Annotated in this window: 51 protein-coding genes (2 of these 51 only partly in view); 25 read left to right on the top strand and 26 right to left on the bottom strand. The window is 59.7% G+C overall.

Features of this window, described 5'->3' with window-relative positions:
• Window positions 1-5,479, bottom strand: the 5' portion of a protein-coding gene (locus ACXX9E_RS12975) for a retention module-containing protein (protein ID WP_458555519.1). The gene continues 3,128 nt to the left of window position 1, outside the view; the window shows 5,479 of its 8,607 coding nt (coding positions 1-5,479); the start codon lies at window positions 5,477-5,479; the stop codon falls past the left edge of the window.
• A gap of 531 nt (window positions 5,480-6,010) precedes the next feature.
• Here ACXX9E_RS12975 and ACXX9E_RS12970 point away from each other — a divergent pair.
• From ACXX9E_RS12970 to ACXX9E_RS12960, 3 genes are all read left to right on the top strand, one after another.
• Window positions 6,011-7,369 carry a TolC family outer membrane protein gene (locus ACXX9E_RS12970; protein ID WP_186744659.1) on the top strand — a complete coding sequence of 453 codons (1,359 nt, stop codon included), beginning with the start codon at window positions 6,011-6,013 and terminating at the stop codon, window positions 7,367-7,369.
• Between the two features lie 154 nt (window positions 7,370-7,523).
• Window positions 7,524-9,683, top strand: a complete 2,160-nt coding sequence (locus tag ACXX9E_RS12965; protein WP_458555518.1) for a type I secretion system permease/ATPase — start codon at window positions 7,524-7,526, stop codon at window positions 9,681-9,683.
• 9 nt (window positions 9,684-9,692) lie between these two features.
• Window positions 9,693-11,054: an HlyD family type I secretion periplasmic adaptor subunit gene (locus ACXX9E_RS12960; RefSeq protein ID WP_429541304.1), complete on the top strand. Its 1,362-nt coding sequence runs from the start codon at window positions 9,693-9,695 to the stop codon at window positions 11,052-11,054.
• A gap of 144 nt (window positions 11,055-11,198) precedes the next feature.
• Here the strand turns inward: ACXX9E_RS12960 and ACXX9E_RS12955 are convergent, their stop codons facing one another.
• A complete protein-coding gene (locus ACXX9E_RS12955) occupies window positions 11,199-11,795 on the bottom strand; it encodes a tRNA-uridine aminocarboxypropyltransferase (protein WP_458555517.1) in 597 nt (198 codons plus the stop codon).
• A 2-nt stretch (window positions 11,796-11,797) separates the two neighbouring features.
• The gene (locus tag ACXX9E_RS12950) at window positions 11,798-12,691 is read right to left on the bottom strand and encodes a LysR family transcriptional regulator (RefSeq protein ID WP_007956593.1); all 894 of its coding nucleotides are present in this window, start codon (window positions 12,689-12,691) and stop codon (window positions 11,798-11,800) included.
• A gap of 396 nt (window positions 12,692-13,087) precedes the next feature.
• Here ACXX9E_RS12950 and speB point away from each other — a divergent pair, with 396 nt between their 5' ends.
• The 6 genes from speB (at window position 13,088) to ACXX9E_RS12920 (ending at window position 18,685) form a co-directional block, all read left to right on the top strand.
• Complete coding sequence (gene speB / locus ACXX9E_RS12945) at window positions 13,088-14,038, top strand: agmatinase (protein WP_003222717.1); 951 nt, start codon at window positions 13,088-13,090, stop codon at window positions 14,036-14,038.
• A gap of 10 nt (window positions 14,039-14,048) precedes the next feature.
• Window positions 14,049-14,471, top strand: coding sequence for a YybH family protein (locus ACXX9E_RS12940; protein WP_267805957.1), 423 nt, complete (start codon window positions 14,049-14,051; stop codon window positions 14,469-14,471).
• 56 nt (window positions 14,472-14,527) lie between these two features.
• A complete protein-coding gene (locus ACXX9E_RS12935) occupies window positions 14,528-16,030 on the top strand; it encodes a purine-cytosine permease family protein (protein WP_123465607.1) in 1,503 nt (500 codons plus the stop codon).
• Between the two features lie 170 nt (window positions 16,031-16,200).
• Window positions 16,201-17,580, top strand: a complete 1,380-nt coding sequence (locus ACXX9E_RS12930; RefSeq protein WP_123465604.1) for a sodium:solute symporter family protein — start codon at window positions 16,201-16,203, stop codon at window positions 17,578-17,580.
• A gap of 87 nt (window positions 17,581-17,667) precedes the next feature.
• On the top strand, window positions 17,668-18,393 hold the full coding sequence (locus tag ACXX9E_RS12925) for an MBL fold metallo-hydrolase (protein ID WP_458555516.1): 726 nt from the start codon (window positions 17,668-17,670) through the stop codon (window positions 18,391-18,393).
• A gap of 43 nt (window positions 18,394-18,436) precedes the next feature.
• Window positions 18,437-18,685: an acyl carrier protein gene (locus ACXX9E_RS12920; protein WP_123465601.1), complete on the top strand. Its 249-nt coding sequence runs from the start codon at window positions 18,437-18,439 to the stop codon at window positions 18,683-18,685.
• A 188-nt stretch (window positions 18,686-18,873) separates the two neighbouring features.
• On the opposite strand, the gene ACXX9E_RS12915 is transcribed toward ACXX9E_RS12920, so the two are convergent.
• Both ACXX9E_RS12915 and ptrR read right to left on the bottom strand, forming a co-directional pair.
• Window positions 18,874-19,002 carry a PA1414 family protein gene (locus ACXX9E_RS12915; RefSeq protein WP_007914492.1) on the bottom strand — a complete coding sequence of 43 codons (129 nt, stop codon included), beginning with the start codon at window positions 19,000-19,002 and terminating at the stop codon, window positions 18,874-18,876.
• Between the two features lie 142 nt (window positions 19,003-19,144).
• Window positions 19,145-20,038, bottom strand: a complete 894-nt coding sequence (ptrR, locus tag ACXX9E_RS12910) for a putrescine utilization regulator PtrR (RefSeq protein ID WP_123465599.1) — start codon at window positions 20,036-20,038, stop codon at window positions 19,145-19,147.
• Between the two features lie 104 nt (window positions 20,039-20,142).
• Between ptrR and ACXX9E_RS12905 the strand changes: the two genes are divergently transcribed.
• A complete protein-coding gene (locus ACXX9E_RS12905) occupies window positions 20,143-21,324 on the top strand; it encodes an MFS transporter (RefSeq protein WP_458555515.1) in 1,182 nt (393 codons plus the stop codon).
• On the opposite strand, the gene ACXX9E_RS12900 is transcribed toward ACXX9E_RS12905, so the two are convergent.
• The 3 genes from ACXX9E_RS12900 to ACXX9E_RS12890 all read right to left on the bottom strand — a co-directional run bounded on the left by ACXX9E_RS12900 (window position 21,269) and on the right by ACXX9E_RS12890 (window position 23,756).
• Window positions 21,269-22,201: a DMT family transporter gene (locus tag ACXX9E_RS12900; protein ID WP_458555514.1), complete on the bottom strand. Its 933-nt coding sequence runs from the start codon at window positions 22,199-22,201 to the stop codon at window positions 21,269-21,271. The genes ACXX9E_RS12905 and ACXX9E_RS12900 overlap by 56 nt on opposite strands.
• Before the next feature lie 268 nt (window positions 22,202-22,469).
• On the bottom strand, window positions 22,470-22,874 hold the full coding sequence (locus ACXX9E_RS12895; RefSeq protein WP_123465593.1) for a DUF2177 family protein: 405 nt from the start codon (window positions 22,872-22,874) through the stop codon (window positions 22,470-22,472).
• Window positions 22,875-22,919: 45 nt separating this feature from the next.
• Complete coding sequence (locus ACXX9E_RS12890) at window positions 22,920-23,756, bottom strand: CvfB family protein (protein WP_123465591.1); 837 nt, start codon at window positions 23,754-23,756, stop codon at window positions 22,920-22,922.
• A 340-nt stretch (window positions 23,757-24,096) separates the two neighbouring features.
• Between ACXX9E_RS12890 and ACXX9E_RS12885 the strand changes: the two genes are divergently transcribed.
• From ACXX9E_RS12885 to ACXX9E_RS12875, 3 genes are all read left to right on the top strand, one after another.
• Window positions 24,097-24,285, top strand: a complete 189-nt coding sequence (locus tag ACXX9E_RS12885; RefSeq protein WP_016985943.1) for a PFL_1563 family small protein — start codon at window positions 24,097-24,099, stop codon at window positions 24,283-24,285.
• 216 nt (window positions 24,286-24,501) lie between these two features.
• Entirely contained in the window at window positions 24,502-25,218 is a 717-nt protein-coding gene (locus ACXX9E_RS12880) for a TorF family putative porin (protein WP_458555513.1), read from the top strand.
• Window positions 25,219-25,295: 77 nt separating this feature from the next.
• On the top strand, window positions 25,296-26,165 hold the full coding sequence (locus tag ACXX9E_RS12875) for a DUF6279 family lipoprotein (protein WP_123465587.1): 870 nt from the start codon (window positions 25,296-25,298) through the stop codon (window positions 26,163-26,165).
• Window positions 26,166-26,217: 52 nt separating this feature from the next.
• Here the strand turns inward: ACXX9E_RS12875 and ACXX9E_RS12870 are convergent, their stop codons facing one another.
• On the bottom strand, window positions 26,218-26,610 hold the full coding sequence (locus ACXX9E_RS12870; protein WP_128615120.1) for a transcriptional regulator: 393 nt from the start codon (window positions 26,608-26,610) through the stop codon (window positions 26,218-26,220).
• Between the two features lie 175 nt (window positions 26,611-26,785).
• Here ACXX9E_RS12870 and ACXX9E_RS12865 point away from each other — a divergent pair, with 175 nt between their 5' ends.
• From ACXX9E_RS12865 to ACXX9E_RS12850, 4 genes are all read left to right on the top strand, one after another.
• Window positions 26,786-27,520, top strand: coding sequence for a DUF899 domain-containing protein (locus ACXX9E_RS12865; protein ID WP_458555512.1), 735 nt, complete (start codon window positions 26,786-26,788; stop codon window positions 27,518-27,520).
• An 81-nt stretch (window positions 27,521-27,601) separates the two neighbouring features.
• Window positions 27,602-27,877 (top strand): hypothetical protein, encoded by a 276-nt coding sequence (locus ACXX9E_RS12860; RefSeq protein WP_123465581.1) that lies wholly within the window; start codon window positions 27,602-27,604, stop codon window positions 27,875-27,877.
• Window positions 27,878-28,131: 254 nt separating this feature from the next.
• Window positions 28,132-28,713: a C39 family peptidase gene (locus ACXX9E_RS12855; RefSeq protein ID WP_458555511.1), complete on the top strand. Its 582-nt coding sequence runs from the start codon at window positions 28,132-28,134 to the stop codon at window positions 28,711-28,713.
• A 13-nt stretch (window positions 28,714-28,726) separates the two neighbouring features.
• Window positions 28,727-29,326, top strand: a complete 600-nt coding sequence (locus ACXX9E_RS12850; RefSeq protein ID WP_186744640.1) for a hypothetical protein — start codon at window positions 28,727-28,729, stop codon at window positions 29,324-29,326.
• 63 nt (window positions 29,327-29,389) lie between these two features.
• Here ACXX9E_RS12850 and ACXX9E_RS12845 read toward each other — a convergent pair whose 3' ends face one another.
• Window positions 29,390-30,730: a DEAD/DEAH box helicase gene (locus ACXX9E_RS12845; RefSeq protein WP_123465575.1), complete on the bottom strand. Its 1,341-nt coding sequence runs from the start codon at window positions 30,728-30,730 to the stop codon at window positions 29,390-29,392.
• A gap of 191 nt (window positions 30,731-30,921) precedes the next feature.
• Here ACXX9E_RS12845 and ACXX9E_RS12840 point away from each other — a divergent pair, with 191 nt between their 5' ends.
• Entirely contained in the window at window positions 30,922-32,220 is a 1,299-nt protein-coding gene (locus tag ACXX9E_RS12840) for a mechanosensitive ion channel family protein (RefSeq protein WP_123465573.1), read from the top strand.
• Window positions 32,221-32,290: 70 nt separating this feature from the next.
• Here ACXX9E_RS12840 and ACXX9E_RS12835 read toward each other — a convergent pair whose 3' ends face one another.
• Entirely contained in the window at window positions 32,291-32,935 is a 645-nt protein-coding gene (locus tag ACXX9E_RS12835; RefSeq protein WP_123465571.1) for a hydrolase, read from the bottom strand.
• Window positions 32,936-33,094: 159 nt separating this feature from the next.
• On the opposite strand from ACXX9E_RS12835, the gene ACXX9E_RS12830 reads away from it, so the two are divergent.
• Window positions 33,095-33,982, top strand: a complete 888-nt coding sequence (locus tag ACXX9E_RS12830; protein WP_458555510.1) for a LysR family transcriptional regulator — start codon at window positions 33,095-33,097, stop codon at window positions 33,980-33,982.
• On the opposite strand, the gene ACXX9E_RS12825 is transcribed toward ACXX9E_RS12830, so the two are convergent.
• From ACXX9E_RS12825 to ACXX9E_RS12780, 10 genes are all read right to left on the bottom strand, one after another.
• Window positions 33,945-35,531, bottom strand: a complete 1,587-nt coding sequence (locus ACXX9E_RS12825) for an S-type pyocin domain-containing protein (protein ID WP_458555509.1) — start codon at window positions 35,529-35,531, stop codon at window positions 33,945-33,947. The genes ACXX9E_RS12830 and ACXX9E_RS12825 overlap by 38 nt on opposite strands.
• Before the next feature lie 100 nt (window positions 35,532-35,631).
• On the bottom strand, window positions 35,632-35,907 hold the full coding sequence (locus ACXX9E_RS12820; RefSeq protein ID WP_458556580.1) for a bacteriocin immunity protein: 276 nt from the start codon (window positions 35,905-35,907) through the stop codon (window positions 35,632-35,634).
• The gene (locus tag ACXX9E_RS12815; RefSeq protein WP_458555508.1) at window positions 35,897-36,829 is read right to left on the bottom strand and encodes a DUF6392 family protein; all 933 of its coding nucleotides are present in this window, start codon (window positions 36,827-36,829) and stop codon (window positions 35,897-35,899) included. Before ACXX9E_RS12815 ends, ACXX9E_RS12820 begins: the two co-directional genes overlap by 11 nt.
• A gap of 162 nt (window positions 36,830-36,991) precedes the next feature.
• The gene (locus ACXX9E_RS12810; protein ID WP_458555507.1) at window positions 36,992-37,390 is read right to left on the bottom strand and encodes a bacteriocin immunity protein; all 399 of its coding nucleotides are present in this window, start codon (window positions 37,388-37,390) and stop codon (window positions 36,992-36,994) included.
• A gap of 100 nt (window positions 37,391-37,490) precedes the next feature.
• Complete coding sequence (locus tag ACXX9E_RS12805) at window positions 37,491-37,766, bottom strand: bacteriocin immunity protein (RefSeq protein ID WP_458556579.1); 276 nt, start codon at window positions 37,764-37,766, stop codon at window positions 37,491-37,493.
• Window positions 37,756-38,688, bottom strand: coding sequence for a DUF6392 family protein (locus tag ACXX9E_RS12800; protein ID WP_458555506.1), 933 nt, complete (start codon window positions 38,686-38,688; stop codon window positions 37,756-37,758). The genes ACXX9E_RS12805 and ACXX9E_RS12800 overlap by 11 nt, the downstream gene beginning before the upstream one ends.
• On the bottom strand, window positions 38,685-41,246 hold the full coding sequence (locus ACXX9E_RS12795) for a pyocin-S2/colicin E7-DNase domain-containing protein (protein WP_458555505.1): 2,562 nt from the start codon (window positions 41,244-41,246) through the stop codon (window positions 38,685-38,687). Before ACXX9E_RS12795 ends, ACXX9E_RS12800 begins: the two co-directional genes overlap by 4 nt.
• A 176-nt stretch (window positions 41,247-41,422) precedes the next feature.
• Window positions 41,423-42,289, bottom strand: a complete 867-nt coding sequence (locus ACXX9E_RS12790; protein WP_458555504.1) for a carboxylate/amino acid/amine transporter — start codon at window positions 42,287-42,289, stop codon at window positions 41,423-41,425.
• A 282-nt stretch (window positions 42,290-42,571) separates the two neighbouring features.
• Window positions 42,572-43,171 (bottom strand): FMN-dependent NADH-azoreductase, encoded by a 600-nt coding sequence (locus ACXX9E_RS12785; protein WP_123465565.1) that lies wholly within the window; start codon window positions 43,169-43,171, stop codon window positions 42,572-42,574.
• A gap of 228 nt (window positions 43,172-43,399) precedes the next feature.
• The gene (locus ACXX9E_RS12780; RefSeq protein WP_016985956.1) at window positions 43,400-43,714 is read right to left on the bottom strand and encodes a hypothetical protein; all 315 of its coding nucleotides are present in this window, start codon (window positions 43,712-43,714) and stop codon (window positions 43,400-43,402) included.
• A 49-nt stretch (window positions 43,715-43,763) separates the two neighbouring features.
• On the opposite strand from ACXX9E_RS12780, the gene ACXX9E_RS12775 reads away from it, so the two are divergent.
• From ACXX9E_RS12775 to aqpZ, 5 genes are all read left to right on the top strand, one after another.
• Entirely contained in the window at window positions 43,764-44,687 is a 924-nt protein-coding gene (locus ACXX9E_RS12775) for a PA3225 family LysR-type transcriptional regulator (protein ID WP_123465563.1), read from the top strand.
• Window positions 44,688-44,701: 14 nt separating this feature from the next.
• Window positions 44,702-45,505, top strand: coding sequence for an alpha/beta fold hydrolase (locus ACXX9E_RS12770; RefSeq protein WP_123465561.1), 804 nt, complete (start codon window positions 44,702-44,704; stop codon window positions 45,503-45,505).
• Window positions 45,506-45,508: 3 nt separating this feature from the next.
• Window positions 45,509-46,072, top strand: coding sequence for a peptidylprolyl isomerase (locus ACXX9E_RS12765; RefSeq protein WP_128616361.1), 564 nt, complete (start codon window positions 45,509-45,511; stop codon window positions 46,070-46,072).
• An 87-nt stretch (window positions 46,073-46,159) separates the two neighbouring features.
• Window positions 46,160-47,992: an ABC transporter ATP-binding protein gene (locus ACXX9E_RS12760; RefSeq protein WP_123465557.1), complete on the top strand. Its 1,833-nt coding sequence runs from the start codon at window positions 46,160-46,162 to the stop codon at window positions 47,990-47,992.
• Window positions 47,993-48,230: 238 nt separating this feature from the next.
• Entirely contained in the window at window positions 48,231-48,926 is a 696-nt protein-coding gene (aqpZ, locus tag ACXX9E_RS12755; protein WP_128616360.1) for an aquaporin Z, read from the top strand.
• A gap of 113 nt (window positions 48,927-49,039) precedes the next feature.
• Here the strand turns inward: aqpZ and ACXX9E_RS12750 are convergent, their stop codons facing one another.
• Window positions 49,040-50,164, bottom strand: coding sequence for a GNAT family N-acetyltransferase (locus ACXX9E_RS12750; protein WP_458555503.1), 1,125 nt, complete (start codon window positions 50,162-50,164; stop codon window positions 49,040-49,042).
• 280 nt (window positions 50,165-50,444) lie between these two features.
• Between ACXX9E_RS12750 and ACXX9E_RS12745 the strand changes: the two genes are divergently transcribed.
• Entirely contained in the window at window positions 50,445-51,767 is a 1,323-nt protein-coding gene (locus ACXX9E_RS12745) for a putative porin (RefSeq protein WP_123465552.1), read from the top strand.
• A gap of 145 nt (window positions 51,768-51,912) precedes the next feature.
• Here ACXX9E_RS12745 and ACXX9E_RS12740 read toward each other — a convergent pair whose 3' ends face one another.
• The 4 genes from ACXX9E_RS12740 to hrpA all read right to left on the bottom strand — a co-directional run.
• A complete protein-coding gene (locus tag ACXX9E_RS12740; RefSeq protein WP_123465550.1) occupies window positions 51,913-52,149 on the bottom strand; it encodes an anti-sigma factor family protein in 237 nt (78 codons plus the stop codon).
• Window positions 52,143-52,751 carry an RNA polymerase sigma factor gene (locus ACXX9E_RS12735; protein WP_123465548.1) on the bottom strand — a complete coding sequence of 203 codons (609 nt, stop codon included), beginning with the start codon at window positions 52,749-52,751 and terminating at the stop codon, window positions 52,143-52,145. The genes ACXX9E_RS12740 and ACXX9E_RS12735 overlap by 7 nt, the downstream gene beginning before the upstream one ends.
• A gap of 136 nt (window positions 52,752-52,887) precedes the next feature.
• Window positions 52,888-54,009, bottom strand: a complete 1,122-nt coding sequence (locus tag ACXX9E_RS12730; protein ID WP_123465546.1) for a beta-ketoacyl-ACP synthase III — start codon at window positions 54,007-54,009, stop codon at window positions 52,888-52,890.
• Window positions 54,010-54,336: 327 nt separating this feature from the next.
• Window positions 54,337-57,486 carry the 3' portion of an ATP-dependent RNA helicase HrpA gene (hrpA, locus tag ACXX9E_RS12725; protein WP_458555502.1) on the bottom strand. The gene runs 762 nt beyond the window's last position, so only the last 3,150 of its 3,912 coding nucleotides appear in the window; the start codon falls outside the window, past its right edge; its stop codon occupies window positions 54,337-54,339.

Here is a 57,486-nt window from a genome sequence, read left to right as displayed (position 1 = left end):
CATTGCCGAGCACGCTGACGTTGACCGTACCGCCCTCCGCCACCGAACCGGTGTCGGGTTTGGCGGTCGGCAAGTCGTCGATGATGTTGACGTTGATCTGCCCACTGGCGGTGCTGCCATCGGTATCCGTCGCCACCACGTTGAAGTTTTCGGTGAGGCTGTTGGCACCGCTGCCGGTCGGGTGGGCTTCGTTGTCGACCAGGGTGTAGCTGTAACTGACGACACCGGTGGCCGGGTTGTAACCGGTGACGGTGAAGGTGCTACCCAGTGGCGAAACCACCGATTGCGGGAAGCCTGCGGCGACACCATTGGTCACCACGGCAATGCCACCGACGGTGAGGGTTTGCAGACCATCGAGAGCGGTGACGGTGAAGGTGCCGCTCTGGGTCAGCGCCGGGGTGTCGGGGCTGGTGCCGTCGCTGAGGTTTTTCTCGTAGACGGTGAGTTCGCCGCCATTGACGTCGAGGCCGTTGAGCAGCACCGGATCGTCGTTGTTGTGGATGTTCAGCACCAGGTTGGCGGTGCTGGTGTCGCCGTCGGCATCGGTCAGGGTATAGGTGAACGTCTCGGTGCCGTTGCCGCCGCCATGCAGTTTTTTGAAGTCGGCATCGTTGGGGTTCAACGTGTAGGTGTACGTGCCGTTGGCGTTGAGTACCAAAGTGCCGTACGTCCCGACGACAGTGGCGGGAGTGATCGGCCCGGCATTCGGGCCGGTCGCGACCACATCGGCGCCTTGCACATCGTTGGTCAGCACATTGCCGGTCAGGGTCAGTTGCGTTTCCGAGGCGCTGTTGGCGTTGCTGTCGTTCACGGCTTTCGGCACGTCATCGACGATGCTGACGACGATGGTGCTGTTGACGATGTTGCCGAGCGAATCGGTGGCCTGATAGGTGAAGGTTTCGGTCAGGGTGTTGGCGCCGTCGTCAGCATGCGGTGTAGTGGTGGCCGCTGAGGTCAGTGTGTAGGTGTACGTGCCGTTGGGGTTGAGAACGATCTGCCCGTAGTTGCCGGTGGCGCTGCCGACCAAGGTATAGCTGATCGCGCCGACCGCACCGGTGACCGAGCCGACCAAGGTGCCGGACGCGGTTTCGCCGGTGCTGGCCGGATCGCTGCCGGTGACCGTACCGGCGGCCAGGTCCGCGCCGTCCTTGGTCAGGTCCAGCGCTTTTTCGTAGACAGTGACGTCGGTGTCACTGGTTGCATACAGTTTGCTGTTGGCGACATCAATGGTGATGGTGGTGGTGCTTTCATCACCGTCGGAATCGCGCACGGTGTAGGTGAACACATCCACCGCGCCCGGGCCATTCACCGCATTCGGATTACTGTGGTAGACGGCGTTGCCGTTGGCGTCCAGGGTCAGGTAGCCGTAGGTGCCGTTGATGTTGCTGTTGAGGCCGCCGATGGCCGAAGTCGAGGTGTCGGCGCCGGCGCGCACGCCGACCACCGCACCGGTTACGGCCGGGCCGTCGGCGCCGCCGATGTCGTTGTCCAGGACATTACCGCTGACGGTGCCGCCCTCCACCACAGATGCGGCGTCAGGATGGGCGCTGGGCAAATCATCGACAATGTTGACGTTGATCTGGCCGCTGGCCGTGCTGCCATCGGTGTCCGTCGCCACCACGTTGAAGTTCTCGGTGATGCTGTTGGCACCGTTGGCGTTCGGATGGGTTTCGTTGTCGACCAGGGTGTAGCTGTAACTCACGACACCCGTGGCCGGGTTGTAACCGGTGATGGTCAAGGTACTGCCCAGCGGCGTGGTGACCGATTGCGGGAAACCAGCGGCCACGCCACCGGTGACCACGTTGATGCCGCCCACGGTCAGGGTTTGCAGACCATCGAGGGCGGTCACGGTAAAGGTGCCGCTCTGGGTCAGCGCCGGAGTGTCGGGGCTGGTGCCGTCACTGAGATTTTTCTCGTAGACGGTGAGTTCGCCGCCATTGACGTCGAGGCCGTTGAGGTAGACCTGATCGTCGTTGTTGTGGATGTTCAGCACCAGATTCGCCGTACTGGTATCGCCGTCGGAATCGGTGATGGTGTAGGCGAAGGTTTCCGTGCCGTTGCCACCACCGTGCAGGTTTTTGAAATCAACATCGGTGGTGTTCAGGGTGTAGGTGTACGTGCCGTTGGCGTTAAGCACCAAGGTGCCGTACGTCCCGGTGAACGTGCCCGGGGTTACCGGCCCGGTCGGTACGCGATCCGCACCTTGCACGTCGTTGGTCAGGACGTTGCCGGTCAGGGTCAGCAAAGATTCCGACGCGGTGCTGGCGTTGCTGTCATCCACGGCCTTCGGCAAGTCATCGACGATGTTCACGTCGAGGGTGGCATTGGCGGTGGTGCCATTGTCATCGACCACGGTGACGGCGAACTGCTCAGGCAGATTGTTCGCGCCGTTGGCGCTTGGATGGGCTTCGTTATCGACCAGGGTGTAGCTGTAGCTGACCACGCCGGTCGCCGCGTTGAAACCGGTGATGGTCAACGTGCTGCCGAGCGGCGTGGTGACCGATTGCGGGAAACCTGCGGCCACGCCGTTGGTGACGACGGCGATGCCGCCGACGGTCAGGGTTGTGACGCCATCGAGTGCGGTGATGGTGAACGTGCCGCTTTGGGTCAGCGCGGTGGAATCCGGTGCGCTGCCGTCAGTGAGGTTTTTCTCGTAGACGGTGAGTTCGCCGCCATTCACATCGAGGCCGTTGATGACCACAGGATCGTCGTTGTTGTGGATCTGCAGGACGAGGTTGGCGGTGCTGGTATCGCCGTCGGAATCGGTAATGGTGTAGGCGAAGGTTTCCGTGCCGTTGCCACCACCGTGCAGGTTTTTGAAGTCGGCATCGGTGGTGTTCAGGGTGTAGGTGTACGTGCCGTTGGCGTTAAGCACCAAGGTGCCGTAAGTACCGGTGAACGTGCCCGGGGTTACCGGCCCGGTCGGTACGCGGTCCGCACCTTGCACGTCGTTGGTCAGGACGTTGCCGGTCAGGGTCAGTAAGGTTTCCGAGGCGGTGCTGGCGTTGCTGTCATCCACGGCTTTCGGCAGGTCGTCGACGATGTTCACGTCGAGGGTGGCATTGGCGGTGGTGCCGTTGTCATCGACCACAGTGACGGCGAACTGCTCAGGCAGATTGTTCGCGCCGTTGGCGCTTGGGTGGGCTTCGGTATCGACCAGGGTGTAGCTGTAGCTGACCACGCCGGTCGCCGCGTTGAAACCGGTGATGGTCAACGTACTGCCGAGCGGCGTGGTGACCGATTGCGGGAAACCTGCGGCCACGCCGTTGGTGACGACGGCGATGCCGCCGACGGTCAGCGTGGTGACGCCATCGAGTGCGGTGATGGTGAACGTGCCGCTTTGGGTCAGCGCGGTGGAATCCGGTGCGCTGCCGTCAGTGAGGTTTTTCTCGTAGACGGTGAGTTCGCCGCCATTCACATCGAGGCCGTTGATGACCACAGGATCGTCGTTGTTGTGGATCTGCAGGACGAGGTTGGCGGTGCTGGTATCGCCGTCGGAATCGGTAATGGTGTAGGCGAAGGTTTCCGTGCCGTTGCCACCACCGTGCAGGTTTTTGAAGTCGGCATCGGTGGTGTTCAGGGTGTAGGTGTACGTGCCGTTGGCGTTAAGCACTAAGGTGCCGTAAGTACCGGTGAACGTGCCCGGGGTTACCGGCCCGGTCGGTACGCGGTCCGCGCCTTGCACGTCGTTGGTCAGGACGTTGCCCGTCAAGATCAGATTCGTTTCGGCAGCGGTGCCGGTGTTGCTGTCATCGACCGCTTTGGGCAGGTCGTCGATCACGTTCACATCCAGGGTGGCATTGGCCGTCGTGCCGTTGTCGTCCACCACGGTGACGGCGAACTGCTCAGGCAGATTGTTCGCGCCGCTGGCGGTTGGATGGGCTTCGTTATCGACCAGGGTGTAGCTGTAGCTGACGACGCCGGTCGCCGCGTTGAAACCGGTGATAGTCAGGGTACTGCCCAACGGCGTGGTGACCGATTGCGGGAAACCTGCGGCCACGCCGTTGGTGACGACAGCGATGCCACCGACGGTCAGGGTGGTGACGCCATCGAGTGCGGTGATGGTGAAGGTGCCGCTTTGGGTCAGAGCGGTGGAATCCGGTGCACTGCCGTCAGTGAGGTTTTTCTCGTAGACGGTGAGCTCGCCGCCTTCGACGCTCAAGCCATTGATGACTACCGGATCGTCATTGTTGTGGATCTGCAAAACCAGATTCGCCGTACTGGTATCACCGTCGGAATCGGTAATGGTGTAGGCGAAGGTTTCCGTGCCGTTGCCGCCACCGTGCAGGTTTTTGAAGTCAGCATCGGTCGGGTTCAGCGTGTAGGTGTACGTGCCGTTGGCGTTAAGCACCAAGGTGCCGTAAGTACCGGTGAACGTACCCGGGGTTACCGGCCCGGTCGGTACGCGGTCCGCGCCTTGCACGTCGTTGGTCAGGACGTTGCCGGTCAGCGTCAGTTGAGTCTCTGACGCCGTGCCATTGCTGTCATCGAACGCTTTCGGCACGTCGTCGGTGATGTTGACGTCGAGCGTGCCGGTCGCGGTGTCGCCGTTGCTGTCGCCGGCAATCACCGTGAACTGTTCGCTGAGGTTGTTCGCGCCGTCGCCGGCCGCGTGGCTTTCGTTGCCGTTGAGGGTGTAGCTGTAACTGACCACGCCCGTCGCCGGGTTGTAACCGGTGATGGTCAGGGTGTTGCCCAGTTGCGTGGTGACCGATTGCGGGAACCCGACCGCGACGCCGCCATTGATCAGGTTGATGCCGCCGATGCTCAGGCTGGTCAAACCGTCCGGCGCCGACACGGTGAAGCTGCCGCTTTGCGTCAGTGCACCCGGGTTGGCCGACGAACCGTCAGGCAGATTGGCTTCACTGAGGTTCAGTTCGCCGCCCGCCACATTCAGGCCGGTAAGGGTCACCGGATTGTTCACCGGTGGCGGCACCACGACTGCCGGGGTGTTGTCACCGTTGTCGATCACCGCGTTGCGGCGTTCTTCGGGGAATTCAGGAATACCGCCGAATCCGGCGGTGGGGAAACCGATGATCGGGTCGACGCGTCCGCCGACTTCGGTCAGCAAGACAAAACTGTGACCGCCGCCCGCCTCTCCCGGTGCGCCGCCCGGGGCATTCGGACCGGCCGCGGTGGCTTCAGCGGTTTTACTCGGGTCGTCACCGGCGGCGATGGCTTTCTGGATCTGCTCGACGTCGGTCAATTGCGCGTCGCTCGGTGTCACAGCCTCCGCGGCATTTACATGCGCCGCCTGACCCGCCAGCAGTTCACCGGTCATGGTCATGCTGCTGCCGCGTCCGAGGGTCAGTTCCTGGCCGTTTTGCAGATGAACGGCGACAGCGCCTTCCGCGCCGGTGATCAGTTGGTCGCCGACAAACAGGCGATCCCCCTCAACCAGTGCGCGTTTAGTACCGTCGGCCGACTGAGCGAAAACCTGGCCAATGACTTTAGTGACTGTGCCAATGAGCGTTGCCATGTGAAATCCTCCGCTGCCGACCACCGTCGGCACTGGTAAGCGAAGCAGCCCATGGCTCAATCGGGTTGTTGGAGGCGACGCTCGCACCTTCAACAGTTCGTTTCGCAGGTGGCTTTTTCGGAAACATCAGTGCTATCAAGCACTTCCGCATCCTGATCAAAGCCATACGCCCACTAACGCTACGTAACGGTGGTGAATCACCCGAGTGACAAAAAACTGTCGCTCATCTGCCGCTACGCGTCCCTCCCCTTCAGCATTACTTCGCCGTATGTCGCAAAGTGAATGGAACTTTCCTCAAGCCTTTTTGTGCTCCCTAAAGCGCATGAAACAAAGGCTTTCGTCCTGAACAATGTGCCGGTTTTCGCCAAGCGCATAAGTTTTTTTCGGCATAAGCCTTATGAAAATTTTTTCTTAGCTACGCTTCAGGATGTTCTTAGCTCTGTTGTTACAAGAGTGAAACGCTTACACCTAAAAAGTTCGTCAAATATTTGGCGACAGTAACACACCATCAGGACTCAGGGAGATGCACCCATGCGCGTTCTAACCCCCCTCTGCAGCGCGGTTTTGCTGGCCATGGCTTGCACTTCTCAAGCCCAGGCAATGAACCTCACCGAAGCGATCCAAAGCACCATTGCCACCCACCCGGAACTGGCCTCGCGCGTGGACGCAAAACTGTCGGCCGACGAACAAGTGAAAGTCGCCAGGGGTGGCTTCTATCCGTCCGTCGATCTGAACGCCGCTTATGGTCGCGGCTACAGCGACAACACCAACACCCGGGCCCTCGGTAATCACCACACCGCCATCCTCAATTACACCCAGTCCGAGCTGCGCCTGCGGCAGATGCTGTTCGACGGGTTCAACACCGCCAACGAGGTCGAGCGCACCAAGGGTGTGTCCAACTCGCGCGCTTATTACGCGCAAGGCACCGCCCAGGATCTGGCCCTGCGCACCATCGAGGTCTACCTTGAAGTGCTCAAGCGTCGCGAACTGGTGAGCCTGGCCAAAAACAACCTGCAGGCGCACTTGCGGGTCAACGATCAGATCGGCCTGCGCACCCAGCGCGGCATCGGCAGCACCGCCGACTCCGACCAGTCGGTGGCCCGTAAGGCGCTGGCACAAAACAACCTCGATACCGCCGAAGTCGATCTGGCCGACGCCGAATCGAACTTCTATGCCGTGGTCGGGCGCATGCCCGATGAGCTGGAAGCTCCGGCCTCGACCCGCGGCGAATTGCCCGCCAGCCTGCCCGAAGCCCAGCAGAGCATGGTCGAGAACAACCCGTACCTGAAATCCGCCCAGGCCGACGTGCAATCGGCCGAGAGCCAGTACGAAGTCGCCAAGTCGCCGTTCTATCCACGCTTCGATGCCGAAGCCGCGGTGGGTGCGAACAACAATGTGCAAGGTGATGAAGGCCACGACAACGAATGGCGCGTGGGCGTGATCATGAACTACAACCTGTTCCGTGGCGGCAGCGACAAGGCCCGTCTGGCCTCCGATGCGCACCAGATCAACCAGGCGATGGACATCCGCAACAACGCCCTGCGTCAGTTGAACGAGAACATTCACCTGGCCTGGAATGCCATGGTCAACGCGAAGAAACAGACCCCGACCGCCCGCGAATACGCCGAGACCACCAAACGCGTGCGCGCGGCGTATCAGGATCAGTTCGGCCTCGGCCAACGCACCCTGCTCGATTTGCTCGACAGTGAAAACGAGCTCTACAACGCCAACCGCCGCTACACCGAAATCCGCTACACCGAGGAATATTCGATGTACCGCGTGCTGGCGAACATGGGCCAGTTGCTGAGCAAACAACGGGTGGTGCTGCCGGCGGATGCGATTGCGGCGACCGAAGTCAAAAACGAAGCACGCCTGCCTGAGCTGAAATAAACGAAAAACCATGTGACGAGGGAGCTTGCTCCCGCTGGGTTGCGCAGCAATCCCAAAGATTTGAGCAGCAATGAGATCCATGGGACTGCTGCGCAGCCATCGGGGATAAATCCCCTCGCCACAGGTTGGACCAGTCATTACAGGGGCGATCAATATGACCAGCATGGAACCCGGCCACTCCGGGGTCGATCCGCGGCTGAGCTTCGATGATCCGTTACTCGACGGTCTGTTGATCCTCTGCAAACTCCACGGCGCAATCGTCAGCCGCGCCAGCCTGAGTGCCGGGCTGCCCCTGAACAAGCAACGCCTGAGTCTCGACCTGCTGCCTCGCGCCGCCGCCCGGGCCGGGTTGCAGGCGCGTCTGTTGCGCCGAGAGTTGAAAGATATTTCCTCGCTGAACCTGCCGATCCTGTTGCTGCTCAACGACGGGCGCACCGCCGTGCTGCGGCGCTTTGGCGATGACGGCAAGGCGCTGATTTTACCCAGCGAAGCCGAAGGCGGCGAACAATGGGTCAGTCGCGAAGAACTCGCCGAGCACTATAGCGGCCAGGCCTTGTTCGCCCGTCCGCGCCACGAACTGGAAGACTTGCGTTCGCCGCTGGTGCCACGGGTGCATGCGTGGTTTCGTGACACCCTGAAACTGTCGAAATGGCTCTACAGCGACGCGATTCTCGCCAGTTTCCTGATCAATCTTTTAGGCCTGATGGTGCCGTTGTTCGTCATGCAGACCTACGACCGCGTGGTGCCGAATCAGGCCACTTCGACCTTGTGGGTGCTGTCGATCGGTTTGCTGATCGGCACCGGGTTCGAACTGGTCCTGCGGGTAGTGCGCGCGCACCTGCTCGACACCGCCGGCAAGAAGACCGATGTGATCCTTTCTGCGACTTTATTCGAACGCATCACCGGCATGTCGATGAAGGCGCGCCCGGCGACCATCGGCGGATTCGCCCAGAGCATTCATGACTTTCAGGGCCTGCGCGAATTCCTCACGGCGGTAACCCTGACCAGCCTGATCGACCTGCCTTTCGTGGTGTTGATGCTGGTGGTGATCGGCCTGCTCGGCGGCTGGCTGGTGGTGATTCCGCTGCTGGCGTTTCCGATCACGATCATCTTTGCCCTGGCGATTCAGGTGCGCCTGCGCGACACCGTGCAGAAGAGCCTGAGCCTGGGTGCCGAACGCCAGGCGCTGCTGATCGAAACCCTCGGCGGCCTGGAAACCCTCAAGGCGTGCAGTGCCGAAAGCGAGCGCCAGCACAAATGGGAAAGCACCCATGGCGCCCTCACCCGCCTCGACAGTCATGCGCGCAACCTTTCGGCGCTGGCGACCAACGGCACGCTGTTCATTCAGCAGTTTTCCGGGATGGCGACGATTGTCGCCGGGGTCTACAGCATCATCGCCGGCAACCTCAGCGTCGGTGCACTGGTCGCCAGTTACATGCTCGGCAGCCGCGTACTCGCGCCACTGGGGCAAATCGCCGGGCTGATCACCCGCTACCAGCAAGCGCAACTGACCATGAAAAGCACCGATGCGCTGATGGGCCTGCCGCAGGAGCGCGACGGCAAGCAACGGCCACTGGAGCGCACCCAGTTGCAAGGTGCGCTGGACGTCAGTGGCGTGACCTTTCACTACAACGGCCAGAACGCGCCGGCGCTGAGCAACGTCAGCTTCAGCCTCAAACCCGGCGAACGGGTTGGCATCATCGGCCGCAGCGGCTCTGGCAAAAGCACCCTGGCGCGATTGCTGATGGGCTTCTACGAACCGGAAGAAGGCCAGCTACTGCTCGACGGGCTCGACCTGCGCCAACTCGATGTCGCCGACCTGCGCCAGCAGATCGGTTACGTCGCCCACGACCTGCCACTGCTGGCCGGCAGCCTGCGTGACAACCTGACCCTCGGCGCGCGCTACATCACCGATTCGCGCATGCTCGAAGTCGCTGAACTGACCGGTGTCACCGAACTGGCTCGCCAGCACCCGCAAGGTTTCGACCGCCCCGTGGGCGAGCGTGGGCAATTGCTCTCCGGCGGCCAACGCCAGGCCGTGCTGCTGGCCCGGGCGTTGCTGCTCGACCCGCCGATCATGCTGCTCGACGAACCCACCAGCGCCATGGACAACAGCAGCGAAGACCTGCTGCGCCAGAAGCTGCACGGCTGGGTGCAAGGCAAGACGCTGCTGCTGGTCACCCATCGCACCTCGATGCTCAGTCTGGTGGACCGGCTGCTGGTGCTGGACAACGGCCGGGTCGTTGCCGACGGTCCGAAAGAAGCGGTCATTGATGCACTGCGCAAGGGCCGCGTCGGCTCGGCGGCGGTCTAGGAGTTACCCATGTCAGCTGCATCCGATGGCAAATCACGCGGCTACTTCGACAGTTTCGGCAAAAGCGCCGAAGCCGAGTTCATGCCGGAAACCGCCGGCGCCTCCTTGCAGGATTCGCCACGCTGGTCGCGGATTACCGTGTGGCTGGCCGCAGCGCTGCTGATCAGTGCGTTGGTCTGGGCCAAGTTCGCGGTGCTCGAAGAAGTGACCATGGGCGAAGGCAAGGCGATTCCGTCGAGCAAGATCCAGGTGATCCAGAACCTTGAGGGCGGGATCGTCACCGAGATTTTCGTGCGTGAAGGGCAGATGGTGAACAAGGGCGACAAGCTATTGCGCCTGGATGACACGCGCTTCCTGTCGAACAAGGGTGAGAGCGAGGCCGACCGTTACGCCCTGACCGCGCAAGTCGAACGCCTTTCCGCCGAAGCCGAGGGGCGCCCGTTCAAGCTGTCTGACGAGGTGATTGCCAAGGCGCCACAGGTCGCCGAAGACGAACGGGCACTGTACGACCAGCGCCAACGGCGGCTGGCCAGCGAGCAACGGACCCTCACCGAACAACTGCGGCAGAAGACTCAGGAACTGGCGGAGTTCCGTTCCAAACAGGGCCAGTACAGCTCCAGCCTGGCGTTGCTGCAGCAAGAGATGAACATGTCGGCGCCGCTGGTCGGCACCGGTGCGGTATCGCCGGTGGAAATCCTGCGGCTCAAGCGCAGCGCAGTGGAGATTCGCGGTTCGCTGAACGCGACGACGCTGGCCATCCCCCGGGCCGAATCGGCGATCAACGAGATCAAGAGCAAGATCGACGAATCGGAACAGACCTTCCGCTCCGACGCCGCCAAGGACCTCAATCAGAAGCGCACCGACCTGTCGAAAATCACCGCGTCGAGCATCGCCATCGACGACCGCGTCAGCCGCACCACCGTGACCTCGCCGGTGCACGGGGTGATCAAGCAGCTCAAGGTCAATACCATCGGCGGCGTGGTGCAGCCTGGCAGCGACATGGTGGAAATCGTGCCGCTGGAAGACAACCTGCTGATCGAGGCCAAGGTTCGTCCGCAGGACGTCGCGTTCCTGCATCCGGGCCAGAAAGCCATGGTCAAGTTCAGCGCTTACGACTACACGATCTACGGCGGGCTGAGCGCAAAACTGGAACTGATCGGCGCCGACACCATCACCGATGACAAAGGCAACAGCTTCTACCTGATTCAGGTGCGCACCGATAAAAACCATTTGGGCGGGGATGCGAAGCCGTTGCTGATCATTCCGGGAATGGTGGCGACGGTGGACATCATTACCGGGGAGAAAAGCGTGCTGGATTATCTGCTTAAACCCGTGCTGAAGGCGCGGACCGAGGCGATGCGCGAGCGCTAGAGATGTCTGGATTTTGTGGTGAATTGACTGGCCTCATCGCTGGCAAGCCAGCTCCCACAGTGTCCGTGTCGAACACAAACCTGTGAATACCACAGAAACCTGTGGGAGCTGGCTTGCCAGCGATGAGGCCAGCAGAAGCAGCGATTATTTTTCAGCATGATTGCGCTGAAAAACCTCCTCCCCCATCGCCGCAATCTGCCCCTCTATCAACGCTTCGAACGGCTTGAGCAACGGCGCGAACGTCGCCGGCGCTTCGAGGGTTTCCAGTGCCTGCACAATCGCCTCGATGGTCGACAACGCCCCCGGTCCCGGCGCCTTGCGCAAGCGATAACGCGACACTCCGCCCTCGGCGAGCGTCACCCGGGGCAGCGCCGCCAGCAGCGGATTGAGATGGAGCATCTTGCGCGCCTTGCGCCAGGTGCCATCCGGCACCACCAGCAACAACGGTTGATCAGATTCGCGGTAAGCCTGCATCGGCTGCGCATCGTCGGCGGGAAACAACAACCGCGCCTGATACCCCGGCCGGTTCAACAGTGTCGACAGATCCTCGAAAACTTCACCGACAATCAGTTCGGCATTGGTCAAACCCAGCGCCGCCAATCGTGCGGTGTTGAGCGCGTGATTGACCTCGCTCGGATGCTGCAACAGCAAGACCCGGGTGCGGCTGTCGAGGCGCGGGATCAGCGGGCACAGGCAATGGGTTTGGGGGCGCAGGCAGCGCGGGCATTGAGGTCTGGACATTCTTAAGCCTGATTGAGCTGTGCTTTGAGCAAATCACGAAAGGTCTGGATCAGCGGCTCGCGGCTGCGGCCCCGGCGCATGATCATCGAAAATGGCGCCTGGTAACCGAACGTCGCCGGCAGCAACACGCGCAAGTCGCCCTTGTCGGCCCAGGCCTGAGCGTAGTGTTCCGGCAAATAACCGATGTAGGCGCCGGACAGCACCAGAATCAGCTGCGCCTCCATACTTTCCACCGTGGCGGCGCTGTGTTTGAAACCGTGGCGCGCCAGTTCCGCCTGGCTCCAGTACCCACGACCGACCATGCGCTGCTGGGTGATGACCTGTTCGGGAATGCGCCGCTCGTTGAACAACGGATGCCGGCTGCTGCAATACAGCCAATGCTGTTCGCGGTACAGCGGCATGTAGACCAGCCCGCTCATGCGCGTGGAAAACGCACCGATGGCCAGATCGAGACGGTTGTCCTGCACGCCGAGCTGCAGTTCGTACGGGCTCATCACCGACAGGTGCAAATGCACCGCCGGGTGTTCCTGGCTGTAGGCGCCGATGGCTTCGGCGAACGGCAAGGCCTTGTCGCTGACGGTGGAGTCGATCACCCCAAGGTTGAGCGTACCGCGCAGTTCGCCCTTGAGCGCAGCGGCGTATTGCTCGAAACCTTCGAGCTCGGCCAGCAGGCGCAGGGTTTCCTGATGGAACAGTTCACCCTTGCTGGTCAGGCTGAACCCGCCGCGTCCGCGATGACACAGCACCAGCCCCAGCGCCGCTTCGAGCTGACTCATGTAAGTGCTGATCGCCGACGTCGACAGGTTGAGTTCCTGCTGCGCATTGGCGAAGCCTTGATGGCGCACGACGCTGACGAAGATGCGCAACAGTTTCAGGTCGGGTAAAGCGTTGGCCATGTCTACTCCGGGCTTTAGAAATGTGTCGCCTGATAGAACCTTCCCTCACCCCAGCCCTCTCCCGGAGGGAGAGGGAGCTGATCTCCATGGCTTTCAAATCCTGAGTTCGACTCGATTTTTCAGGTCGATGCAAATTCCGCTAACAACATGGTCGGCCCCCTCTCCCTCCGGGAGAGGGCTGGGGTGAGGGCAACAATGTTCAGCCTGGCCAGAATCCCGAGACCGCAAAGTCTAATCCCGGCGTCGCCATTAGTTTAGAAAAATCTGAACTAAGTTTTTGCCCGTAGCGATTCTTCCGCCGCACTACATTTCGCAGAATCGGTCCCACAGCGGCGCCCGGACATCCCCTGCACGGCGCGCCGACATAAATAAAACAATGACGATGAGGCCCTACCCGTGGACAAGATTCTTCACCAACCACTGGGCGGCAACGAAATGCCGCGCTTCGGCGGCATCGCCACCATGCTCCGACTTCCCCATGTACCGACTGCTGCCGGCCTGGACGCGGCCTTCGTTGGCGTGCCCCTGGACATCGGCACGTCGCTGCGCCCCGGCACCCGCTTCGGGCCACGCGACATCCGCACCGAATCGGTGATGATCCGCCCGTACAACATGGCCACCGGCGCCGCCCCGTTCGACTCGCTGTCGGTCGCCGACATCGGTGACGTAGCGATCAACACCTTCAACCTGCTCGACGCCGTGCGCATCATCGAAGAAGCCTACGACAACATCCTCGAGCACAACGTGATTCCGATGACCCTGGGTGGCGACCACACCATCACCCTGCCGATCCTGCGGGCGATTCACAAGAAGCACGGCAAGGTCGGTCTGGTGCACATTGATGCGCACGCTGACGTCAACGATCACATGTTCGGCGAGAAGATCGCCCACGGTACGACCTTCCGTCGCGCCGTCGAAGAAGGCCTTCTGGACTGCGACCGCGTGGTGCAGATTGGTCTGCGCGCGCAGGGTTACACCGCTGACGACTTCAACTGGAGCCGCGATCAGGGCTTCCGCGTTGTTCAAGCCGAAGAGTGCTGGCACAAGTCGCTGGCGCCACTGATGGCCGAAGTGCGAGAGAAAGTCGGCGGCGGTCCGGTGTACCTGAGCTTCGACATCGACGGCATCGACCCGGCCTGGGCACCGGGCACCGGTACCCCGGAAATCGGTGGCCTGACGACCATTCAGGCGATTGAAATCGTCCGTGGCTGCCAGGGCCTCGACCTGATCGGTTGCGATCTGGTAGAAGTCTCGCCGGCTTATGACACGACCGGCAACACCTCGCTGCTGGCCGCCAACCTGCTGTACGAAATGCTCTGCGTACTGCCTGGCGTGGTCCACCGCTGAGGGTTCGGCCATGAACGAACGTGATCAGGTTCTGAAAGCGGCTGCCGATCTGGTGTCCGCCTTCGCCCGCAACGATCGCGAAGCTTACTTCGGCGCGTTCAGCGCCGATGCGAGTTTCGTGTTCTACACCCTCGAACAGCCCCTGCTGTCGCGCGATGCCTATCAGGCCTTGTGGGACCGCTGGCGCGCCGAGGATGGCTTTGAAGTGCTGTCGTGCACGTCGAGCAACGCCTTCGTCAGCCTGCAAGGTGATGTGGCGATTTTCATCCATGACGTGGCCACCGAGCTGCGCATGCAAGGGGAGCAACACTTCAGCCAGGAGCGCGAGACGATTGTTTTCAGGAAACAAGCGTCGAGCCTAGAACAACAAGGCCATTGGCTGGCCTGCCACGAACATTTGTCCGCAATGCCGGAAGGGCTGCCATCCCCTTAGCCAAACAGGTGACGCCACACGCACGATGAGGCGCGCCTTTATGATCGGAGCAGATCATGAATAACAACAACAACGACCAAAGCCTTACGCAAATCGAAACCCACGGGGTCGAGCAGATCCCGGACCACGAACGCACCGCAGGCCCGACGGACTTGTTCCGGATGATCTTCGGTGGTTCGAACACCTTTGCCACCGCCGTGCTCGGCAGTTTCCCGGTGCTGTTCGGCCTGTCTTTTCAGGCTGGCGTCTGGGCGATTGTGCTGGGCGTGCTGCTCGGTTCGCTGATCCTCGCACCGATGGGCCTGTTCGGCCCGATCAACGGTACCAACAATGCCGTGTCCTCCGGTGCGCACTTCGGCGTGCACGGGCGGATCGTCGGTTCATTCCTGTCGCTGTTGACCGCTATCGCGTTTTTCTCGCTCTCGGTGTGGAGTTCGGGGGATGCGCTGATCGGTGGTGCGAAACGCCTGATCGGTTTGCCGGAAACCGACCTGACCCTGGGCCTGGCCTACGGTCTGTTCGCGATTCTGGTGCTGACCGTGTGCATCTACGGCTTCCGCTTCCTGCTGTGGGTGAACAAGATCGCGGTGTGGAGCGCCAGCCTGTTGTTCCTGCTGGGCATCTTCGCCTTTGCCGGGCCTTTCGACGTGAATTACGCCGGCACGGTGAGCCTCGGTCAACCGGGCTTCTGGGCGGCGTTCATCGGCGCTGCGCTGGTGGCGATGAGCAACCCGATTTCCTTCGGTGCGTTCCTCGGCGACTGGTCGCGCTACATCCCGCGTGACACCTCCAAGCAGCGGATCATGGCCGCCGTGGTGCTGTCGCAGATCGCCACGTTCATTCCGTTCCTGTTCGGTCTGGCCACCGCGACCATTGTCGCGATCAAGGCGCCGGACTACATCGCGGCGAACAACTACGTGGGTGGTTTGCTGGCGGTGTCGCCGAGCTGGTTCTTCCTGCCGGTGTGCCTGATTGCGGTGATCGGTGGCATGTCCACCGGCACCACTTCGCTGTATGGCACCGGGCTGGACATGTCCAGCGTGTTCCCACGCGTGCTGTCGCGGGTCAAGGCGACGCTGCTGATCGGCGTGCTGTCGATTGCCTTCATCTTCATCGGGCGCTTCGCGGCGAACCTGGTGCAGAGCGTGTCGACCTTCGCTGTGCTGATCATCACCTGCACCACCCCGTGGATGGTGATCATGATCATCGGCCTGCTGGTACGTCGCGGCTTCTACTGCCCGGATGACTTGCAAGTGTTCACCCGTGGCGAACAGGGCGGCCGCTACTGGTTCAACCACGGCTGGAACTGGCGTGGTCTGGGCGCGTGGATCCCGAGCGCGGCGGTTGGCCTGTGCTTCGTCAACCTGCCGGGGCAGTTCGTCGGCCCGCTGGGCGAGATGGCCGGTGGCATCGACATCAGCTTGCCGGTGACCCTGGGCCTGGCGTCGGTGGTGTACCTGACGCTGCTGAGCCTGTTCCCGGAACCACGGGAAGTGTTCGGCCCGAAGGATGCCCGCAGCCAAGTCGGGGAACCGTCGACTAAAGCGCAAGCCGCCTGAGTAAACACCTATCCCCTGCGGGAGTGAGCTTGCTCGCGAAAGCGATCTTTCAGTCACATCACTTTTGAATGTGCCGACGCCTTCGTCGGATCGCCGCCCGGAGCAAGCTCGCTCCCACAGGAGACTGAATTCAGCCTCAACATAAAAAAGACAATCGGAGACACGCCATCATGGCTTTGGATTTATTCGTCGTCCTCATCTACGCCGCCGGCATGCTCTTGCTCGGCTACTACGGCATGCGCAAGGCCAAGACCAACGAGGACTTTCTGGTCGCCGGGCGTAACCTCGGCCCAAGCCTGTACATGGGCACCATGGCCGCGACCGTACTCGGTGGCGCGTCCACCGTCGGCACTGTGCGTCTGGGCTATGTGCACGGCATCTCCGGTTTCTGGCTGTGCGCGGCACTGGGCTGCGGCATCGTCGCGCTGAACCTGTTTCTCGCCAAACCGTTGCTGAAACTGAAGATCTACACCGTTACCCAGGTCCTGGAAAAACGCTACAACCCGATGGCCCGCTCGGCGAGCGCGGCGATCATGCTGGCCTACGCGCTGATGATCGGCGTGACCTCGATCCTGGCGATCGGCACCGTACTGCAAGTACTGTTCGGCCTGCCGTTCTGGATCTCCGTGCTGCTTGGCGGTGGTGTGGTGGTGATCTACTCGGCGATTGGCGGGATGTGGTCGCTGACCCTGACCGACATCGTCCAGTTCATCATCAAGACCGTCGGCCTGATGTTCATCCTCTTGCCGATCTGCCTGTACCGCGTTGGCGGGTGGGACGAACTGGTGCTGAAGCTGCCGGCAGCGGCGTTCAACTTCACCACCATCGGCTGGGACACGATCATCACCTACTTCATGATCTACTTCTTTGGCATCCTGATCGGTCAGGACATCTGGCAACGGGTGTTCACCGTCAAGACCGCCAAAGTCGCCCAATACGCCGGCAGCCTCGCCGGTATCTATTGCATCCTCTACGGTCTGGCCTGCGCGCTGATCGGCATGGCCGCGCACGTGCTGATCCCGGATCTGGACAACGTCAACAACGCCTTCGCCGCCATCGTCAAACTGTCGCTGCCGGACGGTATCCGGGGCCTGGTGATCGCCGCTGCGCTGGCGGCCATGATGTCCACCGCCAGTGCCGGCCTGCTCGCGGCGGCCACCACCCTGACCGAAGACCTGCTGCCGAAACTGCGTGGCGGCAAACAATCGAGCCTGGGCATCAACCGCCTGTTCACCTTGCTGACCGGTGTCGTGGTTCTCGGTATCGCCCTGGTGGTGAACGATGTGATCAGCGCCCTGACCCTCGCCTACAACCTGTTGGTGGGCGGCATGCTGATCCCGCTGATCGGCGCGATTTTCTGGAAACGTGCGACCACCGCCGGCGCCATCGCCAGCATGGGTCTGGGTTTCGCCACCGCGCTGCTGTTCATGTTCAAGGACGGTCTGGATGCCAACACGCCGATCTACTACAGCCTGGCGGTCGGCCTGGTGAGTTTTGTAGTGGTCAGCCTGGTCTCCCCTCGTCCGGCAACCGCGGCGAGCGCGATCTAAGCTTCGATGTAACGACTTGATGCTTTCTTCGACGGGTGTGGCGTCGGTTGCCACACCCGTTTTTTTGGGTCTGGAGAAACAGTGAATATGAAGATCGTTCCCCGCGATCAATGGTTTGAAGTGCAGACGTTGAGCGATGGCATCCGGCTGATTCATGAGCCTTACATTCGCCCGTTCTATCGCTGCAACCTTTGGCACGTTCAGGGCCGCGACAAAGACTTGTTGCTGGACAGCGGCTCGGGGCTGGTCAGCCTGCGCGAGCAGTTGCCGTGGATCACCGAGCGGCCGCTGGTGGCAGTGGCCAGTCATTGCCACTTCGACCATATTGCCGGGCATCACGAATTCGCCGAACGTCTGGTACATCCGGCCGAGGCAGATATTCTCGCCGCGCCGGATGGCGAGAATGACTTGAGCCGCGCCTTCGTCGGCGATGACATGTTCGAGGCGCATCCCGATTGTCCGTTGTGCTACGCCGAATACCGGGTCAAGGCTGCGCCAGCCACCGGATGGGTCGAGGACGGCGACGTGCTGGACCTGGGCAACCGCACGCTGCAAGTGCTGCACACACCGGGGCATTCACCGGGCGGAATCAGCCTGTACGAAGCCGCGACGCAAACCCTGTTCAGCGGCGACATCATCTACGACGGGCCGTTGATCGAAGACGCCTACCACTCCAATCTGCACGATTACGCCGCCAGCCTGCGCCGCTTGCAGGCATTACCGGTCCGTACCGTTCATGGCGGACATTTCGGCAGTTTTTCCGGTGAGCATTTGCGCTCGATGATTGACGAATGGTTGCGCGGCCACGCGTGAGGCCTGCTGTACTCAAGCAAGAAAACAACTAGAAATATCTGCCATGAGAAAAGCTGCCGTGCGTGCCGCCGTGCACCGATACATTCGGCGCCTGCTGGAGTCGCGTGAATTCACCGACAACACCAGCCTGGTGCAATTGGGCCTGGAAAAGGCGGATATCGAAGATCTGATCTTTCATCTGGAGGATGAATTCGGACTCACGGCATTCACCGCCGAGGAAGACCGGATGCTCAAGACCGCGAAAACGGCGAAGGACTTGAGCCGGTTTTTGCTGGAGATTGGCAGGCATTGAGAGGATTTGCCAAACACGTCCACAGGGCTGAGATAAAACCCTGTGGCGAGGGAGCTGGCTCCCACCGAGCTGCGCAGCAGCCGCCAATTGTGCCTGACAGACGTTGCTCACTGACTTTACGACTGCTGCGCAGCCGACCGCGAGCAAACTCCCTCGCCACAACTAGTGGCACTCACAGGCTGATTTACCTACCGGCGCCGTTGTTGACGGCGGCGCTGCTCGTCATCGGTGCGAATCGGTACAGGTTGCAGAGGCGGTTCGATCAAGCCGAGGGCGACACCCAAGTCGTGCAGCCAGTTTTGAATTTTCTCTTTCATCGTCATGCCCCCTTCAGGGTGGTGCTGAGCGGCCGGAATTCTGAGGCCGCTTCGCACTGATAATAGTCCGAAGTCCTACGCAATGCTCGGGCAAATCCGCAATGATCTGTTACTGAATTGAACAGAATTCGCGGGTATGGGTTCACGCCGTTTCTCGCGCTTCAATCTGAGCCGCAGGATAGACAGCCTGCTGCACCTCGACCCACGCGTTCAGGTTGGCGCCGACCATGCCCTTGCGCCACATGAGCCATGTTGTCGCACCCACGAATGGCTCGGCCAACAGGTGCGCGGCGACACTCTCGCGCCCAGGCAGACTGGCGAGCATCGACTCCGACATCAGCGCGACCCCACTGCCGGCAATCACGCAGGCGAGCATGCCCTGGTAGGACTCGATCTCCATCGCGCGGCCCATCGTCGCGTGATAGTGCGAAAACCACGCCTCCAGGCGCATGCGGTAGGAACAGCCACGACGAAAGGTAAACACCGAGCGCCCTTCCACATCCTTGGCGCTGCGTACCGGCGGGTGATCGGTTTCGGTGATCAGCACCAGACGTTCCTCGCACAGCGGCACGCCATCGAGCCCGGCCAGTTCCAGCGGGCCGTCCACCAGCGCGGCGTCGAGGCGCCCGGTCAGCAAACCTTCCAGTAATTCGCCGCTCGGCGCCGATTGCACCTGCAGGTTCACCGCCGGGTATTGCTTGTGATAACGCGCCAACAGGGCCGGCAGATGAATCGCCGCCGTGCTGTACATGGTACCGAGGACAAAGTCGCCGGCCGGTTGCCCGCCCATCACCGCCGCACTGGCCTGATCGCGCAGGGCAAACAGCTTGCCGGTGTAGTCCAGCAGGACTTTTCCCGCAGGTGACAGCTGCAAACGCTGACGCTCACGCACGAACAGTTCGACACCCAGCTGTTCTTCCAGCTGTTTAAGGCGCGTCGACAGGTTCGACGGCACTCGGTGCAAGCGTTCGGCGGCGCGGGTGATCGAGCCTTCTTCGGCGACCGCCTGAAAAATCCGCAGCTGGCTGAACTCCACAAGCCTTCTCCTTAACTGAACAAGTTACTCACTATTATTCAATTTTAAAGAAAGTCAATCAGTCCTAGCCTGACGGTCATTGATCCTTCAACGGAATCCCGACCATGTCGCCACTGATTCGCTTATCCGCCTGCTTCGTCGCCCTGATGATGGCCATGGGCATCGGCCGTTTTGCCCTCACCCCGCAAATGCCGCACCTGCTCAGCGAAGGCCAGATCGACCTGACAGCCGCCAGTCTGATTGCGGCGGCCAATTACCTTGGTTACCTGCTGGGTGCGGTGGATGCGATGTTCGCCCATCGCCCGCAACAGGTGCAGCGGCGTCTGCACGGCGGCTTGTGGTTGTGCGTGTTGCTGACCCTGGCATCGTTCTGGGCCAATGGTTTCTGGTCACACCTGGTGTTGCGCTTCGGCACCGGGGTGGCCAGTGCCTGGGTGCTGGTGATGATCACTTCACTGAGTCAGCCCCTGGCGGCGGCAGCGGGTCGTCCACGTCTCGGAGCGCTGGTTTTTGCCGGGCCGGGTCTGGGGATTGTTCTGACGGGATTGCTGGCACTGATCTCACATCTGTTGCAGCAAACATCTTCGACGTTGTGGCTGATATACGCAGCGGCCGCACTGCTGATGATGCTGGGCGTCTGGCGGCTTCTGCCGCAGCCGGTCGCGGCGCAAGCGGTCACTGCGGCGAGCAGTAGCGCCTCGCATCGCGGCATCGGGCGTCTGGGCGTGATCTACGCCCTGTACGGCATCGGCTACATCATCCCGGCGACGTTTCTTTCGCAGATGGCCAACGCGCAATTTCACGGACAGTGGCAGGCGGATCTGTTCTGGCCGTGCTTCGGTCTCGGCGCCGCGATCGGCGTGGTACTGGTGAGCTTGCGCCGGCACGATCCGCAGACCACGCGGCACTGGTTGATGGCGACGTTGTGGCTGCAGGCCGCCGGGGTGTTTGCCTGTCTGCTGGGCAGCGGTCTCGGCCTGGCACTCGGCGTGATGCTTTGCGGCACACCGTTTCTGGCGTGCATGCAACTGGTCATGCAGCGCTCGCGGGAACTGGCGCCCCACGCGACCCAGCGCAACGCCGGCCTGCTGACCGCCTGCTTTGCCGTCGGTCAACTCAGCGGTCCGTTACTGGCGGCGTTGAGCACACATTTCAGCGCCAGCCTGCATCCCGCGCTGGTGATCGCCGGCAGCGGTTTGCTGATCGCCGGCGGGCTGGCCATGCACTCGATTAACCCTGGCCGAGCGCTTTGCGCAAACGCCGACGCACCCACTGCTCAGCGCTGACAAAGGTGATGCCGAGCAACACCAGCACGGCGCCGATGACGAAGTTCACGCTCAGCGGTTCGCCGAGCAACAACACGCCGAAGGTGACGCCGAACAGCGGCGTCATGAACGAGAACACCGCGAGGTTGGCCGCCAGATAACGGCGCAGCAGCCAGAACCAGATCAGGTAACTGAAGAACGACACCACCAGGCCCTGGAACAGCACGCTGGCCACTGCCACGGGTGTCAGGCTGACATGGCTGATCTGGCCGCTGAACAGCGCGATCAACAACAGGCCGAGGAAGCCGACGATCAACTGATAGAACAGGGTCAGGGTGACCGGCGCTTCCGACAGCCGCGAGGCACGCACCACGACGGTGGTCGCCCCCCAGCAGGCACCCGCGAGCACACCCAAGGCATCGCCGAGCAGCATGCGGTGGTCGAGGTTATCCCACGACACGCCGCCGGCGAAGGCTATCGCAATACCGATGAACGCGAGCAGGATGCCCAACCATTGCAACGGCCGCAGGCGTTCGCTGGCCAACAGAAAATGCACGCCCAGTGCGGTGAAAATCGGCGCGGTGTAGAGGAACACCGACATGTGCGCCGCGGAGGTCAGCTGCAAGCCTTCGGCGATGAAGAAGAACTCCAGACCAAACAGCGCACCGGCCAGCAAGCCGCCACGCCAGGTGTTGCCGACCTGCGCCCAACCGCCCTTCCAGCAAATCAGCAAGCCCACCAGCAGCGCGGAAATCCCCGAGCGCCCCGCCGCCTGCATCACCGGGGCAATGTCCGCTGCAGCCCACTTGATCATCACCTGCTGCACGCCCCAGATCAGGCACAGGCCGATCATCACCTGCAGGGCAAAACGATCGGCATTGCGCCGATCGACACTCACGGCAACACCTCGATTACACACAACATGGCAGGCCATCCAATGGTCACAAATCAATGTCGGGGATTATCAATCAGCCAGACAGAAAAAGCCGTCTGGAAAAGACATTCAGTTTGTCTGTTGCGTCAGCGGGGGATGGTTGTCGGCTGCGCCGCGAATCGCTGGCAAGTCAGCTCCCACAATGACCGGGTTGCTCACTGAGCCTTTGTTCGACACAAAAACCTGTGGGAGTCTGACTTGCCAGCGATGACGTCAGCTCAATCAACCCAGTTCAAGAAGCTGAATTGAGCAGTCGTCTGGTAAGCAAAAACCCGACAGTACAAGCCACAGCCGTGGCAAACGTCCCCCACGCCCAATCCATCAGGGTCACCTGCACCGACCACCCGCGCAACGTCGCCCAATTGGTCAGGTCATAGGTGCCATACGCCACCAGCCCCAGCAAAGCCCCGCGCTTCGCCGCCCATTGCCACGTCGCCGCCGGCAACACCGCAAACACCACGCAGCCAAAAACATACAGGCAATAAAAAACCGCTGCCGGAACCAGCAACGGTTTTTCGAGCATCAGCGCACCGAGCAACTCGCGATAGGTCGGCGCCATCAACAAGCCGAGCCAGATACCGTCGAGCAGCAGAAATGCCAACAGCGTGGAGATATAAGCAAGCAGCGTTTTTTTCATTTACCCGACCTCGAATGAGCCCATGCAACATGGGCTCCGAAAGGCTCAGGTTAGTTCAATGCGATCGGCATGAATGACGATCTTGCCATCCTTGTACAACGAACCGATGGCCTTCTTGAAGTTGCCCTTGCTGACGCCGAACAGGCTGCTGATCAGTGCCGGATCGCTCTTGTCGCTGACCGCCAGGGTGCCGTCATTTTCGCGCAACTTGGTGAGGATCTTCGAACTCAGGCTGCTGGCCGCTTCCTGACCCACCGGTTGCAGGCTGAGACTGATTTTGCCGTCGGCGCGCACTTCCTTGATGAAGCCCTTCTCGCGCATGCCGGAACGCATGAACTTGAAGATTTCATTCTTGTGGATCAAGCCCCAGTGCTTGTTGTTGATGATCGCCTTGAAGCCCATGTCGGTGGCTTCGGCCACCAGCAGATCGACTTCCTGCCCGGCACTGTAGTTGGCCGGGGTTTTGTCGAGGTAACGATCCAGGCGCGCGGTGGCGGTGATACGCCGGGTGTGCTTGTCGAGGTAGACGTGCACCACGCAGTACTCGCCAGCCGTCATCTGCCGTTTTTCTTCGGAATACGGCAGCAACAGATCCTTCGGCAAGCCCCAATCGAGGAACACACCGATGCTGTTGACTTCAACAACTTTCAGGCTGGCAAATTCACCGACCTGAACTTTTGGTTTTTCCGTGGTAGCGAGAAGTTTGTCTTCGCTGTCCAGATAAATAAATACGTTGAGCCAGTCTTCATCTTCGCTGGGAATATCTTTGGGGATATAACGGTTGGGCAAAAGAATTTCGCCGTCAGCACCGCCGTCCAGATATAAACCGAAGTTAGTGTGTTTAACCACTTGCAAACTGTTGTAACGCCCGACTAAAGCCATTTCCAGAACCCTCATTGCGTGGGCGGCATTCTACCCGGTTTTACCGGCAACGTCGGGCGGCAGATCGGCACGTTGCGCAAAATCTGCGCGGAGTCTTGATTTTCCTTGGCTGCGCACACGCCAGGTGCCGCTCGTCAGTCGGGTGCGGTCCATGCCCGCGTGATATCAGCGTGCCCAAAAGCATCACTGTTCTTATTTAAAACAGCAGGTTAGGCAGATATTCCAAGTAATTAATCGACAATAATGCAGTAACCCAGTGGGTTATTCCGGGGGATATTTACCAAGCAATTGTCAAGTTATTCCTGTACGATGCCTGGCCGAGTTACTTTTCTACAGGTTAATGGCCGCCATGCGTGTAAAAGCATCCACCAGCAAAGCAAAGCCAGCTCCAGCCGTTGAAACCAGCGAATCGATCAACGATCAGATCGCAGCGTTCCTCAAGTCCGGCGGCGAAATTCAGCAAATTGCCAAAGGCGTCAGTGGCCAGACGTTCGGTCCGTCCAAGCAGATCAGCCTGGGCAAGAAGTAACACCCGGTTTTACACCCGTCCAGAGGCGCTTTGAGCTTCGAAGCGCCTGGACTGGCACCGCATCAGACCCTCCTCGCTTTAAACAGACCACACAACAAATATTCAGTAATCGACGAACGGCCATCAATGCCGATCATTCGCCGGTATCCTTGCACGCGTCTAGATCAAGCGTTTCAGCAGGCCCGCCGCCTGCGCTCGCTGTTCATGGAGTGACGCATGCGCACATCTTCCCGTTTATTGCTTGCAGGCCTGCTGGTCTGCTCGACCGTGCACGCGCAGATCTTCCAGCGGGAACTCGGCGATTTCGACCTTAAACTGGGCACCACACCCGCCCGCAGCATGGCGCAAGGCCTGGTCAAACCGGCGGCGGTCGGCTCGTTCCACGGCGGCCTCGACCTGAGCCACAGCAGCGGTCTCTATTTCGGCCAATATGCACCCAGCATGGGTATCACCCCGGGCAAAGACCTCGAAGTCGATTCCTACATCGGCTTTAAACAACCCTTCGACCAGACGCTCGGCTACGAAGTCGGGATGATTCACTACAGCTATCCCGAAGTGGACACCCTCGACAGCCAGGAGCTGTTCGGTGGCCTGACGCTGCTCGGCAGTCGTTTCGGCGTGGCCCTGAGCAACGATCCGGATAAACAGAACAACACGTTGTTTGCCGATCTTGGCGGCAATCAACCGTTCGGCATTGGTGTCAGCATGAAATACACCACCCACCAACTGAACACGCCGGTCGCCGTCGACGGTGGGTATGTCAGCAGTTTTACCGACTGGTCAGTGAAGCTGTCCCGGCCGTTCATGGGCGTCGATCTCGACCTGATCTACAGCAACTCCAGTCTCAGCGGCAGCGATTGCTCGGCTTATTCCGGGCACAACAGCCAGTGCGACGGCCTCGTCACCCTCAAGGCTGCGCGCGCGTTCTATTGATCGGCTGAACTGCCGGGTTCATTCTGCGTTCACATAAGAATCAGATTCCCCAGGCTGGCCATCGCAAGGATTCGCCCATGTCTCGCTGGTTCAAGCACATTACCGCACTGTTGATCTTCACCCTCGCCCTTGGCGCCTGCAGCCGCGTCGGCCTCGCGTACCGCAACCTCGACGTGATCATTCCATGGTCGCTCAGCGACTACGTGGACATGAATGGCGAGCAGAAAGACTGGTTCAACGAACGCCTCAAGACACACCTGAGCTGGCACTGCACCACGCAATTGCCCGGCTATCTCGACTGGCTGGATCGTTTGCAGACCATGGTTGAAACCAATCAGGTAAGCGACGCGGCACTGCAAGCGCGAACCGCAGAAGCCAGACAGGCCATCGCCGATACCGCGCGCCAGATCACGCCGTCGGCCATTGAACTGCTGCAAGGGCTGGACGATAAACAGGTCGCGGAAATGAACGACGCCTTTGCCAAGGATCTGCGCAAACGGGAACGGGAATACGTCAAACCCCCGCTGGCCCAGCAGATTGCCGAACGCGGCGCACGCATGGACAAGCGCTTGACCGATTGGCTGGGCCCGCTGAGCGTTACCCAGGAACAACGGGTGATGGCCTGGTCGACCGCACTTGGCGATCAAAACGCCCAGTGGATCGCCAACCGCGCGCACTGGCAGCAGCAATTCAGCGCCGCCGTGGCCCAGCGCAACAGTGCCGAATTCCCACAGCGCATCGAAACGCTTCTGGTCAATCGCGAACGTTTATGGACACCGGAGTACCAGAAGGCTTACGCCAATACCGAAGCCCAGGCGCGTGCGTTGTTTGTGGATCTGATGGCCGACAGTACGCCGCAACAGCGCCAGCGGTTGCTGAAGAAGATCGAGGGAGTGCGCAAGGATTTCAACGACCTCAAGTGTCTCAAGGCCGCACAGAGAAACTGAAAAAACAGAGACCCAATGTGGGAGCGGGCTCGCTCGCTCCCACACAAGACCTTCAGGCGATCTGCGCCTTGGACGCGACGACATCGAACGTCGCCTCAGCCAGCGCATCTTCCTGCTCATCCAGCACCTGGCGCGGATGGTCATTACCGGGAATGCTGCTGTCGATCAGACTCAACAGGCTCGATCCGCGCGGCGTCAGCACAAAATTGTTCCCCGTGCTGCCCTCCTCATCCGGACGCGGTGCGATGTAGCCACGCAACAGCAGCAACCTTTCATACTCGCAGGCCAGCGTTTTCAGATGATCCAGATTCTCGATCGGTTCGCCGGCGCCGGCTTTCTCCGCCGCATAGTCTTCGGCATAGGCCCGCGGGGCAAAACTGTGGCCAGCGCTGTTCTGCACTTCATGCAGCAAGCGCTCAATCAAATCCCAGTTATAAGTCGTCATCCTGATTCAACCTCCGGTGCGCGTGATTATTGGCGCGTTCATAGGTTGTGACCGAGGCCGTCCGCAGCCGTTCAGCCGCATTTTCTGCGCCGACCGACCGGCGGTCTGTCGATTGCTCCCAGGGTTAAACGACTAGTCTGAAACACACGGTTTCAACCCCGCAGGAGAAATCATCATGAACGTTGAGAATCATCCGGTGGTGTCGCGCGAAGAATGGCTCGCCGCCCGCAAGCAGCACCTGGCGGACGAAAAGGCCTTCACCCGGGAGCGCGATCGCCTCAGCGCCAAGCGCCGCGCATTGCCGTGGGTGAAAATCGACAAGGACTACCGTTTCCAGGGCCCGGACGGCGAGCTGAAACTGGCCGACCTGTTCGGCCAACACAGTCAACTGGTGGTTTACCACTTCATGTTCGCCAAGGGCTGGGAAGAAGGTTGCCAGGGCTGCTCGTTCCTCAGCGACCATATCGACGGCGCCAACCAGCACCTGGCTCATCACGACATTGCCGTGGTCGCCGTTTCACACGCACCGTTCAGCGAGTTTCAAGACTTTAAACGGCGGATGGGCTGGAAATTCGCCTGGGTGTCGTCAGACGGCTCCGATTTCAACTACGACTTTGCTGTCTGCGCTCGGGCCGAAGACGCCGAGGCCGGAAAAGCTACGTACAACTACGAAAAAACTGACAGCTGCGAAGAAGAAATGCCCGGGCTGAGTGTGTTCTATCGCGATCAGGCAGGAGAGATTTTCCACACCTATTCAACCTATGCCCGTGGGCTGGACATGTTGGTCGGCGCCTATCACTACCTCGACCTCACGCCCAAGGGCAGGAACGAAGACGAGATCATGGAATGGGTGCGGCATCATGATCGGTATGAGGGACAACCCCCTTCAAGTTGCTGCCATACGAGCTGAAAGCCTGCGCAGACTGAACTTTTCATCGCAGCGAGGCCTCCACCGGTTAACCCGCCTTACCCGGACCGGAGGCCCGCCCCCATGAAAAACCTGATCAAGCTCACCCTCGCCGCCACCCTCGCCTGCGCCCTGCCCGTCTGGGCCTGCACGCCGGAAGAAGCCACTGCCAAGCGTGAACAACTGGCCAGGGAAGTCGCCAAACTCACTGAGCAGAATCCGGCCAAGGCCAAGGAGATCAACGCCGAGTTACAGAAGATGGACCTGGGTACGGCCAGCAAGGATTTGCCTGACAAGTGCCAGTTGATTGATCAGCGGTTGAAAGAGTTGGGCACCGCCGAGAAAAAAGCCGAGAGCTGAAAAACCAGGATCGCAGCCTGCAACAGCACCTACCCCGATCACCGTGGGAGTTGTCACAGGCTGCGATTTTTTGTCTTTAAAAATGCATAAATGCATTTGTTTTCTTGCATTAATGCATATCAAGACTAAGGTTACATTGAGCAAGGAGATCGGCACCGTTCATCGAAGATGAAAACCGTTAGCCACCGATCGCTCGGCAACATCGCGACACCACACAAGCTGGACGCTTGTTTTCACTCATGGAGGATTGAAAGATGTTAACCACTGAAGCAACCCGATTTACCGGCGAAACCCTGCCAAGGTGCCTTATCGGCGCTTTGCTCGACCCGCAACTGGTCGAAGCCGAAGCCGCTGAACAGGTCAGCGCCCTGGCCACCAGTCTCAACTTCAACATGCAGCAGCAAACTCAGACCAATTGGTGCTGGGCCGCCGTTTCCGCCTCGGTCGGCAACTATTACGGCACGGGGTCCTGGACCCAGTGCGGGGTGGCCAGCGCGGCGCTGGATCGCAACTGCTGCAATCAACCCGGCCCGTGCAACGTCTACGGCTATCTGGACACCGCGCTGCGGATCACCCGTAGTTACAACGGCATGAATCAGGGCTCGTTGCAGATGTCAGCCATTCGGAACCAGATCAGCATGGGCCGCCCGGTCGGCCTGCGCTGCGCGTGGTACGGCGGCGGTGCGCACTTCCTGACGATCTATGGCACCAACGGCGACTACGTGCTGGTGGCGGATTCGATCTACGGCTACTCGACTCGTGCACTGAATGCCTTCCCCCGTTCGTACAACGGTGGCGGCAACTGGACCAACACTTATTTCACCGTGAAAAACTGAGGAGGGCGACATCATGCAACTGACGTATCCAAAGGCGCCTTCCAACGGCGTACAGACTTTGCGCCCGGCGCTGCAAGCCGCGCTGCAAACCCGGGGCTTTGGCGCCAACCGCCAGTTCGCCAACGCCGCAGCGGCGAAGATCAGCCTCAGCGAGGCCTACCGCGGCTATTCGCTGAGCCTGGATGACCTGAGCGCCGGCAAAGGTCTGCGCAACGCGCGGATCGGCGACTGGCACTACCTGGTGTTCGCCGATGACGTAACGATCGCCGATGCCCAGTTGGCCGAAGTACGGGGTCACGTCGAGTTCGCTTCGTTGAACCACGGCAACCTCGCCGCCGCCACGGTAGGGGCGCTGAAACTGGCGGAGCAAGCGCCGCACCTGCAAGGCAAGACCGTTGAGCTGCGGGTGTTGTTTGTATCGGCGCTCAACGTTGTGGCGATCTGGCTGCACGCTGATGACGAAGACGTACTGATCCCGATCGAGCCGACACCCAAGGACCTGGCCGGCACCCGGTTATACAGCGAGGCCGCCCTGCTCGCCGCGCTGAAACCGGCGGCAGATCAGGCAAAACGCCGCTTCGACGCCGACACCAGCGGTCTGTTAGGAAACTGATAAACGCTGGACGAAAAAAAACCCGGACATCGTGCCGGGTTTTTTCTGCGTGCCTGAAAAGCCTTACTCAGCGGCAGGCGCGGCCGGCTTGCGGCGCTTGAGCGGGGCCATGCCATCGCTGCTCACCAGCGAGTCCGGTTTCGGCCGGTTGACGCTCTTGCGCTTGGTCGGCGTCTTGGCGGCGGTTTTTTTCTTGTCGCCCTTGGCGTCGGTCTTTTTCTTCTTCACGCCAACTGCTTTACCCGAGGCCTTGACCTTTTTCGGTCCACCGTAGGTGCCTTTGACTTCCTTGATCGTGCGGCGCTCGAAGCTTTGCTTGAGGTAGCGCTCGATGCTCGACATCAGGTTCCAGTCGCCGTGGCAGATCAGCGAGATCGCCAAACCATCGTTGCCGGCACGGCCGGTACGACCGATACGGTGTACGTATTCGTCGCCGCTGCGTGGCATGTCGAAGTTGATCACCAGATCCAGACCATCAACGTCCAGACCACGGGCCGCGACGTCGGTCGCCACCAGGATCTTCACACCGCCCTGCTTCAGACGGTCGATCGCCAGTTTGCGATCCTTCTGGTCTTTTTCGCCGTGCAGCACGAACGCCTTGTATTCCTGAGCCACGAGGCGACCGTAGATGCGGTCGGCCATGGCACGGGTGTTGGTGAAGACGATGGCCTTCTGATAGGTCTCGTTGGCCAGCAGCCAGTTCACGATCTGTTCTTTGTGCTGGTTGTGGTCGGCAGTGATGATCTGCTGACGGGTGGTCGAGTTCAGCTGGCTGACCGCGTTGAGCTGCAGGTGCTCAGGGTTGTTCAAGACCTTGGCGATCATCTCGCGCAGGCCGGAACCGCCGGTGGTGGCGGAGAACAGCATGGTCTGCTGACGGTTCGGGCATTCGTCGACCAGACGCTGTACGTCTTCGGCGAAACCCATGTCGAGCATGCGGTCGGCTTCATCGAGCACCAGCACTTCGACTTCTTTGAGGTCGAGGTTGCCGGCGTTGAGTTGCTCGATCATCCGCCCCGGGGTACCGATGAGGATGTCCGGCACCTTGCGCAGCATGGCAGCCTGGACCTTGAAGTCTTCACCGCCGGTGATCAGGCCCGACTTGATGAAGGTGAACTGCGAGAAGCGCTCGACTTCCTTCAGGGTCTGCTGGGCCAGTTCGCGGGTCGGCAGCAGGATCAGGGTCTTGATGCTGACGCGGACCTTGGCCGGACCGATCAGGCGGTTGAGGATCGGCAGGACAAAAGCGGCGGTCTTGCCGCTACCGGTTTGCGCCGTCACCCGCAGGTCACGCCCCTGGAGCGCCAGCGGAATGGCCGCAGCTTGCACAGGCGTTGGCTCGACAAATTTCAGCTCGGCCACGGCTTTGAGCAGGCGTTCGTGCAGGGCGAATTGGGAAAACACGGGTGCTACCTCGAAGATATGCAAAAAAACAGCTGCATAGGTTACCGGTTTCGAGCGCTCAGGCCGAGTTTCTTTATACAAACGGGCGTAATCAGTGGCTTTTTTGTTGCTCGATTTGTCTCCAACGGTAATACACGGCGTCTTAAATGCTCTAATCGCCCATCGCGTCTTACAGAAGAATCGTTGCTCACATGGATTTCAAACAGCTCTGGCTCAAAGCCCAAGACCTCTGGGGTGTCCTCGAACAGCACCCGTTCCTGCAATCCGGCCTGGCGCTGATGCTGCTATTGGTGATCGCACTGGTCCTCGGACGAGTGGCGCGTTACCTGATCCTGCACGCCAGCCGCATGCTCGGACGCCAACCGGCCCTGCACTGGATCAACGACTTTCGCCACAACAAGGTGTTTCAGCGCCTGGCGCAGATGACACCGTCGCTGGTGATCCAGTTCGGCCTGCATCTGGTGCCGGAACTGAGCAAAACCGCGATGACCTTTCTCGGCAACGTGGCGTTGTCGTTCACCATTCTGTTCCTGCTGCTGTCGGTGAGTGCCCTGCTCAATGCGCTGCTGGACATCTACGCGCGCACCGAACATGCCCGTACCCGCTCGATCAAGGGCTATGTGCAACTGGCGAAAATGGTGCTGTACGTGTTCGGCGCGATCATCATCGTCGCCACATTGATCGACCGTTCGCCACTGTTGCTGCTCTCCGGTCTGGGTGCGATGTCGGCGGTGATTCTGTTGGTCTACAAGGACACCCTGCTGTCGTTCGTCGCCAGCGTACAACTGACCAGCAACGACATGCTGCGGGTCGGTGACTGGATCGAAATGCCCCAGGTCGGCGCTGATGGCGACGTGGTCGACATCACCCTGCACACGGTCAAGGTGCAGAACTTCGACAAGACCATCGTTTCAATCCCGACCTGGCGCCTGATGTCCGAGTCGTTCAAGAACTGGCGCGGCATGCAGCAGTCCGGCGGTCGGCGGATCAAGCGCAGCCTGTTCATCGACGCCAGCGGCGTGCGCTTCATCCGCGACGATGAAGAAGAAAAACTCTCCCAGGTGCACCTGCTGACCGACTACATGAGCCGCAAGAAAGCCGAGCTCAAGGCATGGAACGAGGCGCAGGGTAATGTCGCGGCAATGTCGGCGAATCGTCGGCGGATGACCAATATCGGCACCTTTCGCGCGTATGCATTGGCTTATCTGAAGAGTCATCCGGAGATTCAACCGAACATGACCTGCATGGTCCGCCAGATGCAGACCACGGCGCAGGGCATTCCGCTGGAAATCTACTGCTTCACCCGCACCACGGCGTGGGCCGATTACGAGCGGATTCAGGGGGATATTTTCGATTACCTGCTGGCAGTGCTGCCGGAGTTTGGCTTGAGCCTGTATCAGCAACCGAGTGGCGGGGATTTGCGCTCGGGGTTGTTGCCGGCGGTGTTGGGTTCCGCGCACATTCCCGTGCCTGAAAAACACCTCATGTAACGCACGATCCGTGCAGGAACTGCCGCAGGAAAAAAAACGCAACCTAAGTTGCGTTTTTTTCTGCCCAGGGTTATTTGGCCTGCCGTTGCGGCGCCTTGTGCACCATGGTGTAGGCGTAATCGACGCCCATGCCGTACGCGCCGCTGTGTTCCAGCACCAGTTCCATCACCGCTTCATAAGTCTCTTTGTGCGCCCAGTCACGCTGGAATTCGAGCAGCACTTGCTGCCAGGTGACCGGCACTGCGCCCGCCTGAATCATCCGTTGCACCGACATGTCGTGGGCTTCTTTGCTGGTGCCGCCGGACGCGTCGGTCACGATGTACACCTCATAACCTTCCGCCAGGGCTTCGAGGGCCGGGAAAGTCAGGCAGACCTCGGTCCACAGCGCGGCAATGATCAGCTTCTTGCGCCCGGTGGCTTTGACCGCGTCGACCAGCGCCTTGTCTTCCCAGGAGTTCATCGAGGTGCGCTCGATCGGCTTCTGCTCAGGATGAACCGCCAACAGCTCAGGCCAGATGTAACCGCTGAAGCTCTCGGTTTCCACCGAGGTGTAGATCGTCGGCACGTTGAAGATCTTCGCCGCCTTGGCCAGGCCCACGGTGTTGTTCTTCAGGGTCTGACGGTCGATCGACTGCACGCCGAAGGCCATTTGTGGCTGGTGGTCGATCAGGATCAGAGCGGAGTTGGTTGGGTTGAGCAGTTCACGAATAGACATGGCGCGTTCCTTTTGATGTCGATGATGTCGGGTCAGTAAGGGTTGGTCGACGTTGCCGGGGTCGGCGTTGTTGTCGGCTTGGATGTCACTTTAGGGGCTGGCAGATAAAGGGACAATTCCCTAAAATCGAGAATCATTGATTCTAAAAAAGGGACAATCATGGATCGCATCGAATGCATGCGCGCCTTCGTGGTGACAGTCGGCGAAAACGGCTTCGCCGCCGCGGCACGCGCCATGGATGTGCCGCGCTCGAAAGTCAGCAAACAGATCCAGGCGCTGGAAGAAGCCATCGGCGTGCAACTGCTGCAACGCACCACGCGCAGCCTGCACCTGACCGAAGCCGGCGCCGAGTATTTTGAAGCGGCGCGCGAGGTCATTGCCGCCCTGGACGAGGCCGAGCAGCGCGCACGTGACGGGATTGGCGAGTTACGCGGCGTGTTGCGCGTGAATGCGCCGATGTCGTTCGGCTTGCGGCGCTTGGGCAAACTGATCCCGCTGTTCCATGAGCAACACCCGAACATCGAGCTGCAACTGGTGCTCAGCGATCAACAGGTCGATCCGGTACGGGGCGGGTTCGACGTGACGATCCGCATTGCGAGCATGCCCGACTCGACCATGATCGCCCGGCAACTGGCGCCGGCACCGCGAATCATGGTCGCCTCCCCGGCCTACCTCGAACGCGCCGGGATTCCGCAGACGCCACAGGATTTGCGCACACACCAATGCCTGAACTACGGCTATCTGCAAAGCGGTGTGAGTCTGCAACTGTGCAATGGCAAGGAGACACAGCGGGTCAACGTCACCGGGCCGTTGCACGCGAACAATGGCGACTTGCTCGCGCAGGCGGCCGAGGCCGGAATGGGAATTGCGCTGCTGCCGGACTTCATCGTCGAAGAAGCCTTGGCGGCGGGTCGGCTGGTACCGGTGCTGTGCGAATGGCAGGCACCGGCGATCAGCATCAACGCGGTGTATTCCTCGGCGCGGCGGGTGCCGCAGAAGACCCGGGCGTTCATTGAGTTTCTGGTGACCCAACTGGCAGCGACATAGCGTCAGTGACTTCAGCCCTCCGCTGATTCCCGAGCATCACATACACCGGTTCCAGACCTGAACCTGCCGGAAAAACCACGACGTAGTCATCAAAAGCACCCACGGACTGCTCAGGAAACGCTTCCAGCGAGGGGGTTGGCGGCGATTGAACGCTGCCCATCCGATAATCAGCAATGGAGGCGAGAGGCAGGAAGTTTTCCAGCGTGTCTGGACGTTTCCAGTTCACAGAGAGGGGGGCGGCTCCATCGGCGGTGAAACGGTAGCTTTGCGAGGACTCGCTCCACACCGCCGGGCGAACCCTGACGCCAGATGTCGGCTGCGTTGCGTCCACCGGCACAAGTGCCACCTGGCGCAGGTTTTTTATCTCCCTGATGCCCCGAAACAGGGTACCGCTCGGCACGGCGTAGGTGCCGCTGCTCATTCTGAATGGGACATCAATGGTTCCCATTGTTGCCGCCTGGTGCTGCCAGTCCCGCCCGTCGATCGGGATGAATTCCGCCAAGGGAACACAAACGCCGTAACAGCCGACCTCGGCGCGACTGCGGAAGTCGAACCGTAGTACAGCGGCATATTGCGTTGGATCCGCCTGGACGTTGGAAGTGTTTTGCCAGGTGAATTCCGCCACCGCCGAACGAATGGATTTCTGCAGATCAACACGATGGACGTCCAGGGTTCGCGACAGCTCGCCGTCGATCAGCACTGCCGGACGCGCATTAGCGAAAGCCAAGGGAGCATACAGCTGCACCGGCGCTTGGGTTGGCCCGACACCCAGTTGATCACGTTGTTGTGCGAGTTGAGTCTGGGCCGTCGTCAGCAATGCCTCGGCCTGCTCTTGAAAACGCCTGAGTTGCTGATTGACGGTGTTCAGCGTCGCCAGATAACCGTCGTAAATGGCGCCAAACTGTGCAGCAATATTTTGCCACTGCCCCCCCTCGGCTTGTGCGTATGTCACCTCGCGCTGCACCCCGTCTCTTTTGAACTGGACACTCATTTTCCAGTACTCGTAACGACGCACTGCCGAGGTCGCGTCGAACTCGGCGACTTCCAGTGTGCGGATGTCCGTTTCACGTTCAGAAACAGCTGCGTGCGCATTCAATCGTCCGCGCAAATGATTAATCCGCAGTTCCAAAACAGTAAGCGCTGCATTTGCAGCAAGCTGTGAGGCCGCCAGTTCGGCGCTGGTTTTCTGTATATCCGCCAGACTCCGGGCAACGCGCTGCTGGGTGATCTGGGCCCAGTTGATCGGAGCTGCTGGTTTGGCCGGGATCGGCTTCGCGTCTGGCAGGGCTTGGCCCTTGAACGCAGTACGACCTTTCTTTGCGTGCCAGTCCTTGACGTAGTAAACGACCGAGCCGGGGGAATTCGGATTCGGGTTCTCATTCGGGTGGTAGAACAACAGATCGGTGCCCTTCGGGTGACCTGCAACCTGGTCGAAATGATTGATCAATCGGTCGTGATCGGCCTTCGGCAAATCGACGGCCCAGATTCGGTCAACCAATGTCTGGAATTCAGCTTCGGTGTAATCGTTGAGGGTTGATTTCAGTTTCATTCGTTAAAACTTCCTTGTTTATCCATATTGCTTTCAACGACGGCATTCGCCTGATATTTTGGCGAATGCCTTGAGCGGGTTACGCTTGTATTTGAATGCGTTACTCCAATTTAAAGCTGGGCTTGTTATTAAGCGCGCGCCATTCCTTGACTTCTTTCAAAATTCCTTCGGGGCTATCTTCCTGTCCTTCTTTGGGATAGAAGATGACGTCTGAGCGATCGGGATGCTCTGTAATTTGTTCGAAATGAGTGAGTAGATACTCTTGATAAATCGCTAACGCTCGGCCACCAAGCCCTTCGGGAAAATCAACAAAATTCTTCAGAAATGACAGAAACTCAGCTTCTGTGTAGTCCTCCAGTTTCTCCTTAAGCCTCATCATGTTTGTCCTCTTGGTGTATTTTTATATGGCTGCGAGGTGTCATGATAGAAATGCCATCGACTTGATAAACCGCCTCAGTACCTGAATAACTCATATCATGGTGAAACTCTAAGGTCTTTCGCTTGCCAACCTGGTCTTCCCTGAGGACCACAGGAGCAAGGCCAGCTTGTATGCGCCGTAAGTTATGGTTAAAAAAATCTTGGCTCGACGCAGGATATAAGGCCATTGTCTTCCAGACAGCCTGCTCGAACTCGGAAAAAACGCTGTACTCTTTCCAGCGCAACTGGTCGGCAATTAACTGAGGAATACGAGCGCCTTCATCCATTGCATCATCGAACCAAGCTGCAAGGCCTCCGCTCCCCCAGCCTCTGACTGTGCCGGGTTCTTCGCGTAGCGCCATGACATCAGGGCAATGACGATCCGCTTTTTTTGTGTATTCGAACGGACGAGCTAGATCGATCAACGTAAATACTAACGTGGAGACTTTCATCTCAGCAGTGTATTGAAACACTACTTGCTTTCCCGGGTAGATGTCCTGATCAAGTAAAAAAGATTCCCAACCACCGGTTTGCCCTAGTGGCTCGGGCATCCTTACTGGCCCCCCCACCTCGACGGGTTTCCCGAAAATCGAATGCACGTCGAGCTGACTCATGTCGTGCTTATAAGGTGGCAACAGCGGCCCTTCATATTCGACCGTAGACGGAGTAGTCTTTTTCAATGTCAGAAAAATGGACTCCAGTTTTTTGGTTTCCGCCCAAAAGGTCAAACTCGCTCCTGCCTCAATATCCACATCCAGGAAATCACTCTCGGGAAATAGTGCCTCGAGTTCATGTTCTTCACTCAAGACACCAGCTGCAACCAAAACGTCAAACTTTTCGCCCAGACTTCTAATCAGTCGGTCAATTGTCGCGATATTCATTTATACCACCCTTGTCGCATATGGAGATCGTGGAGTCCCAACCGAGCAGCATCAATAGCAGCCTCATCAAGCCCTAGCTCTAACAACCCTGCCTTAAGTGCGTCGAAATTAGCATCCACCGCCCTTCTCAAATCTTGTGCATCCTCCAACTGTTTGGCCCTGCTATTTCGGTGAGGCCGCCAGTTCGGCGCTGGTCTTCTGTATATCCGCCAGACTCCGGGCAACGCGCTGCTGGGTAATCTGGGCCCAGTTGATCGGAGCTGCTGGTTTGGCCGGGATCGGCTTCGCGTCTGGCAGGGCTTGGCCCTTGAACGCAGTACGACCTTGCTTTGCGTGCCAGTCCTTGACGTAGTAAACGACCGAGCCGGGGGAATTCGGATTCGGGTTCTCATTCGGGTGGTAGAACAACAGATCGGTGCCCTTCGGGTGACCTGCAATCTGGTCGAAATGATTGATCAATCGGTCGTGATCGGCCTTCGGCAAATCGACGGCCCAGATTCGGTCAACCAATGTCTGGAATTCAGCTTCGGTGTAATCGTTGAGGGTTGATTTCAGTTTCATTCGTTAAAACTTCCTTGTTTATCCATATTGCTTTCAACGACGGCATTCGCCTGATATTTTGGCGAATGCCTTGAGCGGGTTACGCTTGTATTTGAATGCGTTACTCCAATTTAAAACCGGGCTTGTTATTAAGCGCGCGCCATTCCTTGACTTCTTTCAAAATTCCTTCGGGGCTATCTTCCTGTCCTTCTTTGGGATAGAAGATGACGTCTGAGCGATCGGGATGCTCTGTAATTTGTTCGAAATGAGTGAGTAGATACTCTTGATAAATCGCTAACGCTCGGCCACCAAGCCCTTCGGGAAAATCAACAAAATTCTTCAGAAATGACAGAAACTCAGCTTCTGTGTAGTCCTCCAGTTTCTCCTTAAGCCTCATCATGTTTGTCCTCTTGGTGTATTTTTATATGGCTGCGAGGTGTCATGATAGAAATGCCATCGACTTGATAAACCGCCTCAGTACCTGAATAACTCATATCATGGTGAAACTCTAAGGTCTTTCGCTTGCCAACCTGGTCTTCCCTGAGGACCACAGGAGCAAGGCCAGCTTGTATGCGCCGTAAGTTATGGTTAAAAAAATCTTGGCTCGACGCAGGATATAAGGCCATTGTCTTCCAGACAGCCTGCTCGAACTCGGAAAAAACGCTGTACTCTTTCCAGCGCAACTGGTCGGCAATTAACTGAGGAATACGAGCGCCTTCATCCATTGCATCATCGAACCAAGCTGCAAGGCCTCCGCTCCCCCAGCCTCTGACTGTGCCGGGTTCTTCGCGTAGCGCCATGACATCAGGGCAATGACGATCCGCTTTTTTTGTGTATTCGAACGGACGAGCTAGATCGATCAACGTAAATACTAACGTGGAGACTTTCATCTCAGCAGTGTATTGAAACACTACTTGCTTTCCCGGGTAGATGTCCTGATCAAGTAAAAAAGATTCCCAACCACCGGTTTGCCCTAGTGGCTCGGGCATCCTTACTGGCCCCCCCACCTCGACGGGTTTCCCGAAAATCGAATGCACGTCGAGCTGACTCATGTCGTGCTTATAAGGTGGCGGCAGCGGCCCTTCATATTCGACCGTAGACGGAGTAGTCTTTTTCAATCTCAGAAAAATGGACTCCAGTTTTTTGGTTTCCGCCCAAAAGGTCAAACTCGCCCCGGCCTGAATACTTACATTTAGGAAAGCACTCTCGGAAAATACCGACTTAAGCTCATGCTTTTCACTCAAGACTCCAGCTGCAAGCAAAACGTCAAACTTTTCGCCCAGACTTCTAATCAGTCGGTCAATTGTCGCGATATTCATTTATACCATCCTTGTCGCATATGGAGGTCATGGAGTTCCAACCGAGCAGCATCAATAGCAGCCTCATCAAGCCCTTGCTCTAACAACCCTGCCTTAAGTGCGTCGAAATTAGCATCCACCGCCCTTCTCAAATCTTGTGCATCCTCCAACTGTTTGGCCCTGCTATTTCGGCCACCATAGGTTTCACTAAATTTCCGGTGCACTTCAGTAGGTATTGCCACACTAGGAGCTCGCCTCAATATGTCTGCCCTTTCAAGTTTGTTAAAGCGAGGAAACTTATCAATCAGGTGTTTCTGCAACGCCCTACGCGAAGGTATATGGTCAATATCCAACCCATCCCCCCTGCTCCGCCCACTAAGCTCGTTATACGGCCCGACCTCCAAGGGTTTCACCGGTGGCCCGACGAATACCAGATCCGGCGAAGGCAACTCCATATCCGCCGGGAACCCGGGAATACTCGCACCAATCAGCCCTTCATCAACAGCCGGAAACGTCTCGTTTGCCGGTAGGATCGGGATGACAGAATCGCCGGGATAAATCAGAGTCGGTGACGGTGCAATCGGTGTCGTGTTCGGTCCAATGTGCTCCGCTCCGGGCGGAACCAGCGGTATCCAGGTGCCAATGCCGACAGGGGGGATCGGCCAAGGCTGTACAGTCGGTAAAACACCTCGATGGCCGCTGGTACTTTGTGGTGCGGTGATGCTGATCTTGTCGAGGTTGAACGGATTTGCGCCGGACTCCGGGCTCTCCTGAAAACGCAACTCAAACTCACGGCGCTCGCCGATCCAGGTGCTTTTCGGTGCGTAGGGCGCAAAACCTTGCTCGAGGCGTTTTTTGTTTACGACATCAAATTGGCTGGTCAGCACCGGATGCTCGCCCAGTGTTCGCCACAAGGATTCGTCAAAGGAATCGAACGATGTGATCTCGCGGCCCCGCAGTTGATTGCCGATCTGGGTCGGTATGGCGGCGCCGGTCGTGCGGGTCGACGTTTTCCACCAATCTGCAGTGGCGGTCTGTCCTGTGCCGATGACACTGCCCGAGCCCGGTGGTGGCTGGTTGAAGGACAGGTACATCGGCGCTGAACCCGGCAGGCAGACGACGCAATCCTGCAGCCGCAGGTCGACTCCCTTGGGAAGGGCCTGAGTCTGCGGGGGGAGCACCGCTATACGAGCGGGACTTGCAGTGGTTTGCTCAGCAGTCGTGTCCGAAGTGAACTGCAGATACCGGGGCGGTGATCCCGGTACTTCTGCGATGTAGTGCCCCGTCAGCGGATCAAGTACCGCGTTGATGACCGGCACCTTGGCGCTGATCTCATTACCTGTAGTGACCGCGATGACAGCTGTGCCTTCCGGTACGGTTTGAGGCTTGAGCCGGTAAGGCATATCGACCGAGTCGCCAGAGTCGGCAAGTGATCGCAGCGCCTGCTCATCCGTAAGCCCGAGCGTCTTGGCCGGGACGGCGACAGACTGAAACAATCGACGTCGCTGATCCGGGGTCAGCTCTCCATTGGCCAGCGTTGGCGAGTACACCAACCCTGCAACCAATACCGTGAACGGCTGAGGAGCCAGCGCAGCCAGGGAAAGCCGGCTGACGGCCTGCGTCACAGCGGTCTCGATGAGCGTGGCTGCTTGCTGAGCCACCAGTGCCCCGGCGCGCGTCATAACCATTGCCCCGGAGCCCATCGACGACATCGGGACAGTCAGCGTATTGGCCTGTTTGAGCCGGGTTAAGCGAGCGTCTTCATCAACCTGCTGTTTGAAACGGACTCGGGCCTCACGCTGCTCGACGAACTTGCGCTGCGCCTCCCAAACGGCCTCCCTCTCGCGCCAGATAATGGTTTGTTCTGCGTGATGACGGGCCAACGCCGCTGATCTATCGCGCAGCACATTGATTTGCGATGCCAACAAACGCGCCTCATGGGCCGCGTTGTAGGCGTTCTCCCAGATCTGGTGACCGTCATTGAGCGCCTGGCCGAACTGCCCCAGGCGCGTCAGATAATCATTGGAGGTACGGGTCAGCGGGTCGTGGCCGTCGAAGGATCGGGCCAGTGCATTTTTTGCATCGAGCTCTGCAGATTTGCGGGCGAGCAGTCCGTCTGTTTCGCTTTTTTCCTTGGTGATGGTGTAGAGCTGCCAGCGCTCGGTCTGGGTGGCTTGAGGCGGTCTTCTGGCGGCGCGAATTTCGTGTTCGAGCGCCGAGCCGAGTTGTTCGGACTTTTGCGCGAAACGGCGGTCAGCCTCGGCTCTGATCGCGTCATGGCGTTGCGTCAGCCCTGCCAGAAATTGCACCAGCGCCTGCTGCCGCGCCTGTTCCTGGGCCTGCGCTGCAGCCGCCTCTGCTCTGGCCAGCGTCTCGGCTTGCTGGTTTGCTTGCGCCTGACGATGAGCCGCCAAAGCGCGCTTTCGGGCCTTTTGTCTTTTCTTGCTGGTGCCTCCGAAACCACCGGAAACTCCGCCACCGCCACCAATACCGCCGCCGGAACCACCACCCGAAGCCGATGGCCCGGGCCGGATGACGACGCTACCTGACGATCCATCGTTGAATGTGTTTTGTGCCATACAGTCACTCCTTGTCTGTAGGGCACAGCGTGTCGATCAAGCGGTAATCAGGTGCGGTACATAGTTATTGCGAATGAAAAAATCGGGTTATTGAGGTTGTCCGCGATAGCGTCAGTTCAGACACGTCCGTGTTGAATGACACGCCGCTATCGCCAGCAAGCCGGTTCCTACAGGGGTTACGCGGTGGCCTCGGATTTGCGTATGCCCAACCGGCTAATCCATACAGCGGCGAGGATCACACTCCCACCGAGCAACAACCGCTCAAGTTCTTCGTGCTGGTTCCAGATCAGCAAATTCAACAGCAGCCCCACCGGCACGTGCAGATTGTTCATCACTGCCAGCGTGCCACCGTTGACCATGCACGCGCCTTTGTTCCACCAGTACAGGCCCAATGCGGTCGAGACCAGACCAAGGAACAGCAAAACGCCCCACTGCAGCGGTGCTTCGGGCAGGAAGTTGGCCTTGCCGAACAGCAGGAACGCCGGCAACACCACCGCCAGTGCGCCGAGGTAGAAGAAGCCGAAACGCCGGTAATGCGGCAGGTCGCTGGGGTGTTTCGCCACCAGATGCTTGTACAGCACCTGCCCGGCGGCATAGGTGAAGTTGGCCAGTTGCAACAGCAGGAAACCCATGAAGAAGTCCGGGTTGATCCGGTCGAAGCGGATCACTGCCGCGCCCCCTACCGCGACCAGCGCGGCGATCAGCGCCCATGGATTGAAGCGGCGGTTCAGTGCGTCTTCGATCAGGGTTACGTGCAGCGGCGTGAGAATGGTGAACAGCAACACCTCCGGCACCGTCAGCACGCGGAAGCTCAGGTACAGGCAGACGTAGGTCACGCCGAACTGCAACGCGCCGATCAACAGCATGCCGCGCATGAACGCCGGTTCCACCGAGCGCCAGCGCGTCAGCGGGATAAATACCAGTCCGGCCAGCACCACACGCACCAACACCGCGAAGTAACTGTCGACGTGACCGGCCAGGTATTCGCCGATCAGACTGAAGGAAAACGCCTGGATCAGCGTGACAAAAAGTAGATAGCCCATGGTCGCCTCTGTTTCGAATGGCGGCGACGATAGCGGTTTTTTGGCCAGACCGCGAACGTGTGTCTACTGACACTCCGCAATCGCGGGCACGCCCGCTCCCACTGGGGATTTTTGGTGCTCTGGTGAATCGCGGGCAAAAAAAAGCCCGATCTCGCTAATGCGTTCAATCGGGCTACAGCACTCAGGAGCAACAAGTGCAAAGGGAGGTTCGATGCGCGTAGAGCCTTGAAGGGGTTGCGCCAGGTCACTAGAACAATCGGCGATTATCTGGCGATTAACATATCAAGCGACCTGGGACAGTTTGGCGTTGGCCTGATTCAGGCCCTTCTCCTGGAAGTCGCCACCCAGGTTCATGCCTTCGGCGTGGATGAAGGTCACGTCGTGGATGCCGATAAAGCCCATCACCTGACGCAGGTACGGTTCCTGATGGTCGGCCGGGCCGCCGGCGTAGATACCGCCGCGAGCGGTCAGCACGTAGGCACGCTTGCCGCTGAGCAGGCCTTGCGGGCCGGTTTCGGTGTACTTGAAGGTCACACCGGCACGCAGCACATGGTCGAGCCAGGCCTTGAGGGTGCTCGGGATGGCGAAGTTGTACATTGGCGCGGCCATCACCAGCACGTCGGCTGCCAGCAGCTCATCGGTCAATTGGTTGGAGCGATCCAGCGAGGCTTGTTCGCTGTCGTTACGCTGCTCGGCAGGCTTCATCCAGCCACCCAGCAGGTTGCTGTCCAGGTGCGGCACCGGGTTCACGGCAAGATCACGCACGGTGATCTGATCAGCAGGATGCGCCGCTTTCCACTGGTTGATGAAGGTCTGGGTCAGCTGACGGGATACCGAGTCTTGCTGGCGGGCGCTGCTTTCAATGATCAGAACGCGGGACATGGTGTGTAGCCTCCATCCGAGAATGTTGTAGGTCGATGGAGTGAAGGTTAAACAGTGTCTAATCGATGAAAAAGCGCAAATAATTGCTGCAAAACATCGAATAATTAGTTTAGATGCTGATCCATAGCCTGCTGGAGTGAGCCTGCTCGCGATAGCGGTGTGTCAGAGCAATCATTATTGACTGACACGCCGCTATCGCGAGCAGGCTCACTCCTACAGGAACAGGTGTTATTTCGGGGTGCAGGTCAGTTTGATACGCAGCTTGATGATCTCGCGGGTGAATTTGGCCGTGGCGTTTTTATGTTTGCCGGCTGCCACTTCGATGTTACGGGTGCGCGGTGCTTCCGGGCCATTGGTAAACACAGCCTTGCAGACGGCATCGACATCGCCGTAGTTGGCTACCCGAATGGAGCCAATGTCGTTGTCGGTATCGAAAGTCTCGTAGTCGATCTTCATGCCGTTGAGATCTTTCTGCACATCAATCGGATAAGCAAAAGCAGTCAGCGGAAGCAGCGCCAGCAGCACACAACAGAATTTTTTCATTCGGCAGTCTCCATGAGGGACAGCCAGCTTAGGACAAGAGGAGCTATTGATGAAAGCGCCCCGCGTGACCCTGGATCAATGGCGAACACTGCAGGCTGTGGTCGACCACGGCGGATTCGCCCAGGCTGCCGAGGCCCTGCACCGTTCGCAATCGTCGGTGAGCTACACCGTGGCGCGCATGCAGGACCAGCTCGGCGTACCGCTGTTACGCATCGACGGGCGTAAGGCGGTACTCACCGAAGCCGGCGGCGTATTGCTGCGGCGCTCGCGCCAACTGGTAAAGCAGGCCAGCCAGCTGGAAGACCTCGCCCACCACATGGAGCAAGGCTGGGAAGCCGAGGTGCGGCTGGTGGTCGATGCGGCCTACCCGAGCGCCCGCATCGTCCGCGCGCTGACCGCGTTCATGCCGCAGAGCCGTGGTTGCCGGGTACGTCTGCGCGAAGAAGTGTTGTCGGGGGTCGAAGAAGTGCTGCTTGAAGGCGTCGCCGATCTGGCGATCACCGGCCTGAGCATTCCCGGCTACCTCGGCGCCGAGTTGAGCGACGTCGAGTTCGTTGCCGTCGCCCACCCTGACCACGCCCTGCATCGACTCAATCGCGAGCTGAGCTTTCAGGATCTGGAAACCCAGATGCAGGTGGTGATCCGCGATTCCGGCCGGCAGCAGCCGCGCGACGTTGGCTGGCTCGGCGCCGAACAGCGCTGGACCGTCGGCAGCCTCGCCACCGCCGCCACCTTCGTCAGCAGCGGTCTGGGGTTTGCCTGGCTGCCCCGGCACATGATCGAGCGGGAATTGAAGGAAGGCACGCTCAAGCTGCTACCGTTGGATCAGGGCGGCAGCCGCAACCCGAGTTTTTACCTGTACTCGAACAAGGACAAACCCTTGGGCCCGGCCACGCAAATTCTCATCGAACTGCTGCGCACCTTCGATACGTTGCCTCTGGATGCGTCGTACGCCGCCCCCGAACAAGCCTGACACGGAGTTCACCGATGGCCTATTTCGAACATGAAGGTTGCAACCTGCACTACGAGGAATATGGCCACGGCACGCCGTTGCTGCTGGTTCACGGGCTCGGTTCGAGCACCCTTGACTGGGAAATGCAGATCCCGGCCCTGGCCGCGCACTACCGGGTGATCGTCCCGGACGTTCGCGGTCACGGTCGCTCGGACAAACCCCGCGAGCGCTACAGCATCGCCGGGTTCAGCGCCGACCTGCTGGCGCTGATCGAACACCTCAACCTCGGCGCGGTGCATTACGTCGGGCTGTCGATGGGCGGGATGATCGGTTTTCAGTTCGCCGTCGATCAACCGCAAATGCTGAAAAGCCTGACCATCGTCAACAGCGCGCCCGAAGTCAAAATCCGCAGCCGCGACGATTACTGGCAGTGGTTCAAGCGCTGGAGCCTGATGCGCCTGCTCAGCCTCGCGACCATCGGTAAAGCGCTGGGCGGCAAGCTTTTTCCGAAACCCGAACAGGCCGGTCTAAGGCAGAAAATGGCCGAACGCTGGGCAAAAAACGACAAACGTGCTTATCTCGCCAGCTTCGATGCAATTGTTGGCTGGGGCGTTCAGGAACGACTTTCCCGGGTGACCTGTCCAACCCTCATCGTCAGCGCCGACCGTGACTACACGCCGGTCTCGCTGAAAGAAACCTATGTAAAACTGCTGCCCGATGCGCGGCTGGTGGTGATCGCCGATTCGCGCCACGCCACCCCGCTCGATCAACCCGAACGCTTCAACCAAACGCTGCTGGATTTTCTTGCCGCAGCCGATACTCAATCTCAGGATCACTGACCCATGCTGAAAAAACTCGCCCTCGCCGCCGGCACCGTGCTGTTTGCTGCCAACCTGATGGCTGCCACCCCGGCCAAAGCGCCACACGTGCTGCTGGACACCACCAACGGTCAGATCGAAATCGAACTGGACCCGGTCAAGGCGCCGATCAGTACCAAGAATTTTCTCGACTACGTCAACAGCGGCTTTTACACCAACACCATTTTCCATCGGGTGATCCCGGGCTTCATGGCGCAAGGCGGTGGTTTCACCCAGCAGATGCAACAGAAAGACACCAAAGCGCCGATCAAGAACGAAGCCAGCAACGGCCTGCATAACGTTCGCGGTACCTTGTCGATGGCGCGCACCTCCAATCCAGACTCGGCCACCAGCCAGTTCTTCATCAACGTGGCTGACAACGCGTTCCTCGATCCGGGCCGCGACGCCGGTTATGCGGTGTTCGCCAAAGTGGTCAAGGGCATGGACGTCGTCGACATCATCGTCAACTCGCAAACCACCACCAAACAAGGCATGCAAAACGTGCCCGTCGACCCTGTGATCATCAAGTCGGCCAAAGTCATCGACTAAGCTGTACAGGGCGTATCGAGCGGCGTGAGTTCTACCCCACGCCGCTCACACCGATAAAAGGAGAGCCCGGCTCCGGGCGGTTATCTGATGCTCTATCGCCGTTTCGAACAACTGATCGACATATTCCGTGACGCCCCGACGGCGTCTCCGCCGGACCGCGTTCTCCCCTTCTATACCTATTACCTCAAGCAGGTCTGGCCGAGCTTTGCCGCCCTGCTGGTGGTCGGCCTGTTTGCCGCGCTGATCGAAGTGGCGCTGTTCAGTTACCTGAGCCGCATCATTGACCTGGCCCAAGGCACGCCCAACCCGAATTTCTTCAGCGATCACGCCCTCGAATTGACGTGGATGCTGGTGGTCGCCCTGGTGCTGCGACCGATCTTTTTCGGCCTGCACGACCTGCTGGTGCACCAGACCCTGAGCCCGGGGATGACCAGCATGATCCGCTGGCAAAACCACAGTTATGTGCTCAAGCAGAGCCTGAATTTCTTCCAGAACGATTTCGCCGGGCGCATCGCCCAGCGCATCATGCAGACCGGCAACTCGCTGCGTGATTCAGCAGTGCAGGCGGTGGATGCGCTGTGGCACGTGGTGATCTACGCGATCAGTTCGCTGGTGCTGTTCGCCGAAGCCGACTGGCGCCTGATGATCCCGCTGCTGACGTGGATCGCCGCCTACATCGGCGCACTGTGCTACTTCGTGCCACGAGTGAAAGAGCGCTCGGTGGAAGCTTCCGACGCACGCTCGAAACTGATGGGGCGGATCGTCGACGGCTACACCAACATCGCCACCCTGAAGCTGTTCGCCCACACCAACTTCGAACAGCACTACGCCAGGGAAGCCATCGAGGAACAGACGGTCAAGGCGCAAATGGCCGGCCGTGTGGTCACCAGCATGGACGTGGCGATCACCACCATGAACGGCCTGCTGATCGTCGGCACCACCGCGCTTGCCCTGTGGTTGTGGACACAATCGCTGATCACGGTCGGCGCGATCGCACTCGCCACCGGTCTGGTGATTCGCATCGTCAACATGTCCGGCTGGATCATGTGGGTGGTCACCGGCATTTTCGAAAACATCGGCATGGTCCAGGACGGTCTGCAAACCATCTCGCAACCGGTCAGTGTCACCGATCGCGAGCAGGCCAAACCCTTGGCCGTGGCTCGTGGCGAAGTGCGTTTCGAACATGTGGATTTTCACTACGGCAAGAAGCGCGGCATCATCGGCGACCTCAATCTGACCATCAAACCCGGGGAAAAGATCGGTCTGATCGGCCCGTCCGGCGCCGGCAAGTCGACCCTGGTCAACCTGCTGCTGCGTCTATATGACGTCGAGGGCGGGCGCATTCTGGTCGATGGGCAGAACATCGCCGAAGTCGGTCAGGAGAGCCTGCGCGCGCGGATCGGCATGATCACTCAGGATACCTCGCTGCTGCACCGCTCGATCCGCGACAACTTGTTGTATGGCAAACCCGACGCCACCGATGCAGAGTTGTGGGATGCGGCCCACAAGGCCCGCGCCGACGAGTTCATTCCCTTGCTGTCGGACGCTGAAGGCCGTACCGGTTTTGACGCGCATGTCGGCGAGCGCGGGGTGAAACTATCCGGCGGTCAACGTCAGCGCATCGCCATCGCCCGCGTGCTGCTCAAGGACGCGCCGATCCTGATCATGGACGAAGCGACCTCGGCGCTGGACTCGGAGGTCGAAGCAGCCATTCAGGAAAGCCTGGAAACCCTGATGCAGGGCAAGACCGTGATCGCCATCGCCCACCGCCTCTCGACCATCGCGCGCATGGACCGGCTGGTGGTGCTGGAGAACGGCAAGATCGCCGAGAGCGGCACCCATGCCGAACTGTTGGCCCATCGTGGCTTGTATGCGCGGTTGTGGGCGCATCAGACCGGAGGGTTTGTCGGAATCGACTGACTTTTTCCGTCACCACAAAACTCTGCAGGCTCACTCCTACAGGGGATGTGCGAAATCTGTGACAGAGAAAACCGCCACAGCCCGCTAACTACGGGCGCTGGCGGTTTTTTTGCGCCTGCTGGAAATCCGTCCAAAGCCTGCTGTACTCAGGCAAGGCTCCGGCACGGAACCTGTCGTAAATCGGCATGGAGGCCTCACTCGATGCAGTCTCGATAGCACGCCTATCAAGGACACTCTCATGTCTCTGTTCAAACGTTCAGTTACTGAGTTGTTGGGTACGTTCTGGTTAGTGTTGGGCGGTTGTGGCAGTGCGGTGATCGCCGCGTCTTCACCGTTGGGAATCGGGGTGCTGGGGGTCGCCCTGGCGTTTGGTCTGACGGTGCTGACCATGGCGTTCGCCATCGGCCACATCAGCGGATGTCATCTCAACCCGGCCGTCTCGGTCGGTCTGTTCGTCGGCGGCCGGTTTCCGGCCAAAGAGCTACCGGCCTATATCATCGCCCAGGTGCTGGGCGCGATTCTCGCGGCCGCGCTGATCGCCCACATCGCCAGCGGCAAGGAGGGATTTGATATCGCCGCCGGCCTGGCCTCCAACGGTTATGGCGAGCATTCGCCCGGCAAATACTCAATGGCGGCCGGGTTCGTGTGCGAACTGGTGATGACCGCGATGTTCGTGATCATCATCCTCGGCGCCACTGATAAACGCGCTCCGGCGGGCCTCGCACCGATTGCCATCGGCCTGGCCCTGACACTGATCCACCTGATCTCGATCCCCGTGACCAACACCTCGGTCAATCCGGCCCGCAGCACGGGCCCGGCGCTGATGGTCGGCGGCTGGGCGATCGCGCAGTTGTGGATGTTCTGGGTCGCGCCGCTGTTAGGCGCGGTGGTCGGTGGCGGGGTCTATCGCTGGCTGGGCAAAGAAGAAACCTGAAGCCTGTACAAATCCCCTTGTAGGAGTGAGCCTGCTCGCGATAGCGGTGTGTCAGTCAACATCCATGGCTCTGACAGACCGCTATCGCGAGCAGGCTCACTCCTACAGGGGATTCAGGTCTGGCGGTAGGGCAAGGCTGTTTTCGCTTCTTCGACATACGCAAGGACTCCGGCACGCTCTTGTTGCAGGAAATCCTTCACCGCCGCTTTCAACCCGGGATGGCGCAGGTAATGCCACGAATGAGTGATCACCGGTTCGAAACCACGAATCAACTTGTGCTCGCCCTGGGCACCAGCGTCGAAACGTTGATAGCCCTGCGCAATCGCGTAATCCATGCCCTGATAGAAACAGGTTTCGAAGTGCAGCCGATCAAACTCCGCCAGGCAACCCCAATAGCGTCCGTAAAAGCTATCGCCACCCACCAGACTGAAAGCCATCGCCACCGGGCGTGAACCTTGTCTGGCCAGCACCACGCGAATCGACTCCGGCATGCGTTCGGCAAGCAGGCTGAAGAACTCGCGCGTCAGGTACGGCGCCTGACGTCGCACCGCATAGGTATTGGCGTAACAGGCGTAAACGAAATCCCATTGCGCCTCGTCCAGCTCCCGCCCCTGCAACCATTCAAACTCGAAGCCCTGCCCCGCCACTTGCTCGCGCTCTTTGCGCATCTGCTTGCGCTTGCGCGAACTGAGCACATCGAGAAAGTCCTGAAAGTCCCGGTAGCCGCGATTCTGCCAGTGATACTGACAGCCGATGCGCTGCAACCAGCCTGGTTGTTCAGCCATGGCGGTATCGGTGAAGAGATCGGTGAAATTGATATGTGCGCTGGAAAGCCCTTCGATTTCCAGATACCCCGGCAGGCTCTTGAGCAACTCGAAGCCGTCTTCGACCTTCGCCGCCAACAAGCGTGGGCCGCTGACCGGGCTGAACGGCACGGCCGTCAACAGCTTGGGGTAATAGTCGATTCCGGCGCGGGCACAGGCGTCGGCCCAGCCATGATCGAACACATACTCGCCGTAGGAATGCCACTTGCGGTAACTGGGCAGTGCCGCTATCAGTCGATCGTCCTCGATGTGCAACAAATGTTCCGGCTGCCAACCCGTGTGAGGGCCGACGCTGCCGCTGTCTTCCAGGACGCTGAGGAAGGCATGGCGCAGAAACGGCTGATTCTCCGGCACCAGTGCGTCCCAGGTGGCCGGGGCGATTTCTGACAGGTTTTGCAGGCGTTGCAACGGCATCAACAGAGTCTCCACAAGCGGGTTTCAGCGCCCGGCGAGTATCGCCTATCGCCGGCCATTGCACACGTTCAATCGGGCGACAGCGCTCTAGATCAATAGTTCACGACACATCTGGATCGTCATCAACCTGCCATCATCGTGCCACTGCTCTGTCATAAACCATCGCGATACTGGCGCCTGTTTTTAGAGCGCCGGGTTCTACCCGGACACTGTTTTCCGACCTTCACGTCGGTTGTGCCCAGGATGGTTCAGCCATCCCCTCTCATCTTCGGAGATTGCTATGCGTCTTGCTTCCACGAAAACTGCGGCGGCCCTGTGCGGTGGCCTGTTACTGGCCATGAGCGTTCCGGCCAGTGCTGCAGTCGACGCCAAACTGCTCGACATGCTCAAGGCTAACGGTTCGATTTCCCAGGCGCAGTACATTGAACTGCAAACTGAACTGGCCAAGGATCAGAAGGCTCAGCAAATCGCGCAGCAGGCGCAGCAAGAGACTAACGAGCAAATCGCGGCAACCGCGAAGAAAACCAATGAGCTGAGCTCCTTCGACCAGAAACTGGCCTGGGCCGCCAAGACCCAGTTCAAGGGTGACGTGCGTATCCGTCAGGAAACCATCAAGATCGACGGCGAACCGAACAACGGCGGCCGCGACAAGGATCGCCAGCGCATCCGTGCCCGCCTGGGCGCCTACACCGAGATCAACCCGCAAGTCGACACCGGCATCCGTATCGCCACCGGCGGCGGCGACGACGCCCGTTCGACCAACCAGGATCAGGACAACTACTTCGACAAGAAGCAGATCTGGCTCGACCTGGGCTACATCGACTACCACCCCGATCAGATCAAGAACCTGCACGTCATCGGCGGCAAAATGCTGCAACCGTGGGTCAGCATGGGTGACGTGATCTGGGACAGCGACATCAACCCGGAAGGTCTGGCCGTCACCTACAAATACCCGTTGGGCAGCAGCGCCGAGCTGTTCGGCAGCCTGGGTAACTACAACCTCAAGGACAACGTCGACGGCGACGGCGTGCAATTCCGTCACGACCTGCGCCTGACCTCTGGCCAGTTGGGTAGCCGCTTCGCGATCACCGACAACCTGAAACTGACCCTGGGCGGCAGCGTCTACGCCTACCAGAACGACAAAGACAGCCGCTGCACCGGGACTTCCACTCCGTGCGCCCTGGCGGTCAACGGCAACTCGGCCAACAACGAATTCCGTCTGTACGAGGGCTTCAGCCAGATCGATATCGGTGGCTTGCCAATGCCGTTGTCGTTCTACGGTCAGTACGTGAAGAACAACGATGCCGTGACCGATGCAGACACCGCCTGGCTGGTCGGCGCCAAGTCGAAAGTGTTCGGTCTGAACCTCGACTACAACTATCGTGACGTACAGCGTGACGCCGTGGTCGGCGCCTTCACCGACTCCGACTTCGCCAACGGCACCACCGGTTCGCGTGGCCACAAGTTCAAGGTCGGTTACGACATCGACAAGAACTTTGCCATCGGCGCGACGTACTTCCTGACCAAAGCAGACTTCTCCAGCCGTACCCAGCGTGATGCAGACACCAACACCCTGCAGCTGGACGCGGAAGCGAAGTTCTAAGAAAACAGCGACAAGCTTCGAGCGACAAGTTGCAAGTCACCGCTCCCCTTGCGACTTGCCGATCGAAGTTGATTTTCCTGCAGCTCGATGCAGCAACCGCGATCCCCATCATCCGTTCGCTGGTGCTTCACCGGGCTGTGTTTTTTCACGGGCTATCGTCCCGCCGTTGCGCCGCCAAACGTTCCGCCAAGGCATCCACCCCTTCCTCCGGTTTCTCCGGCATCGCCTTCAAGGTCGCCTGCATCAAACGCATCTGCCGAATGAAACGCCGACAGTTCGGGCAGAACATCAGGTGATGACGCACCATCAGCTTCTCGCGAAAGCTCAACTGATCATCGAGATAATCGCTGGAGCGCGCCACTTGTTCCTTACAGGTCAGCATTCCCCGGTCTCCTCAAAATGCTCCACGGTCGCGAAGACTTTCAGCCGCGCACGATGCAGCAGCACACGGACATTGGAGAGCGAGATCTCCAGAAGATTACAGATCTCTTCCAGCTCCAGGCCCTGGCGCTCACGCAACAGCAGAACACTGCTTTGCAATTCCGACAGACTGAGCAGCGTATGCTCCAGGCAGTCACGTAATTCACTTTCGGTCAGCAAGGCTTCGGGCGTGTCCTGGTGCCAGGCGAACGGGGCGATCAACCAATGGCCGTCGCCGGGAGAAAAGCGGTCGTCATCAATGGTGCCGTGGGGCGATGGCAAGTCATCCATCAGCACTTCGCGGCGATTCAGCTTGTAACGACTTTTGGCCGAGTTGGCGGTGATGGTCAGCAGCCAGGTCTTGAGGCTGGAACGACCTTCGAAACTGGCGATGTGGCGCACCACGGAAAGCCAGGCGTCCTGCACCACTTCTTCGACATGACGCTGGCCGACAATCGCATACGCCACGGCACGCATGGCGCTCTGATACGTAGTCACCAGTTCCTTGAAAGCCCGTTGTTCACCTGCCAGCAGGCGCTCAAGCAGTTGGGTGTCGTCAGCCATCCAAAAATCTCCTTGTGCCGATTCCGAAATGATAGCGGCAGGACTTCGCCTGCCGCCATTTCCGAAAAATTACAGCGTTTGAGCCGATTCGGATGTAGGAAAAGTCGACGTGTTTAAGGGGAAACTAAACCTCTTTTCAACGCTTGCGCAGAATCACGCTGCCGATCGAATAGCCTGCACCGAACGAACTCAAAACAGCCAGCGAACCGGCAGCCAGATCATCCTGGTGCTTGTGGAAGGCAATCACGGAACCGGCGGAGCTGGTGTTGGCGTAGGTGTCGAGAATCACCGGCGCCTCTTCTTCGGTCGCTTCGCGGCCCAGCAGCTTGCGCACGATCAGGTGGTTCATGCTCAGGTTGGCCTGGTGCAGCCAGAAACGCTTCACGTCGCCGACATTGAGCTGATTCTCTTGCAGATGCTCACCAATCAGTTCGGCGACCATCGGGCAGACATCCTTGAACACCTTGCGCCCTTCCTGCACGAACAGCTTGTCGCGGGCGCCGACGCCCTCTTCCGCGGCGCGGTTGAGGAAGCCGAAATTGTTGCGGATGTTGTTGGAGAACTTGGTCAACAGTTTGGTGCTGACCACGTCGAACTGGTATTTGGACGTCGCCAGATCGGCACGCTCGATGATCACTGCAGTCGCGGCATCACCGAAGATGAAGTGGCTGTCACGGTCACGGAAGTTCAGGTGACCGGTGCAGACTTCCGGGTTGACCATCAGGATCGCCCGGGCCTGACCCAGTTGCACGCTGTTGGCCGCCGCCTGGATGCCAAAGGTAGCCGAGGAGCAGGCCACGTTCATGTCGAAGCCGAAGCCCTGGATGCCCAGCGCTTCCTGGACTTCGATGGCAATGGCCGGGTAAGCGCGCTGCAGGTTGGAACAGGCAACGATCACGCCGTCGATATCAGCGGCGGTTTTACCGGCGCGCTGCAAGGCTTGCTCGGCTGCGCCGATGGCCATCTGGCACAGCACCGACCATTCGTCGTTGGAACGCTCCGGCAGACGCGGCGCCATGCGCAGCGGGTCGAGGATGCCGTCCTTGTCCATGACAAAGCGGCTCTTGATGCCCGAGGCCTTTTCGATGAACGCGGCGCTGGATTCGGTCAGGGCCTGGACTTCACCGTTGGCGATGGCTTCGGCGTTATCGGCGTTGAACTGGGCGACGTAGGTGTTGAAAGACTGCACCAGCTCTTCGTTGGAGATGCTGTTGGCCGGGGTGTACAGGCCGGTGCCGCTGATGACGACATTATGCATGGTCGTTTCTCTAATCTGTTCAGGCAGAAAGTGCTGGAACCGTCGTACCAACACACAAAGGGTCTATTCCCATCCGGGGGACGCTGACCTGGCATCGCGTTATTCCGGTTCGCGACCTTACCGAAGGCTCTGGGTCGCGAAACGGGCGTTTATGGTCGCGAAGTTTGCCATAAACCCGAGGTTTTGGCGCCTTTCTCAAGACCGGCGCTGCTTCCCTGCAGGAGTGAGCCTGCTCGCGATTGCGTCGTATCAGTCACTATTGCGTTGACTGACACTCTGCTATCGCGAGCAGGCTCACTCCTACAGGGGGTTGTGCAGGTCTGGCAATCAAGGTTCGACCTGCGTCCACTGCTTGTTCAGGCGTTTATCGGAAATCGGGACTTTGGTGCCCAACTGCTGGGCGAACAGTGACACCCGGTATTCCTCCAGCCACCAGCGGTACAACTCCAGCTGCGGATCGCGCTTGCCTTCCTGGGCATGCTTGGCGGCGCGGGTCTGGTATTGCGCCCAGAGGCCGGCCAGTTCGCCGCTCCAGACACGATCCTTCTGCACTTGCGCCCCGAGCTTTTCGAAACGCTGCTCGACCGCTTTCAGATAACGCGGCAATTCCTTGAGCCATTGCATCGGCGTTTCCCGGACGAAACCGGGGTACACCAACTGGCTGATCTGCTGCTTGATGTCATTCAGCGCCACCGCTTGCGCAAGGTCGATCTTGCCCTTGAAACGCTTTTGCAGACCGTGCCACAGCTTGAGGATCTCCAGCGTCAGGCGCGCCACGCGTTCGGCGTGTTCGGTCCAGCTGCCGCGCTTGCGCTCGGCCAACGCTGCCAGCCCGGCGCCATCGCGGGGCAACGGGTCTTCGCCTTCCAGAATGCAGCTGTCGAGACTGGCCAGCAGAATGTCTTCGACCAGCGCATCGACCCGGCCCAACTCGCGATAGAGCAGGCCCAGTTCGGTCTGCCCCGGCAATTTGCTGCGCAGGAACTTCGCCGGTTCCGCCAGTTGCTGCATCAGCAGACGCTGCAACGCGCGGCGGTGTTGAAACTCGGCTTCGGCCGGGGTCGAGAAGCGCCCTTCCTTGACCGCGCCGCCCTCTTCCACCAGCGCCGGATACACCGTCATCGACAGCCCGGCGATCTTCTGTTGGGTCTTTTCCGCCACTGGTGCAAAGACTTTCGCCTCCACCGGTTGCTGACTTTTTGCGCTCTGCGGCACCGCCAGTGCAGCCTGACTGGCTTCGGCAAACCGTGCGGTCAACTCGGCCAGATCGCGACCTTCGCCGAGGAACTTGCCCTGGCCGTCGACGATTTCCAGGTTCATCCGTAAATGCCCTTCGACCTGCTGCGCCGCTTCCGCCCACGCCTCATCGCTGACCCGCGCACCGGTCATGCGCAGCAACTCGCGACCGAGCGCTTGCGGCAACGAACCTTCGGCGAAGGTCATGCGCTGCAATGCCGCTTTGATGAAGTCCGGCACCGGTACGAAGTTCTTGCGCAGCGCCTTCGGCAGGTTGCGCACGAGGGCGATGCACTTGGCTTCGATCATCCCCGGCACCAGCCATTCGAGGCGTTCCGGCGGCAGCATCGGCAACAGCGGCGCCGGCACGCGCAAGGTCACGCCGTCGCGCGGGTGATTGGGTTCGAAATGATAGGTCAGCGCCAGTTCCAGGTCACCGATGTGCAGCGTGTCCGGGTAGTCGCGCGCGGTGACTTCACTGGCCTCGCGGGCCAGCACGTCCTCTTCGCGCATGATCAGCAGTTGCGGGTTCTTCTGGCTGTTGACCCGATACCAGCTGTCGAAGGTCGCGGTCTGGTGAATCTCTGCCGGCAAGCGCGCATCGTAGAAGGCGTACAGGGTTTCTTCGTCGGCAAGGATGTCACGGCGCCGGGCCTTGGCTTCCAGCTCGTCGAGCTGTTCGAGCAACTGTTTGTTGGCCGTCAGGCACTTGGCTTTCGACTGAATCTCGCCGCGCACCAGGCCTTCGCGGATAAACAGCTCGCGGGACACCACTGGATCCACCGGACCGTAGTGCACCGGGCGACGGCCAACGACGATCAGCCCGAACAGGGTGATCTGCTCGTAAGCCACGACCTGGCCACGCTTCTTCTCCCAGTGCGGTTCAAAGTGGTTCTTCTTGATCAGGTGTCCGGCCAGCGGCTCGATCCAGTCGGCGTCGATCTTGGCGACCATGCGCGCGTAAAGCTTGGTGGTTTCCACCAGCTCGGCTGTCATCAGCCATTGCGGACGCTTCTTGCCGATCCCCGACGACGGGTGAATCCAGAAACGCCGCTGCCGGGCGCCAAGGTAATCGCCGTCCTCGGTTTTCTGACCGATCTGGCTGAGCAGACCGACCAGCACCGCTTTGTGCAGTTTCGGGTAATCCGCCGGCTCTTTATTGAGGCTCAGCTGCATGTCGCGACAGATCAGGCTCAACTGGCGATGGGAATCACGCCACTCGCGCAGACGCAGGTAGTTGAGGAAGTTCTTGCGGCACCAGTTGCGCAGCGGGCTGGCCGTCAGCGCCTGGCGCTGTTCTTCAAAACCACGCCACAGATTGACCAGCCCGGCGAAGTCCGAATCGCTGTCTTTCCATTGCGCGTGGGCCTGATCGGCGGCTTGCTGACGCTCCGGTGGACGCTCGCGCGGGTCCTGAATCGACATCGCGCTGGCGACGATCAGCACTTCCTGCAGGCTGCCGAGCCTGGCCGCTTCGAGCAGCATGCGGCCCATGCGCGGGTCCACCGGCAGGCGTGCCAACTGGCGTCCCAGCGGGGTCAACTGACTGTTGCGATCCACCGCCGAGAGTTCTTGCAGCAGATTGAACCCGTCGCTGATGGCTTTGCCATCCGGCGGCTCGATAAACGGGAACGCGGTGATCTCGCCGAGGCGCAAGTGCAGCATCTGCAAGATAACAGCGGCAAGGTTGGTGCGCAGAATCTCCGGGTCGGTGAATTCCGGGCGACCGAGGAAATCTTCCTCGCTGTACAAGCGCACGCAAATGCCCGGCTCGACCCGGCCGCAACGACCTTTACGCTGGTTGGCGCTGGCCTGGGAAATCGCCTCGATCGGCAGACGCTGGACCTTGGCGCGATAGCTGTAACGGCTGATGCGCGCGGTGCCGCTGTCGATCACGTAACGGATGCCCGGCACGGTCAGCGAGGTCTCGGCGACGTTGGTCGCCAGCACCACGCGACGCCCCGGGTGCGACTGGAAAATCCGCTGCTGTTCGGCCGGCGACAGGCGCGCGTACAGCGGCAGGATTTCGGTGTGTTTGAGCTGAGCCTTGCGCAGCATGTCGGCGGCGTCGCGAATCTCGCGTTCGCCGGGCAGGAACACCAGCACATCGCCAGGACTGCGGCGCTCGCTGCGCTCGTAGGCGGCGATTTCGTCGAGGGTGGCGAGGATCGCCTGATCCACGGTCAGGTCGTCTTCGACGCGGTTGCCCTCTTCGTCCTGCTCCAGGGTCAGCGGTCGATA

The sequence above is a fragment of the Pseudomonas sp. GNP014 genome, assembly GCF_054344005.1.
This window is presented reverse-complemented; position numbering and strand designations above follow the sequence as displayed.

Bases quoted from the DNA above. Each gene is read 5' to 3' on its own strand.
- ACXX9E_RS12855 (WP_458555511.1), top strand. From the start codon at position 28,132: ATGTTAACCACTGAAGCAACCCGATTTACCGGCGAAACCCTGCCAAGG.
- ACXX9E_RS12890 (WP_123465591.1), bottom strand. From the start codon at position 23,756: ATGGCTTTAGTCGGGCGTTACAACAGTTTGCAAGTGGTTAAACACACT.
- ACXX9E_RS12780 (WP_016985956.1), bottom strand. From the start codon at position 43,714: ATGAAAAAATTCTGTTGTGTGCTGCTGGCGCTGCTTCCGCTGACTGCT.
- ACXX9E_RS12860 (WP_123465581.1), top strand. From the start codon at position 27,602: ATGAAAAACCTGATCAAGCTCACCCTCGCCGCCACCCTCGCCTGCGCC.
- ACXX9E_RS12825 (WP_458555509.1), bottom strand. From the start codon at position 35,531: ATGAAACTGAAATCAACCCTCAACGATTACACCGAAGCTGAATTCCAG.
- ACXX9E_RS12790 (WP_458555504.1), bottom strand. From the start codon at position 42,289: ATGGGCTATCTACTTTTTGTCACGCTGATCCAGGCGTTTTCCTTCAGT.
- ACXX9E_RS12830 (WP_458555510.1), top strand. From the start codon at position 33,095: ATGGATCGCATCGAATGCATGCGCGCCTTCGTGGTGACAGTCGGCGAA.
- ACXX9E_RS12870 (WP_128615120.1), bottom strand. From the start codon at position 26,610: ATGACGACTTATAACTGGGATTTGATTGAGCGCTTGCTGCATGAAGTG.
- ACXX9E_RS12740 (WP_123465550.1), bottom strand. From the start codon at position 52,149: ATGCTGACCTGTAAGGAACAAGTGGCGCGCTCCAGCGATTATCTCGAT.
- ACXX9E_RS12920 (WP_123465601.1), top strand. From the start codon at position 18,437: ATGAGAAAAGCTGCCGTGCGTGCCGCCGTGCACCGATACATTCGGCGC.
- ACXX9E_RS12930 (WP_123465604.1), top strand. From the start codon at position 16,201: ATGGCTTTGGATTTATTCGTCGTCCTCATCTACGCCGCCGGCATGCTC.
- ACXX9E_RS12875 (WP_123465587.1), top strand. From the start codon at position 25,296: ATGTCTCGCTGGTTCAAGCACATTACCGCACTGTTGATCTTCACCCTC.
- ACXX9E_RS12795 (WP_458555505.1), bottom strand. From the start codon at position 41,246: ATGGCACAAAACACATTCAACGATGGATCGTCAGGTAGCGTCGTCATC.
- ACXX9E_RS12820 (WP_458556580.1), bottom strand. From the start codon at position 35,907: ATGAGGCTTAAGGAGAAACTGGAGGACTACACAGAAGCTGAGTTTCTG.
- ACXX9E_RS12965 (WP_458555518.1), top strand. From the start codon at position 7,524: ATGACCAGCATGGAACCCGGCCACTCCGGGGTCGATCCGCGGCTGAGC.
- ACXX9E_RS12835 (WP_123465571.1), bottom strand. From the start codon at position 32,935: ATGTCTATTCGTGAACTGCTCAACCCAACCAACTCCGCTCTGATCCTG.
- ACXX9E_RS12760 (WP_123465557.1), top strand. From the start codon at position 46,160: ATGCTCTATCGCCGTTTCGAACAACTGATCGACATATTCCGTGACGCC.
- ACXX9E_RS12730 (WP_123465546.1), bottom strand. From the start codon at position 54,009: ATGCATAATGTCGTCATCAGCGGCACCGGCCTGTACACCCCGGCCAAC.
- ACXX9E_RS12735 (WP_123465548.1), bottom strand. From the start codon at position 52,751: ATGGCTGACGACACCCAACTGCTTGAGCGCCTGCTGGCAGGTGAACAA.
- ACXX9E_RS12850 (WP_186744640.1), top strand. From the start codon at position 28,727: ATGCAACTGACGTATCCAAAGGCGCCTTCCAACGGCGTACAGACTTTG.
- ACXX9E_RS12905 (WP_458555515.1), top strand. From the start codon at position 20,143: ATGTCGCCACTGATTCGCTTATCCGCCTGCTTCGTCGCCCTGATGATG.
- ACXX9E_RS12880 (WP_458555513.1), top strand. From the start codon at position 24,502: ATGCGCACATCTTCCCGTTTATTGCTTGCAGGCCTGCTGGTCTGCTCG.
- aqpZ (WP_128616360.1), top strand. From the start codon at position 48,231: ATGTCTCTGTTCAAACGTTCAGTTACTGAGTTGTTGGGTACGTTCTGG.
- ACXX9E_RS12815 (WP_458555508.1), bottom strand. From the start codon at position 36,829: ATGAATATCGCGACAATTGACCGACTGATTAGAAGTCTGGGCGAAAAG.
- ACXX9E_RS12955 (WP_458555517.1), bottom strand. From the start codon at position 11,795: ATGTCCAGACCTCAATGCCCGCGCTGCCTGCGCCCCCAAACCCATTGC.
- ACXX9E_RS12960 (WP_429541304.1), top strand. From the start codon at position 9,693: ATGTCAGCTGCATCCGATGGCAAATCACGCGGCTACTTCGACAGTTTC.
- ACXX9E_RS12745 (WP_123465552.1), top strand. From the start codon at position 50,445: ATGCGTCTTGCTTCCACGAAAACTGCGGCGGCCCTGTGCGGTGGCCTG.
- ACXX9E_RS12885 (WP_016985943.1), top strand. From the start codon at position 24,097: ATGGCCGCCATGCGTGTAAAAGCATCCACCAGCAAAGCAAAGCCAGCT.
- ACXX9E_RS12770 (WP_123465561.1), top strand. From the start codon at position 44,702: ATGGCCTATTTCGAACATGAAGGTTGCAACCTGCACTACGAGGAATAT.
- ACXX9E_RS12895 (WP_123465593.1), bottom strand. From the start codon at position 22,874: ATGAAAAAAACGCTGCTTGCTTATATCTCCACGCTGTTGGCATTTCTG.
- ACXX9E_RS12970 (WP_186744659.1), top strand. From the start codon at position 6,011: ATGCGCGTTCTAACCCCCCTCTGCAGCGCGGTTTTGCTGGCCATGGCT.
- ACXX9E_RS12915 (WP_007914492.1), bottom strand. From the start codon at position 19,002: ATGAAAGAGAAAATTCAAAACTGGCTGCACGACTTGGGTGTCGCCCTC.
- ACXX9E_RS12785 (WP_123465565.1), bottom strand. From the start codon at position 43,171: ATGTCCCGCGTTCTGATCATTGAAAGCAGCGCCCGCCAGCAAGACTCG.
- ACXX9E_RS12810 (WP_458555507.1), bottom strand. From the start codon at position 37,390: ATGAAACTGAAATCAACCCTCAACGATTACACCGAAGCTGAATTCCAG.
- ACXX9E_RS12775 (WP_123465563.1), top strand. From the start codon at position 43,764: ATGAAAGCGCCCCGCGTGACCCTGGATCAATGGCGAACACTGCAGGCT.
- ACXX9E_RS12765 (WP_128616361.1), top strand. From the start codon at position 45,509: ATGCTGAAAAAACTCGCCCTCGCCGCCGGCACCGTGCTGTTTGCTGCC.
- ACXX9E_RS12925 (WP_458555516.1), top strand. From the start codon at position 17,668: ATGAAGATCGTTCCCCGCGATCAATGGTTTGAAGTGCAGACGTTGAGC.
- ACXX9E_RS12805 (WP_458556579.1), bottom strand. From the start codon at position 37,766: ATGAGGCTTAAGGAGAAACTGGAGGACTACACAGAAGCTGAGTTTCTG.
- ACXX9E_RS12865 (WP_458555512.1), top strand. From the start codon at position 26,786: ATGAACGTTGAGAATCATCCGGTGGTGTCGCGCGAAGAATGGCTCGCC.
- ACXX9E_RS12750 (WP_458555503.1), bottom strand. From the start codon at position 50,164: ATGCCGTTGCAACGCCTGCAAAACCTGTCAGAAATCGCCCCGGCCACC.
- ACXX9E_RS12935 (WP_123465607.1), top strand. From the start codon at position 14,528: ATGAATAACAACAACAACGACCAAAGCCTTACGCAAATCGAAACCCAC.
- ACXX9E_RS12840 (WP_123465573.1), top strand. From the start codon at position 30,922: ATGGATTTCAAACAGCTCTGGCTCAAAGCCCAAGACCTCTGGGGTGTC.
- ACXX9E_RS12940 (WP_267805957.1), top strand. From the start codon at position 14,049: ATGAACGAACGTGATCAGGTTCTGAAAGCGGCTGCCGATCTGGTGTCC.
- ACXX9E_RS12950 (WP_007956593.1), bottom strand. From the start codon at position 12,691: ATGGCCAACGCTTTACCCGACCTGAAACTGTTGCGCATCTTCGTCAGC.
- ACXX9E_RS12800 (WP_458555506.1), bottom strand. From the start codon at position 38,688: ATGAATATCGCGACAATTGACCGACTGATTAGAAGTCTGGGCGAAAAG.